Source organism: uncultured Anaerococcus sp., assembly GCF_963512375.1.
Classification (GTDB): Bacteria; Bacillota; Clostridia; order Tissierellales; family Peptoniphilaceae; genus Anaerococcus.
Map to the genome: position 1 here is coordinate 114,456 of NZ_CAUPMI010000001.1, position 57,671 is coordinate 172,126.

At 33.6% G+C, this 57,671-nt stretch carries 57 protein-coding genes (2 of these 57 cut by a window edge); 15 read left to right on the forward strand and 42 right to left on the reverse strand.

All coding sequences use genetic code 11. The features are described 5' to 3' along the window. From dnaK to RRB46_RS00675, 5 genes are all read right to left on the reverse strand, one after another. Positions 1-1,280, reverse strand: partial view of a molecular chaperone DnaK gene (gene dnaK, locus RRB46_RS00655; RefSeq protein WP_311537119.1) — the 5' portion only. It extends 535 nt beyond the left edge of the window; the window shows 1,280 of its 1,815 coding nt (coding positions 1-1,280); its start codon is at positions 1,278-1,280; the stop codon falls past the left edge of the window. Between the two features lie 12 nt (positions 1,281-1,292). Further along, positions 1,293-1,826: a nucleotide exchange factor GrpE gene (grpE, locus tag RRB46_RS00660; protein WP_311537120.1), complete on the reverse strand. Its 534-nt coding sequence runs from the start codon at positions 1,824-1,826 to the stop codon at positions 1,293-1,295. An 18-nt stretch (positions 1,827-1,844) separates the two neighbouring features. Beyond that, positions 1,845-2,861 (reverse strand): heat-inducible transcriptional repressor HrcA, encoded by a 1,017-nt coding sequence (gene hrcA / locus RRB46_RS00665; protein ID WP_311537121.1) that lies wholly within the window; start codon positions 2,859-2,861, stop codon positions 1,845-1,847. 70 nt (positions 2,862-2,931) lie between these two features. After that, complete coding sequence (gene hemW / locus RRB46_RS00670) at positions 2,932-4,053, reverse strand: radical SAM family heme chaperone HemW (protein WP_311537122.1); 1,122 nt, start codon at positions 4,051-4,053, stop codon at positions 2,932-2,934. After that, positions 4,046-4,906, reverse strand: coding sequence for a GNAT family N-acetyltransferase (locus RRB46_RS00675; RefSeq protein ID WP_311537123.1), 861 nt, complete (start codon positions 4,904-4,906; stop codon positions 4,046-4,048). The genes hemW and RRB46_RS00675 overlap by 8 nt, the downstream gene beginning before the upstream one ends. Positions 4,907-5,010: 104 nt before the next feature. On the opposite strand from RRB46_RS00675, the gene RRB46_RS00680 reads away from it, so the two are divergent. Both RRB46_RS00680 and RRB46_RS00685 read left to right on the forward strand, forming a co-directional pair. After that, the gene (locus RRB46_RS00680; protein WP_311537124.1) at positions 5,011-5,493 is read left to right on the forward strand and encodes an RNA polymerase sigma factor; all 483 of its coding nucleotides are present in this window, start codon (positions 5,011-5,013) and stop codon (positions 5,491-5,493) included. Next, positions 5,486-6,331: a zf-HC2 domain-containing protein gene (locus tag RRB46_RS00685; RefSeq protein ID WP_311537125.1), complete on the forward strand. Its 846-nt coding sequence runs from the start codon at positions 5,486-5,488 to the stop codon at positions 6,329-6,331. The genes RRB46_RS00680 and RRB46_RS00685 overlap by 8 nt, the downstream gene beginning before the upstream one ends. Before the next feature lie 21 nt (positions 6,332-6,352). Here the strand turns inward: RRB46_RS00685 and lepA are convergent, their stop codons facing one another. Together lepA and lepB are read right to left on the reverse strand one after the other, a co-directional pair. Continuing rightward, positions 6,353-8,164: a translation elongation factor 4 gene (gene lepA / locus RRB46_RS00690; protein ID WP_297688640.1), complete on the reverse strand. Its 1,812-nt coding sequence runs from the start codon at positions 8,162-8,164 to the stop codon at positions 6,353-6,355. A gap of 16 nt (positions 8,165-8,180) precedes the next feature. Further along, positions 8,181-8,741, reverse strand: a complete 561-nt coding sequence (lepB, locus tag RRB46_RS00695; protein ID WP_311537126.1) for a signal peptidase I — start codon at positions 8,739-8,741, stop codon at positions 8,181-8,183. 145 nt (positions 8,742-8,886) lie between these two features. Here lepB and rpsT point away from each other — a divergent pair, with 145 nt between their 5' ends. Continuing rightward, entirely contained in the window at positions 8,887-9,153 is a 267-nt protein-coding gene (gene rpsT, locus RRB46_RS00700) for a 30S ribosomal protein S20 (protein ID WP_106460615.1), read from the forward strand. 1,237 nt (positions 9,154-10,390) lie between these two features. Here the strand turns inward: rpsT and RRB46_RS00705 are convergent. The 5 genes from RRB46_RS00705 to RRB46_RS00725 all read right to left on the reverse strand — a co-directional run bounded on the left by RRB46_RS00705 (position 10,391) and on the right by RRB46_RS00725 (position 16,006). Next, on the reverse strand, positions 10,391-11,248 hold the full coding sequence (locus RRB46_RS00705; RefSeq protein WP_297688644.1) for a hypothetical protein: 858 nt from the start codon (positions 11,246-11,248) through the stop codon (positions 10,391-10,393). Positions 11,249-11,466: 218 nt separating this feature from the next. Beyond that, entirely contained in the window at positions 11,467-11,649 is a 183-nt protein-coding gene (locus tag RRB46_RS00710; protein ID WP_296127065.1) for a hypothetical protein, read from the reverse strand. Between the two features lie 567 nt (positions 11,650-12,216). Beyond that, a complete protein-coding gene (locus RRB46_RS00715) occupies positions 12,217-12,639 on the reverse strand; it encodes a BlaI/MecI/CopY family transcriptional regulator (RefSeq protein ID WP_297688646.1) in 423 nt (140 codons plus the stop codon). 164 nt (positions 12,640-12,803) lie between these two features. Beyond that, positions 12,804-13,817, reverse strand: coding sequence for a DNA polymerase III subunit delta (gene holA, locus RRB46_RS00720; RefSeq protein ID WP_311537127.1), 1,014 nt, complete (start codon positions 13,815-13,817; stop codon positions 12,804-12,806). After that, entirely contained in the window at positions 13,814-16,006 is a 2,193-nt protein-coding gene (locus tag RRB46_RS00725) for a DNA internalization-related competence protein ComEC/Rec2 (protein ID WP_311537128.1), read from the reverse strand. The genes holA and RRB46_RS00725 overlap by 4 nt, the downstream gene beginning before the upstream one ends. 52 nt (positions 16,007-16,058) lie before the next feature. Between RRB46_RS00725 and RRB46_RS00730 the strand changes: the two genes are divergently transcribed. The 3 genes from RRB46_RS00730 to RRB46_RS00740 all read left to right on the forward strand — a co-directional run bounded on the left by RRB46_RS00730 (position 16,059) and on the right by RRB46_RS00740 (position 20,334). Continuing rightward, a complete protein-coding gene (locus RRB46_RS00730; protein WP_311537129.1) occupies positions 16,059-16,670 on the forward strand; it encodes a hypothetical protein in 612 nt (203 codons plus the stop codon). A gap of 167 nt (positions 16,671-16,837) precedes the next feature. Continuing rightward, positions 16,838-18,577 carry an ABC transporter ATP-binding protein gene (locus tag RRB46_RS00735; RefSeq protein ID WP_311537130.1) on the forward strand — a complete coding sequence of 580 codons (1,740 nt, stop codon included), beginning with the start codon at positions 16,838-16,840 and terminating at the stop codon, positions 18,575-18,577. Then, the gene (locus tag RRB46_RS00740; RefSeq protein ID WP_311537131.1) at positions 18,574-20,334 is read left to right on the forward strand and encodes an ABC transporter ATP-binding protein; all 1,761 of its coding nucleotides are present in this window, start codon (positions 18,574-18,576) and stop codon (positions 20,332-20,334) included. Before RRB46_RS00735 ends, RRB46_RS00740 begins: the two co-directional genes overlap by 4 nt. Positions 20,335-20,377: 43 nt before the next feature. Here the strand turns inward: RRB46_RS00740 and RRB46_RS00745 are convergent, their stop codons facing one another. Together RRB46_RS00745 and RRB46_RS00750 are read right to left on the reverse strand one after the other, a co-directional pair. After that, positions 20,378-20,725, reverse strand: coding sequence for a hypothetical protein (locus RRB46_RS00745; protein WP_296127048.1), 348 nt, complete (start codon positions 20,723-20,725; stop codon positions 20,378-20,380). A gap of 9 nt (positions 20,726-20,734) precedes the next feature. After that, positions 20,735-21,139: a helix-turn-helix transcriptional regulator gene (locus RRB46_RS00750; RefSeq protein WP_311537132.1), complete on the reverse strand. Its 405-nt coding sequence runs from the start codon at positions 21,137-21,139 to the stop codon at positions 20,735-20,737. A 159-nt stretch (positions 21,140-21,298) separates the two neighbouring features. Here RRB46_RS00750 and RRB46_RS00755 point away from each other — a divergent pair, with 159 nt between their 5' ends. The 5 genes from RRB46_RS00755 to RRB46_RS00775 all read left to right on the forward strand — a co-directional run bounded on the left by RRB46_RS00755 (position 21,299) and on the right by RRB46_RS00775 (position 25,139). Further along, positions 21,299-21,619: a DUF4491 family protein gene (locus RRB46_RS00755; protein WP_297688655.1), complete on the forward strand. Its 321-nt coding sequence runs from the start codon at positions 21,299-21,301 to the stop codon at positions 21,617-21,619. 40 nt (positions 21,620-21,659) lie between these two features. Beyond that, on the forward strand, positions 21,660-22,208 hold the full coding sequence (locus tag RRB46_RS00760) for a TetR/AcrR family transcriptional regulator (protein WP_311537133.1): 549 nt from the start codon (positions 21,660-21,662) through the stop codon (positions 22,206-22,208). A gap of 66 nt (positions 22,209-22,274) precedes the next feature. After that, positions 22,275-22,940: a hypothetical protein gene (locus RRB46_RS00765; protein WP_296127040.1), complete on the forward strand. Its 666-nt coding sequence runs from the start codon at positions 22,275-22,277 to the stop codon at positions 22,938-22,940. Next, the gene (locus RRB46_RS00770) at positions 22,933-23,346 is read left to right on the forward strand and encodes a DUF2871 domain-containing protein (protein ID WP_311537134.1); all 414 of its coding nucleotides are present in this window, start codon (positions 22,933-22,935) and stop codon (positions 23,344-23,346) included. The genes RRB46_RS00765 and RRB46_RS00770 overlap by 8 nt, the downstream gene beginning before the upstream one ends. Before the next feature lie 170 nt (positions 23,347-23,516). Continuing rightward, complete coding sequence (locus tag RRB46_RS00775; protein WP_311537135.1) at positions 23,517-25,139, forward strand: DEAD/DEAH box helicase; 1,623 nt, start codon at positions 23,517-23,519, stop codon at positions 25,137-25,139. A gap of 76 nt (positions 25,140-25,215) precedes the next feature. Here the strand turns inward: RRB46_RS00775 and RRB46_RS00780 are convergent, their stop codons facing one another. The 19 genes from RRB46_RS00780 to hflX form a co-directional block, all read right to left on the reverse strand. Further along, positions 25,216-25,527, reverse strand: a complete 312-nt coding sequence (locus RRB46_RS00780) for a glutaredoxin (protein WP_106461130.1) — start codon at positions 25,525-25,527, stop codon at positions 25,216-25,218. Positions 25,528-25,604: 77 nt separating this feature from the next. Beyond that, positions 25,605-25,943, reverse strand: a complete 339-nt coding sequence (locus tag RRB46_RS00785) for an SdpI family protein (protein WP_311537136.1) — start codon at positions 25,941-25,943, stop codon at positions 25,605-25,607. An 8-nt stretch (positions 25,944-25,951) separates the two neighbouring features. Beyond that, a complete protein-coding gene (locus tag RRB46_RS00790) occupies positions 25,952-26,545 on the reverse strand; it encodes a TVP38/TMEM64 family protein (RefSeq protein ID WP_296127029.1) in 594 nt (197 codons plus the stop codon). A 192-nt stretch (positions 26,546-26,737) separates the two neighbouring features. Further along, positions 26,738-29,140: a leucine--tRNA ligase gene (gene leuS, locus RRB46_RS00795; protein ID WP_311537137.1), complete on the reverse strand. Its 2,403-nt coding sequence runs from the start codon at positions 29,138-29,140 to the stop codon at positions 26,738-26,740. Between the two features lie 8 nt (positions 29,141-29,148). After that, a complete protein-coding gene (asnS, locus tag RRB46_RS00800) occupies positions 29,149-30,537 on the reverse strand; it encodes an asparagine--tRNA ligase (protein WP_296127025.1) in 1,389 nt (462 codons plus the stop codon). Further along, positions 30,527-31,846: a replication-associated recombination protein A gene (locus tag RRB46_RS00805; RefSeq protein ID WP_297688669.1), complete on the reverse strand. Its 1,320-nt coding sequence runs from the start codon at positions 31,844-31,846 to the stop codon at positions 30,527-30,529. Before RRB46_RS00805 ends, asnS begins: the two co-directional genes overlap by 11 nt. Positions 31,847-31,996: 150 nt before the next feature. Next, complete coding sequence (gene nrdR / locus RRB46_RS00810) at positions 31,997-32,470, reverse strand: transcriptional regulator NrdR (RefSeq protein ID WP_311537138.1); 474 nt, start codon at positions 32,468-32,470, stop codon at positions 31,997-31,999. Position 32,471: 1 nt separating this feature from the next. After that, on the reverse strand, positions 32,472-33,575 hold the full coding sequence (gene ftsZ, locus RRB46_RS00815; protein ID WP_297688672.1) for a cell division protein FtsZ: 1,104 nt from the start codon (positions 33,573-33,575) through the stop codon (positions 32,472-32,474). Positions 33,576-33,616: 41 nt separating this feature from the next. Continuing rightward, a complete protein-coding gene (locus tag RRB46_RS00820) occupies positions 33,617-34,408 on the reverse strand; it encodes an FtsQ-type POTRA domain-containing protein (RefSeq protein ID WP_311537139.1) in 792 nt (263 codons plus the stop codon). After that, on the reverse strand, positions 34,408-35,493 hold the full coding sequence (gene murG, locus RRB46_RS00825) for an undecaprenyldiphospho-muramoylpentapeptide beta-N-acetylglucosaminyltransferase (RefSeq protein ID WP_311537140.1): 1,086 nt from the start codon (positions 35,491-35,493) through the stop codon (positions 34,408-34,410). Before murG ends, RRB46_RS00820 begins: the two co-directional genes overlap by 1 nt. Positions 35,494-35,495: 2 nt before the next feature. Next, positions 35,496-36,812: a UDP-N-acetylmuramoyl-L-alanine--D-glutamate ligase gene (gene murD / locus RRB46_RS00830; protein ID WP_311537141.1), complete on the reverse strand. Its 1,317-nt coding sequence runs from the start codon at positions 36,810-36,812 to the stop codon at positions 35,496-35,498. After that, on the reverse strand, positions 36,809-37,756 hold the full coding sequence (gene mraY, locus RRB46_RS00835) for a phospho-N-acetylmuramoyl-pentapeptide-transferase (RefSeq protein ID WP_311537142.1): 948 nt from the start codon (positions 37,754-37,756) through the stop codon (positions 36,809-36,811). The genes murD and mraY overlap by 4 nt, the downstream gene beginning before the upstream one ends. 19 nt (positions 37,757-37,775) lie before the next feature. After that, the gene (locus tag RRB46_RS00840; protein ID WP_296127009.1) at positions 37,776-38,147 is read right to left on the reverse strand and encodes a hypothetical protein; all 372 of its coding nucleotides are present in this window, start codon (positions 38,145-38,147) and stop codon (positions 37,776-37,778) included. A 1-nt stretch (position 38,148) separates the two neighbouring features. Next, complete coding sequence (gene rsmH, locus RRB46_RS00845; protein ID WP_296127007.1) at positions 38,149-39,072, reverse strand: 16S rRNA (cytosine(1402)-N(4))-methyltransferase RsmH; 924 nt, start codon at positions 39,070-39,072, stop codon at positions 38,149-38,151. A gap of 1 nt (position 39,073) precedes the next feature. Then, positions 39,074-39,487 carry a division/cell wall cluster transcriptional repressor MraZ gene (gene mraZ / locus RRB46_RS00850; protein WP_296127006.1) on the reverse strand — a complete coding sequence of 138 codons (414 nt, stop codon included), beginning with the start codon at positions 39,485-39,487 and terminating at the stop codon, positions 39,074-39,076. Positions 39,488-39,595: 108 nt separating this feature from the next. Beyond that, on the reverse strand, positions 39,596-40,396 hold the full coding sequence (gene lgt, locus RRB46_RS00855; RefSeq protein WP_311537143.1) for a prolipoprotein diacylglyceryl transferase: 801 nt from the start codon (positions 40,394-40,396) through the stop codon (positions 39,596-39,598). A gap of 1 nt (position 40,397) precedes the next feature. Continuing rightward, positions 40,398-41,126, reverse strand: a complete 729-nt coding sequence (locus RRB46_RS00860) for a YebC/PmpR family DNA-binding transcriptional regulator (protein ID WP_311537144.1) — start codon at positions 41,124-41,126, stop codon at positions 40,398-40,400. After that, a complete protein-coding gene (locus tag RRB46_RS00865; protein ID WP_311537145.1) occupies positions 41,126-41,782 on the reverse strand; it encodes a YigZ family protein in 657 nt (218 codons plus the stop codon). The genes RRB46_RS00860 and RRB46_RS00865 overlap by 1 nt, the downstream gene beginning before the upstream one ends. Beyond that, the gene (gene hflX, locus RRB46_RS00870; protein WP_311537146.1) at positions 41,751-42,986 is read right to left on the reverse strand and encodes a GTPase HflX; all 1,236 of its coding nucleotides are present in this window, start codon (positions 42,984-42,986) and stop codon (positions 41,751-41,753) included. Before hflX ends, RRB46_RS00865 begins: the two co-directional genes overlap by 32 nt. Before the next feature lie 128 nt (positions 42,987-43,114). On the opposite strand from hflX, the gene RRB46_RS00875 reads away from it, so the two are divergent. Beyond that, positions 43,115-46,018 (forward strand): transglycosylase domain-containing protein, encoded by a 2,904-nt coding sequence (locus RRB46_RS00875; RefSeq protein ID WP_311537147.1) that lies wholly within the window; start codon positions 43,115-43,117, stop codon positions 46,016-46,018. Between the two features lie 48 nt (positions 46,019-46,066). On the opposite strand, the gene RRB46_RS00880 is transcribed toward RRB46_RS00875, so the two are convergent. Continuing rightward, complete coding sequence (locus RRB46_RS00880) at positions 46,067-46,318, reverse strand: GlsB/YeaQ/YmgE family stress response membrane protein (protein WP_106460646.1); 252 nt, start codon at positions 46,316-46,318, stop codon at positions 46,067-46,069. 154 nt (positions 46,319-46,472) lie between these two features. Between RRB46_RS00880 and RRB46_RS00885 the strand changes: the two genes are divergently transcribed. The 3 genes from RRB46_RS00885 to RRB46_RS00895 are packed head-to-tail and all read left to right on the forward strand — an operon-like array spanning position 46,473 to position 49,894. Then, positions 46,473-47,186: a response regulator transcription factor gene (locus RRB46_RS00885; RefSeq protein WP_311537148.1), complete on the forward strand. Its 714-nt coding sequence runs from the start codon at positions 46,473-46,475 to the stop codon at positions 47,184-47,186. Continuing rightward, complete coding sequence (locus tag RRB46_RS00890) at positions 47,167-48,531, forward strand: HAMP domain-containing sensor histidine kinase (protein WP_311537149.1); 1,365 nt, start codon at positions 47,167-47,169, stop codon at positions 48,529-48,531. The genes RRB46_RS00885 and RRB46_RS00890 overlap by 20 nt, the downstream gene beginning before the upstream one ends. Then, positions 48,503-49,894 carry a peptidase S41 gene (locus RRB46_RS00895; protein WP_311537150.1) on the forward strand — a complete coding sequence of 464 codons (1,392 nt, stop codon included), beginning with the start codon at positions 48,503-48,505 and terminating at the stop codon, positions 49,892-49,894. Before RRB46_RS00890 ends, RRB46_RS00895 begins: the two co-directional genes overlap by 29 nt. A 60-nt stretch (positions 49,895-49,954) precedes the next feature. On the opposite strand, the gene RRB46_RS00900 is transcribed toward RRB46_RS00895, so the two are convergent. From RRB46_RS00900 to RRB46_RS00935, 8 genes are all read right to left on the reverse strand, one after another. Further along, complete coding sequence (locus tag RRB46_RS00900; RefSeq protein ID WP_311537151.1) at positions 49,955-51,067, reverse strand: hypothetical protein; 1,113 nt, start codon at positions 51,065-51,067, stop codon at positions 49,955-49,957. 84 nt (positions 51,068-51,151) lie between these two features. Then, a complete protein-coding gene (locus tag RRB46_RS00905) occupies positions 51,152-52,075 on the reverse strand; it encodes a hypothetical protein (protein ID WP_311537152.1) in 924 nt (307 codons plus the stop codon). A 39-nt stretch (positions 52,076-52,114) separates the two neighbouring features. Continuing rightward, positions 52,115-53,083 carry a HAMP domain-containing sensor histidine kinase gene (locus tag RRB46_RS00910; RefSeq protein ID WP_311537153.1) on the reverse strand — a complete coding sequence of 323 codons (969 nt, stop codon included), beginning with the start codon at positions 53,081-53,083 and terminating at the stop codon, positions 52,115-52,117. Then, the gene (locus RRB46_RS00915; RefSeq protein WP_296126978.1) at positions 53,076-53,744 is read right to left on the reverse strand and encodes a response regulator transcription factor; all 669 of its coding nucleotides are present in this window, start codon (positions 53,742-53,744) and stop codon (positions 53,076-53,078) included. Before RRB46_RS00915 ends, RRB46_RS00910 begins: the two co-directional genes overlap by 8 nt. After that, a complete protein-coding gene (locus RRB46_RS00920; RefSeq protein ID WP_311537154.1) occupies positions 53,722-55,620 on the reverse strand; it encodes an FtsX-like permease family protein in 1,899 nt (632 codons plus the stop codon). Before RRB46_RS00920 ends, RRB46_RS00915 begins: the two co-directional genes overlap by 23 nt. Beyond that, positions 55,617-56,363 carry an ABC transporter ATP-binding protein gene (locus RRB46_RS00925; protein ID WP_311537155.1) on the reverse strand — a complete coding sequence of 249 codons (747 nt, stop codon included), beginning with the start codon at positions 56,361-56,363 and terminating at the stop codon, positions 55,617-55,619. Before RRB46_RS00925 ends, RRB46_RS00920 begins: the two co-directional genes overlap by 4 nt. A gap of 9 nt (positions 56,364-56,372) precedes the next feature. Beyond that, complete coding sequence (locus RRB46_RS00930) at positions 56,373-57,086, reverse strand: hypothetical protein (protein ID WP_311537156.1); 714 nt, start codon at positions 57,084-57,086, stop codon at positions 56,373-56,375. A 56-nt stretch (positions 57,087-57,142) separates the two neighbouring features. Beyond that, on the reverse strand, positions 57,143-57,671 hold the 3' portion of the coding sequence (locus RRB46_RS00935; protein ID WP_311537157.1) for a DEAD/DEAH box helicase. The gene runs 1,562 nt beyond the window's last position; the window shows 529 of its 2,091 coding nt (coding positions 1,563-2,091); the start codon falls outside the window, past its right edge; its stop codon occupies positions 57,143-57,145.

Consider the following 57,671-nt stretch of genomic DNA (forward strand, 5'->3'; position numbering starts at 1 on the left):
AGAGTTATATTGTCTGCTGCCATTTCACGTTCACCTTGTACTACGTGGATGTCTACTTCTGTTTGTCCATCTGCTGCAGTTGTGAATATTTGGCTCTTCTTTGTAGGTATTGTTGTATTTCTTTCGATTAATTTTGTAGCTACACCACCAAGTGTTTCGATACCTAATGATAATGGTGTTACATCTAGTAGTAATAGGTCTTTTACTTCACCTGTTAGGACACCACCTTGGATAGCTGCACCTATTGCAACTGATTCATCTGGGTTGATGTCTTTTTGTGGTTCTTTACCAATTATATTTTTAACTAGCTCTTGAACTGCTGGTACTCTTGTAGAACCACCTACTAGTAAAACTTTGTCTATATCAGAAGCTGATAGGCCTGCATCCTTTAAGGCATCTTCTACTGGTTTTCTTGTTTTTTCTACAAGATCATGGGTTAGCTCATTAAATTTAGCCCTTGTTAGGTTGATGTCTAAGTGGACAGGTTGGCCATCTACTGCTGTTATAAATGGTAGGTTAACATTTGTTGTTAATGTTGATGATAATTCTTTTTTAGCCTTTTCTGCTGCATCTTTTAGTCTTTGCATAGCTGTTAGGTCTTTTGTTAAATCAACACCTGATTCTTTCTTAAATTCAGCTGCTAGATATTCAACAACTGCATGGTCAAAGTCATCTCCACCAAGCTTGTTGTTTCCTCTTGTTGAAAGAACTTCAAATACTCCATCACCTACTTCAAGTATTGAAACATCGAATGTACCACCACCAAGGTCGTATACCATTATCTTAGATTGGTCAGTTTCCTTATCCATACCATAAGATAGGGCTGCTGCTGTTGGTTCGTTGATAATCCTATCTACTTTTAGACCTGCGATTTGTCCAGCATCCTTTGTAGCTTGTCTTTGAGCATCTGTAAAGTAGGCTGGTACTGTAATTACTGCATTTGTAACTGTATCATTTAGATAAGCCTCTGCGTCTGCCTTTAACTTTTGAAGAATCATTGCAGAGATTTCTTCTGGTGTATATCTCTTGCCATCTATTTCTGGAGACTTCCAATCATGTCCCATTTCTCTTTTTACTGATGCTATTGTTCTATCTGGGTTAGTAATTGCTTGTCTTTTTGCTGTTTCACCAACTAATCTTTCGCCATCTTTTGAGAAAGCTACTACTGATGGAGTTGTTCTGTTACCTTCGCTGTTTGGTATAATTGTTGCTTGTCCACCTTCCATTACTGCTACTGCAGAGTTGGTTGTACCTAAGTCAATTCCTATAATTTTTGCCATATCTTTTTCCTCCTATTTGCTTACCTTAACCATTGCTGGTCTAAGGACTTTGCCGTGTAATGTATATCCTTTTTGGAATGTTTCTATTATATGATCTTCTTCGACTGTATCGCTTGCTTCTGTCATTACTGCGTGGTGCAAATTGTGATCAAAAACGCATCCGTCAGATTCGATTTCTTCTAAGCCCTCGTTTTTGAGGGTCTTTAGAAATTCATCTCTTATCATTATGACTCCCTTTACGAAAGGATCTTCTTCATCCTTATCTTTAAGGGCCCTGTCAAAGTTATCTAAAACAGGTAGAAGCTTTTCTACTAGAGAGCTTGATGCAAATTTCTTAAAGTCTGCCTTAGACTTTTCTTCTCTTTGCTTATAATTTGCAAAATCTGCCATAAGTCTCTGGTATTTTTCTAAATATTCATTATCCTCTGATGAAGTTTCCTCCTCATCGTCAACTATTTCAGCATCGATTACTTCTTCATCTTCTGGATTTTCTTTTATATTTTCTTCTTCTAATTTTTCTTCATCTTTTATTTTATCATCTGCCAAATCATTCACCTTACCTTTTTATTCATTTAGTAAATCTGAAACTAGCTTAATACTTTCTATAACTTCCTTATATCTAATCCTAGTAAGACCGACTATGCCAATCTTACCGATGGTATTTTCATCTACCTTAAAATAGGAAGTTATGATTGTATTTTCCTTTAACTGGTCGATTTTATTTTCTTCTCCGATAGTGATGACTAGGCTTTGGTCATTTTTATCAGTTAGAAAATCTGTAATAATATCTGGATTTTCAAAGAGATTGATAAATTCTTTAGCTTTGACTATATCATCAAATTCTTTAAAATTGAATATATTACCCAAACCCTCTATCTTGATTTCCTTATCAGAATCCTTGCTAGATTCATTTTCCATCTTAGTTTGGATTATATCGAGCAAATACTTATAATTTAGATTTAACTTCTCTTCTATACTTATGATTTTCTTTCCTATATCATAAATACTTGAACCAATTAGCTCGCTCCTTAATATATTATTAATTTGCGCTAGACTTTCGTCATCTATCTCGTATTTTAAATAAATCAAATCATTAACAACTAGGCCATTGTCATAGACTACTATAAGTATGAGTGCATAATCGTTTACCCTTAATAGCTCTATGTTGGCTATTGATTTTATTTGATTTTTATATGTGATAGATACTGCTGTCAGATTTGTAATTGTCGCTAAAATCTTTGTAGCTGAATCTACAATATCTGTAGCATTATGATATCTCTTATCCAAAATTTTCCTCAAGTTTTTAGGATCATTTTTCTTATCTAAAAGACCATTTTCAAGTAAGTGGTCTACAAAAAATCTGTAGCCCTTATCTGAAGGTAGCCTACCACTTGAGGTATGGGCCTTTTTTAGGAGGCCTTTCTTTTCTAGAGATGACATATCATTTCTAATAGTAGCCGGTGATACATCAAAGGAATAATCATCAGCCAAACTCTTAGAGCCTACTGGTTCTCCCTCTAGGATATAGGAGTTTATGATAGAGAAAAGTATCTGCATTCTTCTATCTTTCAAGTCTTTCACTCCTTTTAGCACTCTTTAGTATCGACTGCTAATTATAGTATACTAGCTAGGATTTCTTTGTCAAGAAATATTATATTATTTCTAGGAAAAACTCATTAGAAAGAGAAAATCCCTTCTTAGTAAAGCTTATCCTATCAGATATTTTAAAAAATCCATCCCTATAAAATTTATCAACTGACTCTTTATATTTTTCTAAGAAGTCAGCCTTAAATTTTTCTTTAAAGGTCTTAAGATTTATACCCTCTACCTCTCTTAGCTTAAAAATTATATATTCTTTTTCCTTCTCATCCTTATCAATAAATTCTTTATTTATAATAGGAAGCTTATTTTCTCTTATAAACTTATCATAAATTGCTAGATTTCTTGTATTGCTATATCTGGTATTTGAAAGATAGCCGCTAGCTCCAAGGCCAAAACCAAAGTAACCCTCGCCATTCCAATATTTTTTGTTATGAAGTGATTCAAAACCTTGCTTGGCAAAATTTGATATCTCATACCTATTAAGTTTTAGCTTAGCAAGTTCATCTATTATCATATCAAAGATATCTACCTCTAAATCGCTATCCATTAAATCAAGCTTACCTTGCCTATCAAGGGCATAGAACCTTGATCCTTTGTCAAGAATCAAGGAATACCAAGAAATATGGTCTGGATTAATTTTCTTTACAAAATCCAAGTCCTTTTTTACAGAATCCAAATCTTGACCAGGGAGGTTTAGCATCAAATCAAAGGATAAATTTTTAAATCCTGCTTCCCTAATCAAATCTATATCCCTGAGGGCTCTCTCTCTTGTGTGGTTTCTGCCAATATTTTTAAGGACCCTATCATCAAAGGATTGGACTCCTAGCGAGATCCTATTTATGCCAAGCTTCTTATAAATTTCAAGCTTTTCCTTATCAAGAGAATTTGGATTTGCCTCAATTGTAAATTCTTTTATGTCCGTCTTAAATTTATAGATTTCATCTACTATTTCTTCAATGAGTCGAGCGTCTATATAAGAAGGTGTCCCTCCGCCAATATAGATGGTATCTATGATTACATCCATCCTTTGCCTATAAAAATTTATTTCTTTTACAAGATTTGAAACATAGGGCCTAATCCAATTTTCTAGATTAGGAAAGGCTGCAAAGTCGCAATAATAACACTTTTTCTCACAAAAGGGAATATGAATATAGGCTCCTATCTTATTCATTTTTACCTATCAATTCTATAAGCACTAGCTTAGCAGCAGATCTGCTTATTATCTTAAAATCAGACCCCTTCTTTATCCTAAGGACATCAGCAGGAAAATATGTGTATTCCTTACCATCTGCTATAATCCTGACCCTGCCTTCTATCACGACAATATAGTAAGCATGACCTGAGTTTTTTGGACTAAATTCATTTTCCTTTTCGAAATATAATCTTTTAATTATCTCGCATTCTGACTTTAAAACTAGCTCTTCGCTTGCCTTTGCTGTTTTTTTCTCTTCTACATGGCCTATTTTATGGTTTTTATAGTCTTCTTTAGTCAAAATTGTTTGGTGAACTGGTGCTAAAATTCCCATAGGAACTTTTACAACATGGCTGCCATAATAAGTAAAGCCAAGCTTCTTTTGAAAATCTCTAGACTTAAAATTATTTCTAAAATAGCCAGCAGAAATATAATCAAGACCAAGCTCTTCAAAGGCATATTTCATAAGGGCCCTAACAGCTTCTGTCATAATTTTTTGCCTATGGTAAGCAGGACTTAATACAAAACCTATCTCCTTGGCCTTTTTACCTTCAAATTCTTTATAAAAATCCTCATCCACTGGGCGAAGTACTATAGATCCGATTACCTTGCCATCCATATCTATAGCAAGGACGTTTTTATTTTTTTTAAATCTTTCTAAAACTTCCCTAGTGTAATCTAGATTTTCATGATGAGGCCAACCAGCCATTTCACCAAGTCCAGGTATTTTTGCGTATTCAAAAAAATCTTCTAAATCAGAATCTCTAAAGGCTCTAAGTACAAGCCTATCAGTTTTTATAACTAAATCAGTAAAATCAACTTTAATATCCATAAATACTCCTTATCCATGATAAATATACTATACAATAATGGATTTTATTTTAAAATTTTGTAAGATATGACTAAGTAAACTGTCTACTATATGAAGGAGGCACTATGGATATAGAAAAAATTTATAGGATATATTTTGATGACTTGTATAGATTTTTGCTATATCTATGCAAGAATAAAGAAGTGGCCCAGGATATTTGCTCAGAAAGCTTTATTAGGGCCATGAAAAATATTGAAAATATCGAAGACTCCAAGGTCAAATCTTATCTTTTTCAAATTGGTAAAAACACCTATTACAACTATTATAAAAAAAACAAAAGGCTTTTGCTCACTGATAAAATCGAAGACTTTGACCAGGAATTGGAATCTTTTGAAAAAGATTTATTGTACAAAGAAAATCTATCTAATTTGGATATGGCAATAGAAAGCCTTGAAAATCCTTACAAAGATGTTGTAAAACTAAGACTTAACGACCTATCTTTTAAGGAAATTGAAGAGGTTTATAAGAAAAACCAAAACTGGGCCTGTGTCATCTACCACAGGGCCAAGGAAAAATTAAAAATATTAATGGAGGAAAATGATGAATAATTGTGATATTATAAAAGATTTACTTCCCTTATATAAGGAAAATCTTTTAAGCGAAGAATCAGTTAAATTTGTAGAAGACCATTTAAAGTCTTGCCCTAAGTGCAAAAACCTATTGACAGATGAAATCGAAATTAAAAATGAAAATACAAAGCCCCTAGATTTTGTAGAAAAAAGGATAAAAAAAGAGACTAGGTTTTTCACCCTAGCAGTGGTCTCGCTGATAGGATCAATACTCATTTTTATCATATCTTATCTAAACATGCCAAGGCATATTGAGTATGAAAAGGACTTGTACAAAGTTTACAAGGGCGATGCCATCTACACAGTAGAATTTTCTGACAAGGTCAGTGGGATTGATTATACTGACACAGAAGATGCCATCTACCTTGATGCCTATACTACAAAATATGACGAGCTTTTTAATAAAGATAGGCCAAAAAAATCCCTAACTTTTCATAAGGATAAGATAAAAACTGTCCAATATCAAAACCACGAATCCATGCCAATTATGGTAATTGGACATGGAGAAGTTCGCCAAACTCTACTTCCAAGATTGGTCTTTGGTTTATATGCCTGGATGTCAATCATTGGATTTTTTGTAATAGCTTTTGCCATATTTTTACAAGAAAAACTCAGAAAAAAATCCCTAAGTCTACCAATAAAAACTCTACTAATTGGTGCTCCCATATCACTTTTCCTAGCAATTATTGCAGTTAAAGGATTAAATACAGCAACCTATTATCCAACGACAGATTTTAAATACATTGCATTTTTATCCTTAGGAATCTATTTGTTTTTGATCTTCCTAAGCATAGCAAGAGACCAAAAAAGGATGTGAGAAATCACACCCTTTTTTATTTTATTCATCATCAAGCTTAAGTACTGATAGGAAGGCCTCTTGTGGGACTTCAACATTACCAAGTTGACGCATTTTTTTCTTACCTTCTTTTTGTTTTTCAAGAAGCTTTTTCTTTCTAGAAATATCACCACCATAGCATTTGGCGATAACATCTTTTCTCAAGGCCCTTACTGTCTCCCTAGCTATAATTTTTGCACCAATGGCCGCTTGGATTGGCACGGCAAATTGTTGTCTTGGAATCTCATCCTTTAGCTTTTCAACAATTCCCCTACCCCTTGCATAGGCATTGTCTCTATGAACGATTAGAGATAAGGCATCGACATTTTGTTCGTTAATTAGGATATTAAGCTTAACTAGGTCTGAAACCTTATAGCCAGTTACTTCATAATCAAGGGAAGCATAACCCTTTGTCCTTGACTTAAGATTGTCAAAGAAATTGTAAATTACCTCATTTAATGGAATCTTATACTTAATAGAAACCCTATTTTCATCTATATAGGTCATATTTATAAGCTCCCCACGTCTAGATTGGGCCAAATCCATTACCTGACCAATATATTCCTTTGGAGTGATGATTTCAGAAATAGTTTCTGGTTCCTTTATATATTGGATTTCTGTAGGATCTGGGAAATCATTAGGATTTTGTAATTCTTTTTCTTCATCCTCTCCCTTAAGCTTAATCTTATAAATAACTGATGGAGCAGTAGCGATTATATCTAGGTCATATTCTCTTTCAAGCCTTTGGGTAATGATATCCATGTGTAAAAGTCCAAGGAAACCCGCCCTAAGACCTACACCAAGAGCTTGAGAATTTTCCTGCTCAAATACAAGGGCAGCGTCATTTACCTGAAGCTTTTCTAAAGAATCTCTTAGCTTATCAAAAGATTCACCCTCAGCAGGATAGATACCAGAATAAACCATTGGTAGGACTTCCTTATAGCCAGAAAGTGGCTTATCTGTAGGATTTGACACACTTGTGATAGTATCACCGACCCTAGCATCCTTTACTTCCTTGATAGATGCCTCTATAAAGCCAACGTCTCCACTTCTTAGCTCCTTTGTCGCAATCCTACCCCTTGTTGTATAACCAACTTGGTTGACTTCGTATTTCTTGCCAGTGTTCATCATGACAATCTCATCTCCAGGTCTAACAACTCCTTCAAAGATTCTTACATAACAAACAACTCCCACATAAGAGTCATAATAAGAATCAAAAATAAGGGCCTTAAGTGGTTTATCATCATGATCTTCTGGTGCAGGTACGTTTTTAACAATATCTTCTAAAACATCTTCAATATTTAGGCCAGTCTTGGCAGAAATCATTGGAATTCCATCAGTATCAAGGCCAATCTGATTTTCTATCTCAAGTTTAATCTCATCAGGCCTAGCGCTTGGAAGGTCAATCTTATTTAAAACTGGAAGAATTTCCAAATCTTGCTCAAGAGCTAAGTAAGTATTGGCCAAGGTCTGAGCCTCAACCCCCTGACTAGCATCAACAACAAGAATAGCTCCTTCACAAGCCTTAAGAGACCTAGATACCTCATAGTTAAAGTCCACATGGCCTGGAGTATCAATTAGGTTGAGGTCATAAGTCTTGCCATCATTAGCCTTGTAATGAATCTTAATAGACTTAAGCTTAATTGTAATACCACGTTCCTTTTCAAGCTCCATATCATCAAGCATCTGCTCTTTGATATCCCTTTGGCTTATATTTTCACTTTTTTCAATGAGCCTATCTGCAAGGGTAGACTTGCCGTGGTCAATATGGGCAATTATTGAAAAATTTCTAATATTTTCTTTTCTCTTTGTCATATATCTCCTACTAATCTTATTTATATGGATTATTATCAATAAGTCCTGCATCAGCAAAAGGATAGAACCTTAAAAATGCATGACCTACAATATCTTCTTTATATATCTTACCAAAATTTCTAGAGTCATTAGAATTATCCCTATTGTCCCCAAAAACTAAGTATTCATTGCTACCTAAGATAAATTCATCACCAGCAAGACCTTCTAGGGTATGGTCACTTGCTATATATTTTTCTTCAAGTACTTCTCCATTAATAAGGACCTTACCATCCTTAAGCTTAACAGTATCGCCAGGAGTTCCTATAACTCTTTTAACATACAATCTACTTGGGTAATCTGGGGCATTAATAATAACAATCTGTCCCCTTTTATAGTCGCCAAAATATTTTCCAATCTTATTAACCATAAGCATATCATCACTATGTAGGGTATTTAACATCGAATCCCCAGAAACTCTAGTGGCATCAACAATAAAAAACTTAACAAAAAAAGTTATGATCAAGGCAACAGCAATGGTTTTAACCCAATCCCAAATCACACTTAAGATGGTATCCTTCTTTTTATTTTTCTCTTCCATAATAACCTCTCATTCCTTGAATTATTATATACTATATGGGGTCAATTCTCAAAAAATTCTTAAAAATATAATAAAAACTTGAGCTTTTTGAAAGTTTATGGTAGAATACATAAGTCAAGTAAAAAAAGAGAAGAGGTGAAAATAGATGGCAAACATTAAATCAAGTCAAAAAAGAATTGAAGTCGCTAAAAGAAATACTCTTAGAAATAAGTCAAGAAAATCAGCAATCAAAACTTACATCAAAAAGTTTGAAGCAGCTATAGAAGCAAATGAACTAGACCAAGCTAGAGAATTACTAAAATTAGTTGACAAAAAGCTAAAACAAGCAGAAAGCAAAAATGTAATCCACAAAAACAGAGTTGCATCTGTAACATCAAGATTAGCTAAAAAATTAAACGCAGCAAACGCATAAGAAAATGAGTGATAATCAGTAATGGATCCCGACATATGACTACTGATAATCACTCATTTAAAAGTAGAGCAGATATTGCAAGCAATATCTGCTCGTTTTTCATTATTTTACAAAGTGCGAAGCACGCAGGAAAATAATAGAAAAACTTTATGCAGGGAGAGAAATTCAACGCGACGAGTAGGAGCGTTTAATTTCTCGAGTCGCATAGGCTAAAGACACACCTTTGCCAGCAATATTTGTGCGTTTTTCATTATTTTACAAGTGCAAAGCACGTAGGAAAATAATAGAAAAACATTATGCAGCGAAAAAAAAAGGACGCGACGAAAAGGAGCGTTCTTTTTTTGTAGTCGCATAGAATAAATACACACCTGTGAGCAAAATTTTTACGATTTTCACAATTTATCGAACAACGAAGTTGTGAAGAGAAATTGATGAAAAACATTATGCAGAAAGGAAAGAACGACGCGACGAATAGGAGCGTTCTTTTTTTGTAGTCGCAAAGAATAAAGACAGACACTGTGAGCAAAATTTTTACGATTTTCACAATTTATCGAACAACGAAGTTGTGAAGAGAAATTGATGAAAAACATTATGCAGCAAAGAAAAAAAGATGCGACGAATAGGAGCGTTCTTTTTTTGTAGTCACATATGATAATGACATGGATTGTAACCGCAACGGCGAAAGAAATTAAGGAAGTCGAAAAAAATCGAGTAAGAGGCAAATGATTATTTCATTCACCGTCCTCTCTCACCACCGTACGTACGGTTCCGTATACGATAGTACAATGACTTCTGCTGACTTCTCACTATTCGTTGTTACTGCTGTTTCGCTAATGAGACCTCACGGGATAAGCTCTAATACTTTCATCGTTTACTTGCAGAATTTACGCCTTGAGTTTACGGTTGTCTTTTGGGTCTTTGTTATCTGAGGCTAACTTGCCCACCTTTTACGCCTTATATTCTGTTCATGTTCGTCAAGCCACGATTTCGCTATTGCTTCTTCTCTCCTAAATGTCGCCATCTAAAACTTGCAAGTCGCTATCAGATTCGTTGACAAACACACTCTTTAGGGATTTTCACCCCAGCATTAGAACATGCCCGTCATACCTCAGAAAAAGACGAGGATATATAGTTTCCTCGTCTTTTTTCTATGTTAGGACTTTTGCAACAGCCCCCTTTTTTATAACTACCGCCTTCCAGATAAAAGAGAAATTCACTCTTTTATCTTACAGTTGATTTAATATAATTCACAACCTCTTTTGATTATAGCTTGATTATTTGAGTAAATATTATCACTATATCTTGTTTTTTTATAGTAAAATGGTGAAACTCCCCAGTCTGTCATCTGTACCTCACCAGTTATGTCTTTTAAAGAACGATAAGGGTAATAAGATCCTACTTTTACTTCCTTTAAGTCATGCACCATAGTCTTGTATGTATGGACAGTCTCAGGTTTTAATGATATAAGTAAACCTGCAGCTGATACTCCAAGACTTATTATTGCTTTTACTCCTGAAGCAGGAATGCCTAATAAAAGACTAATAGCAGACACAGTTCGTCCAGCTGCTACCCATATATCCGTTATTTTAGTTGCTCCAAATGTTCTAGTAAAATATAAATATCCTGTTTTATTATAATATTTCCCACTACCTAAGTATCTATTAAAAATATAGTCCCCATAAACATTTTGTGCTGCTCTGATTGCCTTATTTCCATTTGTAGAACTGTTTTTCTCTATACCTACATTCAAGCTTTCATTGTCTAAATCATTTAACACTTCATTTGAAATTATATCTGTTGTATCAATGGTTACACTTTCCATTTTTTGAATTTCATTAAAAATATTATTAAACAAACCTAAAATTTTTATGTCTTCTGTAGTCTTATTTATAGGTTGTAGATCTATAGACTTATTTTGATTTAGAGCATTTACATAGTAATTGGAAGGTATTTTATACTCAATAATATTATCTAAATCATCAATCTTTTTGTAATAAGCTTCTATAATTTTATTATTTTTACTATCTAATGTAAATGTCTTCACATACTTACTAGTTTCCATATAAAAATAATAAAACTTATTTTCTTTAAACACCTCTAAAAAATAATCCTTCTGATTTTTTGATTGATATAAAACTCCATTTTCCTCAACAATTAACTTTTCAGAAAAATTTTCCTCTGCATATCCTATATTTGTAAATGGAAATGATAAAATGGTTATTTGTATTGCTAAAATATAGCAATTCTTTTTATTAATTTATTATTATTCATATTTTCCTCCTTTTTGTTAAATAACTCTATCTTTAACACATATTAATCAGATGTATTTTCCTTAAGTAGCATGATATTTATAATAATTAAAGCTATACCAATAAGTACTATAAGAATATTTACATAATTTTCTAAAAAGTGTTGTGATAAACCTAAAAAAAACCATATAATACCCGCTATTATACCAAAAACATTTCCTATTTTTTTACAATTTTTATTTTTCATTTTCATTCACCTACCTATGTTATATATAGTGTTATGCTTGTCGTAATTAATGTAGGCTTCAACAGTCTCTACTAATTTTCTTTAATAAACTAAACCAACAATAATTAGTTTATCATAACAATTAATCTCCTTATCTTAGACGTGCTATTTGGCTTTCTGCTAGTGTTGTAGCTTTTAAGGATCCTGCTTTGTCTATATATTATTATAAACTTAGACAAAGGGGTAAGGCTCATGGAACAGCTATTGGTGCTGTTGCTAGAAAACTTACTAACATAATTTTTGATGTTTTGAGGGATAACAAAGCTTATATACCTAATATTTAGTTGTTATTTAATTGTTATTTAATTTTTTTAAGCATAATTTTTAGGCTTGTTTGACGTGCCTTAAATTTCAAGATAATTATTTTTTATTTTCTCTTGACATTTTTCTCTAATCCTTGATAAATATAAGACATACTCTATATCAGATTTATCACTTGTCAGATCAACTTTTTCTTAATTACTTCTATAATAGGAAGTCACTAGTGATAATAAAAGACTTTTGATAGATTTTTCGAGTATAAGAACACTAGTTAGACTTAGTGTCATTCTTTTCTTCCTCTTGGTCTTCTTTCTCCTCTTCGTCAAAGCTTGCTATTAATTTCTTCATCTCTTCTATTTCTTCTTTTGTGACTTCTTCATTTTGTAAAAACGTTTTACAAATATTTAAAAGTGATCCCTTAAAAAGTTTGTGAAAGGCTTCTTTTTGCTTATTTAGTAGGGCATCTTCCCTTGATACAAGGACCCTAATTGTATATTTAGGATACCTCCTAGCTATGGCTCCTTTTTCTACTAATCTTCCAAAAAATGTGTAGCAAGATGTTTTGCTTATATTGTGCCTTTCCATTAATATTTTTGATAAGGCTAAGGCTTGAATTTCTCCATTTTCATCTAAGACATCGCCTTTCCACAATTCTTCCATTACCATTAGTTCTCCATCTGAAAATTCCACTATATTACCTCCTTTATAAATTGCAGTTTCGTTTATTTTTTTATTTTCGTGAATTTAATTATATTCATCTTGAATATATCACAGTTTTTAAAAATGGTCAAGTATTTTGACCATTTAAATAATATTTTTTATATTTAATACATCTCCATTTAGTTATAAATTCTCTAAATCCCCACAAAGGCAATCAACTTCAAGAGCTCATCTTTCATATCAAAATTTTCTGACTTGCTTCTTTTTTCCATATCAAATATTCTTTCATTTATATCGATTAATTCATCAAGGCCGAAATTTCTTATAAAGTCCTTGGCTTTTTTTAGTTCGAAGCTTCCTATCTTCGCTGTTTTCATCATAAAAGAATCATTGTAGGAAGCTTGACTCAGACTTTTTATAGTTGTTAAAATCCTAATTTGCCTTATTATCATATGGTAGACCATAAAGAGGTCTTCTCCTGATTTTGCCATTGATAAGAAGGTCTTCATGGCTGTTTTTGTATCTTTTTTGGAAAGGGCATCTGTTAAGTTAAATATAGATAAATTAAGGACCTGGTCTAATTGATCTTCTATATCCTCTCTTGTTATGACTTCATCATTTGAATTTGATATGATTTTATCTACTGAGTTTACTATTTCATATAAGTCTACCCCGCTGTTGTAGGATAGGTAGGAAAATCTATCTACTATTTCTCCTATAAATTGATTTGAGATTTTTTTATTTTTGCTTAAAAATCTCTTACCGATGAAGGACCTCAGTTCCCTATTATTTAGCCTTTCAATTTCTACAATATTTCCCTGCTTTTTAACTTCCTTGTAAAATTTGCCCTTAAATGGCTTATTATCAGAAAAAATCATAAGTGTCGCATAGGCTGGGAAATCTGCCAAATCTTTGCTAAGTCCATCTAAGACTTCCTTGTAAGAAGCAACCTTATCCTTACTTAGGTCTATATTCTGCCAGATTATTATCTTTTTATCTTCCATGACAGGATAGGTTTCGTAGGAATTTTTGAGAGTTTCGTAGTCTGTCTCGCCCTTTATCCTTATTAGGTTAAAGTCTTTTATATTTATTTTTCTATCTGCCTCTTCTATCAGGGTGGTATTGAGGTATTCTTCCTCAGAATCAAATAAATAAACTCCGCTTGTTTGATTACCACTTAGACTTTTAAAAAAATCTACATATTTCATCTAAAAAACCCTCCTTTCAAATATTTTTCTACTTTAATTTCCTTATTTTTAACCCTAATTTTAACTAGGCCATCACTTTGGGTGTTGTAGGTCTTTATCCCCCTAATATTGTGTAAAACTTCCCTATTTGGGTGGCCGTAAGTGTTATTTCTTCCTGCTGATATTAAGGCAATATCTGGATCTACCTTATCTATAAATTCCTTACTTGAAGATGACCTTGACCCATGGTGGGATAGCTTTAATATATCAGCCCTTTGGTCTAATCTATTTTCAAATTCAGCTGATAAGTCTCCTAGGCTTAGGATTGTCTTACCCTTTATATTTATCAATAGTCCCATTGACTTATCATTTTCATTTTCATTATTCTCCCCATCATAAATACATCTGATAAAACCATCAGAAAGCTTGACTTCATCACCTATATTTATTATCTTTGCTTGGTATTTATCCTTAAATTCTTTTGATAGAGACTTATCAACTATTATATTTTTAACCCTAATATTTTCTAGCAAATAATCAAGGTTACCAGCATGGTCCTTATCTTCATGACTTATAAAGACTCCATCAATTTCCTTAACCCCAATGCTTTTAAGGTAGGGAACAAGGATTCTCTTGCCAGAATCATAGTCCTTATACTTAGGTCCCCCTACATCAATCATATAATATTTGCCCCTATCATCTATCAAAAAGGCATCTCCCTGGCCAATGTCAATCATCTGATAGCTTATGTCTCTATTTACAAAATCCATGACTATCGACATGGAAGTTATGGCAAGGGAAAGCCCCAGGAATTTACCAAAGTTCTTCTTTACCTTTACATTGGCAAAAATATAAATTAGTATAAATAAAAATATGGATACCAAAATATTTTCTGCCACAAAGTCTAAGCTTAAAAATGAAATAGATCCTAAGAAACTTGTCATATTAAGTATAGACCTTACTAATAAATCTAGGCCGATAAAGGCTAATTTTAGAAGTCTTCCTAAAATCGGATAGGTAAAAATAATAAAAAACATCAAATATATGGCTATTTCAAATATTGGCACAATTAAAAAGTTTGCTGGTATTGATAAAAGATTATAATACCTAAAATAATAGGCAACAAAGGGTACGGCAGAAAGCTGGATTGCACTTGTAAAGGCGAAAGAATCTCTTATAAAGCCTTCTTTAAAAAGCTTTTTAAAGCGTGGGTAAATCCTATAAATTGCAAGACATGCCACAAAGGATAGAATAAAACCCGATGATAAAAGAGCAAAAGGATTTATCAGCAAAATTATTAAGGCCGCAATTATCAATGATTTGACCCTATCTATCGGTTTCCTATACAAAAATCCCACAAAGCCTATCAAATTTATTATAAGGACCCTCTGAACAGAATATGGAAAACCGATTATATAGGCATAAAGACCAACTAGGATAAGACCTGCTATCCTGGTGTACTTATAAGGAATTTTTAGCTTAAGGCCTATAAAAGATAAAAATGTCATAAGCATATCCATGTGAAGGCCAGAAACTGCTAAAATATGGGCAAGGCCCATCTTGCCAAGGCTTTCCCTGTCAATCAGATTATCTGTTAACAAAAGTGAAATTACAAAATCTGATGACTTTTTGGATAAGTTATTAGAAAAAATCCTATTTATGTAAGAAAAAAATCCCTTTCTTATCTTTAAAAATATATTTTTAGACTGACTTCTAAGTATCTCTTGATTGAGATCCTTTGGCTTAAATTCAAGACTTACATTTTTTGAAATAGTATAGGACCTAAAATTAAATAAATTTGGATTGGTATTCCTATTTATAAGCTTAAGCTCTCCCTCAAGATCCATAATATCCCCTATATCAAAATCTCCCTCATCAAAGATAAAGGCCTTTTGGTCATAGGTCTTATTTTTTATGTGGACTGTATACCTATAGGAGTCATTTGACTTTCTTTTTTCCAAAATCTTGACCTGGACATTTTCCATATCACTTTCATTTAAATTAAAGGAAGAAAGTCTAATAAAGCTTAAAGTAAAGCCTAAGAAAATTGCAAGAACTACTAGAGAAAAATCCCTATTTTTCTTAAATGCAATAAAGGCAAGACTTAGGCTTACAAGTCCTAGCTTAAATATATTTAGATTTTCAAAATTTATAAAGGCTCCTATGCCCAAAATTAGGCCTAGGAGGATTAGAGCTAAATTTTTTTTCATAAAAACCTCTATTTAATTATATCATATGTTATAATAGATTTAGAGGTGACCTATGAAAATATATGAAAATTATCCTGAAATATTAAATATCAAGGCAAAAGTCCTTGATAAGAGATTTAAAAATAACATAAGCCAAATTATAGTCGATAAAAATATCTTTATGGCTGATGATAACGAACTCATAAATGATTATAAATTCCTAGATGATAAGGAAGTTATAGAGGTAAAGGAAAATAGAGGCAAGCTATTAATTTCTGTAGATGGAAAGATAAGTAAAGACCAAGTGGTCCTTGAAGTAGATAAAAAATTAAGATATAGAAACCTATCCTACAACACCGCCTACATTCTCTTTCAAATTTTCCTTGAAGGGTTTTATGGCAAGATTAAGACCAATTTATTTCTAAATGAAGATGAAGCCTACATAAGCCTTATCAATTACAGAGATGATATTGACCCTGAGCTTTTTGATGAAATGATAAACTATGCCATTGATTCAAGCCTACCTATCACATCTAACGCAGGAATTACAGAAGTAGCTGGCCTTGGAACTGTAATTAATTCTAATATTTGCTTTAACAACACCTATAAGATTATAAAATTTAAGGTCTTGGATGTACACAAGGATGGGAAAAATACTATCATAAGCTTTTCGGCTGGTAGATAAGATATTGACAAAAATACTACAGCATGGTAAACTATTATAAATTTACAGAAAGGAGAGAAGAAAAATGACAAAATTAAGAAAAGGAATGAAAGCAAGTAACTAGTAAGTAAGGATAGCTCCTTGACTTACATAAGAAAAAACAAGGAGGATGCCGAAATTTCGGCACTATGAAAGAATTTAAATTTTTAATTAAAAAGATGGCTCGTTTGGAGCCAATCATGTTTTTACTAATCACACTTTATGGTCTATTTGTAGGGATCAAACCCTTCTTATGGATTATTTCACCTGCCTATATCCTAGAAAACTATCAAGGAAATCCTAAAGTTTTTCCAATATTCTTTATAGGCTTATTTTTTATTTCTTCATTAATCAGCTTTTTTGACGCCTTTGTTATGGGCAATTACAGGATGAGGATGAACCACGTCCGTTACAAGCTGATGAATATAATCACAGAGTATTCGCTCTACCTACCCTATGCTAAGAAAAAGGAAAAGTCAGAATCTGAAAAAATAAGTGATGCCATGAAGGCTGTAGAATCGCCTTGGCTTGGAGCTGGTGGCATAATGATGGATTTGCCAAATATCTTTGCACTTGTAATTTCGATTGGTGGATTTTTGTGGATTTTTATGTCTATGGACCTTTGGGTTCTTGCTACTACAATTATCCTCACCATAATTTCCTGGTTACTATTAAACCAAGTCCCAAAATCATATAATGACTATTGGGATGCTATGAGTCCAAATTGGGATAAGTTTGCCAAGCTTAACAACGAAATGAAATCTCCCCTATCTAAGCAAGATATTTTAATTTTTGATACCATAAGGATTTTTAAATCTTATTATGGCAAAACCAACAAGGATAGGATAAAGCGTCTAGGAGAAGTCAACACAAAGACCCTTAGGATTTTTACTCTGGCAAATGTATTTAACCTAATCAGGGACGGACTTATAATCTATTGGCTAATGACAGGCCTTATAGCTGGAAGGATATCAGTAGCAAATTTCTATGTCTACTTTACAGCAATCTTTGCTTTTATTGCCTTTAACCACCAAACTATGTGGTTTTTTACTGATATTAGAAGGAACTTTACAATGTTTAAGCCATTTTTTAAGGTGACAGATGTCTGTAAGGATGAAAAAGAAGAAATTTATCCAGACCAAGTAGAAATTGTCCTTGATGAAGTTTGCTTTAAATATCCAGGTACAGATACCTTTGTATTAGAAAATATTAATCTAAGGATAAAAGATTCTGAAACCATCGCCCTTGTAGGAGAAAATGGTGCAGGTAAGTCAACCCTTGCCCTACTTCTTGCAGGTTTATACCAACCGACAGAGGGTAAGATTTTAATAAACGGAGAAGATATAAAGGATTCTCATATAGACTATAAAAAGCTAATTTCAGCTGTCTTTCAAGATTCAAATCTCTTGCCATTTTCCTTTAAGGAAAATATCCTAATGTCGACTGAGGATAAAAACATAGATGAGATTTACAAGATGACCCACCTAGATGAAATCATTAATAAGTATGATAAAAAGGATGACCAAATTCTTTTAAGGATTTTAGACAATGATGGGGTTGATTTATCTGGTGGCCAAAAGCAAAGGCTATTTTTAGCCCGTGCTATAGCAAAATCTAAGGCTAAACTATTAATCCTAGATGAGCCGACAGCCCAGCTTGATGCCCTTAACGAAAGAGAACTTTACATGCTTTATGACGATTTAACCTGCGATAAGTCTTCGATTTTTATCTCCCACAGGCTTGCATCAACTAAGTTTTGTGACAGGATAATTTATCTTAAGGACGGGAAGATTTTAGCAAATGGTACTCATGATGAGCTGATGAATACTTGTGAGGATTATAAAGACCTCTATAATCTCCAAGCAAACAATTACAAGGAGGTCCTATGAAAAATATAAGAAAACTCTTTAAATTAATCGACACCTACCAGCCTGGATTTACCCTTAGGGTAATTATTACAAACCTTGTTCTGGGGTTTTTGCCGCTTATAAATATTTTCGCTCCAAAGTTTATAATTGATGAGCTTATGGGAGCTAAACGCATTTCCTACTGCCTAGGTCTTGGATTTTTAGTTATAGTCCTAGGTTTTATAAAAGAAATAACCTATAGGGGCTTAAATAATTACCTGACCCTTGTCTTTGAAGATATGTCAGATAAGCTTACCTTTAAAATTGCTCAAAAATCTCTAAGACTTCCCATAGAAAAGTCAGACTCCAAAGATGTTCAAGATATGATGGAACAAGCCCATTATGCGGTTTGGGAAATGTACACCCTCTACGACATCATAGTTTTGGTGGTATCTGCTGTGATCACAGGAATCTTATCTTTGGGAATACTTGTGAAACTAAACCCTGCCATCATTATTTTATTAGTTTTACTAGTTTTGATAAACAAAAAAATTGTGAAATTAATTAAGGAAAATGAGCTAAAATACCAAGAAAATAATATTTCAGACCTAAGGTCTTATAGGTTTTTTGCAAATTTTGCTTCAGACTTAAGATATTTTAAGGATATAGAAATCTACGACGGCCAAGACTTAGTCCTTGAAAAGGCTGATTTTTATCAACAAGAAATGATAAAATCTTCAACCAACTACTTCAATAAAAATGGAATCTACACTGGGATTATGAATGTAAGTGCTAATGGTTCAATTATCTTAACCTTAATTTATCTAACCTATAAATTAATCGATAAGACCATAAGCCTTGCAAACTTCACCATGTATTTCAACTCCCTAATACAGGTGATAAACGCAACTAACCTCATCCAACAAAACTACGCCAAGGTTATTTCTGTAAATGCTCAATTAGAGGTATTTTTTAACTTCCTTGAAATGGAAGAAGGCCTACTTGATAAGGGAGAAATCACTGATATTGACACAAATGAGATTAGGATTAGATTTGACAATGTCTCCTTTAAATATCCAGCAAGTGAGGATTATGTCCTAAAAGACTGTTCTTTTGAAATAAAAAATGGCGAGACCCTCGCCCTTGTGGGCAAAAATGGAGCTGGTAAATCTACTATAGTAAAACTATTGTGTAAATTTTACGAACCTACTGAAGGGGCTATCTATCTAAATGATATAGATATTTCTAAGATTTCAACAAAAAGATACTATGAGATCCTATCCCCTACCTTCCAAGATTTTAGGCTCTTTCCTTTTAGGATTAGCGAAAATATCACAAGTAAATTGAAGGAAGATATCACAGATCTTGAGTATAAAAATATGGATAAGGCCTTTGACCTTCTAAATTTATCTGATTGGATATCTAAACAAGTAGAAAAAGAAGATACCTTCCTCACCTACCTATTCTCAGACAAGTCAGTAGAGCCATCTGGAGGAATAGGTCAGAAGCTAGCCCTTGCCCGTTCAATCTTCCACCAAGGGAAATTCTTCATCATGGATGAGCCAACCAGCGCCCTTGATCCAAGGAGCGAACAGGAAATTTTTGAAAATATGCTAAAAATTTCCAAAGGCCAAACATCGCTTTTCATCTCCCACAGGCTATCATCTACAAAGTATGCTGATAGGATTATAGTTTGTGATAAAGGGAAAATTACAGAAAATGGTACTCATGATCAACTCATGAAAGAAGATGGTCTCTACAAAGAGATGTTTACAACGCAAGCAGAGTTATATCTATAAGGAAAAAAGCTTAGGCGTAAAATCGCTTAAGCTTTTTATAAATTTAAAATGTCATACCCGTATAGTATATAAAGGCTATTACAAAAACCAAAGATGCTATAAGATTCATTGATAAGGCGAGGAGAGATTTTTTCTTATACAATTCAAGGTCTGCCAAATCTTTGCTAGAAATATTTTGTATTGGGTATTTCTTCCTACCAATCAAATAAGCTAGCAAAAAGGCATTGCCATTATTACCTGAGATATTTAAAACACCCAATAATTTAGGATGTTTAAGTCCTCTCGCTTTTGCATCAATTTGAGTCATCTGATATATATTATATTGGAGAAAAAAAGCTCCAACCACAAAGACTGCCCCACTTATAACCATTATTATTAATTTTATATCCATTTCCTTCTCCTAAAATCTTTTAATAATCTCACTATAAACTAAGCCTGTTACTATTACTGCCAGAGTAAATATAGCAATTAAAACTACTTTTTCCGGTAAAAGTTCTGTAAACATTGCCATAACAACCATTATGACTAGGCCCATAATTATATAGAAAATGAGTTTTTTGTTTGATCTTACTATATCTGTTGATTCTTCCAAATGTTTCATAAAATTATCGCTACCTTTCAAAAGTTCATCCAAGCTAATCTCATATAAGTCGGATAAGGCAAGAACATTTCCTATATCAGGATATGTTTTGTTATTCTCCCAATTAGATATGGATTGCCTAGAAACGTAAAGTTTATCCGCTACCTCCTCTTGTGTCATTTTTTTATTTAATCTTGCTTGTTTTAGTTTATCTCCAATATTCATTCCTACCTCCTAATCATATCTTAGTGTATTTTTTTATTTTCGTCTATCAATTATACTTTACATTGGCTTATTTTTATGTAAAAACTCTTTTACATAGGTCAATTTCAATATTATTTGACTGATAAGTCTATATATTAGATAATTATATAAGGAGGATTTATGGAAGGAATTTTAGTTGGTTTAGTGACATTTTTTCTTATAGGGATTTTTCATCCCCTAGTGATAAAGGGAGAATATTATTTTGGTAAAAAGGTTAATAAATATTTTTTTCTAGCAGGACTTATCTTTACTCTTGTTTCTATTTTTATTAAAAGCCTAATACCTAGTATCTTTGCTGGAGTGATTGCTTGCTGCTGTTTTTGGTCGATAAAGGAAGTGAGCGAGCAAGAGGAAAGGGTGCTTAAGGGCTGGTTTCCAGAAAATCCTAATAGAAAAAAATATTATGATGATTTAAGAAATAATTTGACAAAAGATAAATAGACCTTATAATGAAAATGAACGATGTTCATAAGGAGTTTTAATGAGTATTTCTAAAGAAAAAATCCTTATATTTTCAAGAGAAATTGTAGCAGAAGAAGGGCTAAATTCCCTTAGTATAAGAAAACTTGCAAGCAGATGCGATCTTGCTGTAGGTTCAATCTACAATTATTTCCCGTCGAAGGATGATTTGTTGATAGAGACCATAGAAAGTGTTTGGGAAGATATATTTAGAATCGATGATAAAAGCCTTGCTTTTGATGATTTTATAAAATATATAGACCATGTTTTAGATCATCTTATCTCAGGTATTAAAAAGTATCCCAATTTTTTTAATATCCACTCCCTATCTTTCAAGTCAAAAAACAAGGATAAGGCTAAAAGTTCGATGGATTTCTATATTGAAAAGCTCAAAAGAGAAATGATTTGCGTTCTTAATAAGGATAAAAAAATTAAGCAAGCTACTTTTAACGATGCTTTTTCAAAGGATGACCTTATAAAATATATCCTTACCACAAGCATATGCTTTATTGTTGACAAAAATTACGATAAGGACCTATTTTTAAAGATTATTGAAAAAATTATTTATTAAAAGACCCGCAAAAGGTGCGGGTTTTCTAAAACTCAAAAATGAACAATGTTCAGAAAGAAGGATAATATGCAAGCTATATTTGAAAGTCTCTTTGATATTTTTTACCTAACGACTGTGACATTCCTTGGTATAAGGATGGTTAGAGAAGGAAAAGATAAACAATATTTCTTATTTGGCCTAATGGCCCTTGTTTTAGGTCTGGGAGATGCCTTCCACCTAGTTCCCAGAGCCTTAGCTCTAAATACTACAGGCCTAGAAAACTGGACCTTTGCTCTTGGCCTTGGTAAGCTAATTACTTCTATTACAATGACCATATTTTACCTAATTTTATACTATATTTGGCGTTTGCGCTACAAGATTAGGGATAAGAAAGGATTGAGCTTTTTAATCTGGGTCCTATCCATATTGAGGATTAGCCTGGTCCTATGCCCTGAAAATATGTTTTTGAGCATAAATTCACCATTTGCATGGGCTATTTATAGGAATATTCCCTTTACCATCTTAGGACTTCTTATAATAATAATTTTCTATAAGAAATCTAGAGAAGAAGGAGACCTAGCTTTTAAAAATCTCTGGCTAACAATCGTCCTAAGCTTTGGATTTTACTTGCCAGTAGTTTTATTTGAAAAAACTATGCCCCTTATCGGCATCTTGATGATACCAAAAACCTGCGCCTATATCTGGACAATTCTTATAGGCTACTGGGCAATGAGAGGAGAAAATAATGACTAAAAAATATATTAAAACAGCCTTTGCTTATGGAGTTTTTGGCTTATTTATAGGAGCCTTTTATAGGGAGTTTACAAAATTTATAGGCTTTACAGGCAGGACAAACCTATCCCTTGCTCACGGCCACAGCCTTGTGCTTGGCTTTATAATTTTTCTTATCTTGGCCCTATTTGCTAAAAACTTTGATTCTTCAGATATTAAAAAAGAAAAAAGATTTTATATCACCTATAATATAGGCCTTAGCTTAAGTCTTTTAAGCCTAGTTGCCAGGGGCTTTTATCAAATTTATGACCTAAATCAAAAAGCTCTTGATGCAAGTATTTCAGGTTTTGCAGGCCTTGGCCATATAATTCTTGCTCTTGCTTTTTATTTTCTTTATTCTTTTCTAAAAAGTTTAGTAAAAGAATAAGTTAATTTTCTTATAATAAAGTTAATTGATATTTTGTATGGCAATCTAAATGTTTCTCAAAAGGAGTGATTAATAATTAAGTCAGGGTATAATAAACATAGTATTTGGCAGTTGTCTTATGGCGACTGCCTTTTTTAATTAGCAAAGAGAAAAGGAAAAATAAACAATTAATGGAATTTAAAGAATTAAAAATATCAGAAGAAACACTAAAAGCCCTAGATGACATGGGATTTGAAAGTCCATCACCAATACAAGAACAAACCATCCCTGCCCTCCTTGAAGGTAGAGATTTGATTGGCCAAGCTCAAACAGGTACAGGCAAGACTGCAGCATTTGCTATTCCTATTGTAGAAAAAGTAGAAACAAATGGCATAACACAAGCCCTAATCCTATGCCCAACTAGAGAATTATGTATGCAAGTAACAAAAGAAATTGAAAAATTAGCTAAATATAAAAAGGATATCAAAATCTTATCTGTCTATGGTGGGACCCAAATTGTAAGACAAATAAAAGCTCTTAAAAAGGGTGTAGAAATCGTGGTCGGTACACCTGGTAGGCTAATGGACCTGATGAAAAGAAGGGTTCTTAAACTAGATAAGCTGGATATAGTAGTCCTAGATGAAGCTGATGAGATGTTTGATATGGGCTTTAGGGATGATATGAAATTTATCCTTGATGCGACAAGTGAAGAAAGACAAACATGCTTTTTTTCAGCAACCATGGGTAAGGAAATAACAGAATTTTCTAAAATCTATCAAAATAATCCTGTTTCAATCAAGATAAAAGCTGAAGAACTAACTGTTGATAGGATTGACCAATTTTATATCCCTATGAAGGAAGCTGATAAGGAAGAGACCCTAACTAGGCTGCTCGAAATAAATAAGCCTCAGCTTGCCATAGTATTTTGTAATACAAAAAGAAAAGTCGATAGGCTTGTAGAAAATCTAAGCAAAAAATCTTACCTTGTAGATGGCCTCCATGGGGATCTCAAACAAGGCCAAAGAGACCAGGTGATGAAAAAGTTTAGGAACAATACTATCCATATCCTAGTTGCCACTGATGTAGCTGCCCGTGGCCTGGATGTAGATAATGTGGATGTAGTATTTAACTATGACCTTCCCCAACTAGATGAATATTATGTACACAGGATAGGAAGAACTGCCAGGGCCGGTAAAAGTGGTGTTAGCTACTCCTTTATAGCAGGTAGAGACAGGCAAAGACTAAAGGCTATAGAAAGATATACCAAGGCCCATATAGAGGAAATGAAAATACCAAGCCTAGCTCAGATGGGTAAAAGTCAAGAAGAAAAAGTCATTGAAGAAATCAGCTCAAAACTAGAAAATTTTACAAAATCAGAAAAGGAACAAACTATCTTAATAAGACTTATGGAAAAAGGTTACGATCCCTTCACTATTGCCCAAGTCCTACTTAGCGATAAGCTTGGAAAATCTACTAAAACTCGTCATGAAAAAATTGATGGTATTGACAATAACAAGGCAAAAAAATCTAATAAACAAGCTAAGAGTAAGAATACATCTCCTAAGTATAATGACGAAAATATGGCGACCTTATTTATAAACAGGGGAAAACTTGATAATTTCAGCGCCAACAAATTAGTTAAGGCCCTAGACCGACTCAGTCATATTCCAAGTGATCAAATTGGCCAAATTAGAATTCAAAAATCTTACAGCTTTGTAGATATAGATAAAAGCCTCATAGATAAGGCTATTAAGGGATTAAATAATAAAAAGATATTAGGTAAAAAAATAAAAGTTGAAGAAGCTAAAAAATAATAAAAAAGCCCGAGCTTTTTTGACCTTAATCCAAAATCTGGATGACTCAGGCCAAAAATCTGGGCTTTTAAAATACTTATTTATTTTCTTCTCTTTTAGCCTTATTTTCTTTAGCTTTTTCTAGGAAATTTTCCTTGGCATAGGCTATGATATCATCAGATTCATACATGGCTTTGCCATCTATGACCATGCAAGGAACTTGAACTTTTCCACCTACTTCGATTAGCTTATCTTGGTTTTCATAACCACAGTTTACATCTTCTGTATTATATGATGGAAACTTGATTATATCATTGTCCCTAAAATAATTTAAAACTTTTAAACAATATGGGCAATCAGGTTTAAAATAAAGTTCAAAATCCCATTCTCTTACTATTTCTTTTCTCATAAAAATCCTTTCTATATATATTAACGTCTTACTTAATATATATTTACCCAAAGCTTATAAGAAAAAACTTAATAAAATTACTTCTTGTGAACCCTTTTAAGCCTGGACTCTAAAATAATTCCAAGAATTATATAGGCCATAAATTCTATAATTACTAGGATGATCTTTCTATAGGTATACATTATGACAAATTTATTTAAGATTAGGCCGAAGATGATAAAAACTATAGCTAGGCTAAAGGCGCCTTTGGCCATAAAATCATTGGCAAAATACCAATTCTGCTTATTTTTCATTGACAAATTTGTCCTATAACCATATTTTTTATCTATTTCTTTGTTCTTTATCATATTTGAAATGAAACCTACAAATACCAAATAAGCTGGTACTATAAATATAGGCAAGGATTCAAAATTCATATTATCTCCTATCTTATGCTTTTCATAACAAAGTCTAAACCAAGAGCCCATCCCATGGAATAGGCCAAGATGCTAGCTGGCTTGCACAATAAGATTATGGCTATATATTTTTTTACACTTATATTTGTTAGTCCTGTTAAGTAACACAAAAAATCATCAGGAGCTACAGGTAAAAATATAGCAAGGGCGAAAAATCTGTCATAGGTCTTCTCTTTTAGCTTATCCTTGTGTTTATTATATGTTTCTTCTCCAAAAATCCTTATTACTATGGATCTACCAAAGGTTCTGGAAATAAAAAACACAAGTATTGAACCAGCACAAATTGAGATATAATTATAAATAAAGCCCCAAAATGCTCCAAATATCACTACTCCTGCTACACAGGTAAGGCCTCCTGGTATTATCGGAATTACTATCTGTATTATCTGAATTATCATAAATACAGCTGGCCCCCAGGCTCCCTTAGATAAAATCAGGTCTCTGAAGCTTTCTAGTGAGTTAAAGTAGCCCTTTTTATAAACTATAAAAGCAAGTATTAAGGCTATTATTAATAGGATTATTGATATTATATTGAATAAATTTTTTTTGATAAAAGATTTCATTTTCGCCTCTACTGTATGATGTATGTAGTGATATCATACATTAATGCTTTTTAACTGTCAAGCTCTTCTTATATAATAACACAATTATGACTTTAAAAAAAGTTATAATTTTTTATGATTTCCTTAATAATAAAATTTAAGCTTATCATCAAAAAAGAGAAAACCCGAAGATTTTCTCTTTTTAAATATTTTTTAAACTACTAGATTTAGAATTTTGCCTGGAACATAGATTACTTTTCTAAATTCCTTGCCTTCTATATAAGAATTTACATTATTTTCTTTAGCTGCTAAGTCTAGAGCTTCTTCCTTACTTGCTGTTTTACTTATTGTTATCTTTCCTCTTACCTTGCCATTTACTTGGACTGGTAGGTCGATTGTATCAAAGCTTAGCTTAGATTCATCATATTTTGGCCAGCTTGTTTGGTTAAGTTCTCCATCAAAGCCTGCCATTTGCCATAATTCCTCTGTTAGGTGAGGAGCTACTGGATTTAGTAGGGTTATATAGGTCTTAAAGTCAGCCTTGGTGATTTTTCCTAGAGCTCTCATTTCATTTAATAGACTCATTAGGGCGGCTATGGCTGTATTGAACTTAAGATTTTCAAAATCATCACTTACTTTTTTGATAGTTTGGTTAATTGATACTTCAAGCTCTTTGCTGTAGTCATCCCCATCTTCTACAAGGTCGATTAAGTTAAAGACTCTTTCTAAGTATTTTCTACATCCCTTAACTCCCTCATCTGACCACTTGGCTACTGATGAGAAATCTCCCATGAACATTTCATAGGTTCTTAGGGTATCTGCCCCAAAGTCTCTTATTATATCATCAGGATTTACTACATTTCCTCTTGATTTACTCATTTTTTGACCATCATAGCCTAAGATCATGCCGTGGCTTGTTCTCTTTTTGTATGGTTCTTTTGTTGGCACTACTCCTATATCGTAGAGGAATTTGTGCCAAAATCTTGAGTAAAGAAGGTGAAGGGTGGTATGTTCCATTCCTCCGTTATACCAATCAACTGGTGTGTAATAATCAAGGGCTTCTTTGCTTGCTATTTCTTCGTGGTTGTGAGGGTCAGCATATCTTAGATAATACCAGCTTGATCCTGCCCATTGAGGCATGGTATCTGTCTCACGTCTTGCTGGCTTTCCACAATGCGGACAGGTTGTATTTACAAAGTCATCGATTTTGGCTAGTGGTGATTCACCTGTGGCTGTTGGTGTGTAAGACTCTATCTCAGGAAGTCTTACTGGCAGGTCTTTTTCATCTACTGGCACCCAACCGCACTCATCACAATATACCATTGGGATTGGTTCACCCCAGTATCTTTGTCTTGAAAATACCCAGTCACGAAGCTTGAAGTTTGTCTTAGCTTCTCCCAATTTATTTTCTTCTACATATTCAATAGCTTTTTTCTTAGCTTCTGTTGCAGATAGGCCATTTAAGAAATCAGAATTTATAGCTGTTCCCTTTTCAATATCTGTTACAGGAAGCTCATCCTTTGAATCATAAACAGGAATTATTGGCATATCAAATTTCTTTGCAAATTCAAAGTCACGCTCATCGTGAGCTGGTACTGCCATTATAGCTCCTGTACCATAGGACATTAGGACGTAATCTGATACCCAAATTGGAATTTCCTTGTTATTTAGTGGGTTAATTGCTGATAGGCCATCAATCATTACCCCAGTCTTATCCTTATTTAGCTCACTTCTTTCAAAATCAGATTTTAAGCTTGCCTTGTGTTTGTAATCAAGGATATCATCGTAATTTTTGATATCATCCTTGTATTTTTCTAGGATTGGATGTTCTGGTGAAACTACCATATAGGTTACACCAAAGATTGTGTCTGGTCTTGTGGTATAAACTGTAAGCTTTTCATCCCTATCTTTTAGGCTAAAATTAACATCTGCCCCGTGGCTTCTTCCTATCCAATTTATTTGACTAGCTTTTATTCTTGATTCATAGTCAACTTCAGCTAAGTCATCTATAAGTCTGTCTGCGTAGGCTGTTATCTTTAGCATCCATTGGTTTTTTAGCTTATGCTCTACTTCAGCCCCACATCTTTCACACTTACCATCTACTACCTCTTCATTGGCAAGACCAACTAGGCATGATGGGCACCAGTTTACAGATGTTTCTGACTTGTAAGCTAGGCCTTTTTTAAACATTTGGATGAAAATCCATTGACTCCATTTATAATAATCAGGATCTGTTGTATTTATTTCCCTGTCCCAATCAAAGGAGAAGCCAATTGATCTCATTTGATCCCTAAAGTGGTTTATATTTTTTTCTGTAATTATAGCTGGGTGAATTTTGTTTTCTATAGCGTAGTTTTCAGCTGGTAGGCCAAAAGCATCCCAACCCATTGGATACATTACATTTTCTCCATCTAATCTTCTCTTACGAGCCACTACATCAAGGGCTGTGTAAGGACGTGGATGGCCTACGTGGAGGCCTTGGCCAGATGGATAAGGAAATTCTACTAAAGGATAAAATTTCTTCTTAGTTGAATCTATTTCTGATTTAAATGTTTTTTCTTCTTCCCATTTTTTTTGCCACTTTTTTTCTATGGCATTTGGATTATATTCTACCATTTTTCCCCCTAGTTGTTGTTAGCAAAGGCATTTACATATCTTGGGTAAGCTATTACGTCTCTGATATTTTTCATGCCTGTTACATACATCATTGCTCTTTCAAAACCTAGTCCAAAACCTGAGTGAACTACTGTACCAAATCTTCTTAGGTCTAGGTAGTTTTGATATTCTTCTGGATTTAAGCCATTATCTTCCATAGATTTTACAAGCTCATCGTATCTTTCTTCTCTTTGAGATCCACCGATTAGCTCCCCTACTCCAGGAACAAGCATATCAAAGGCTGCTACTGTCTTTCCATCATCATTTCTCTTCATATAGAAGGCCTTGATGTCTTTTGGATAATCTGTTACAAATACTGGACCATTTACGATTTTTTCTGATAGGTATCTTTCGTGTTCTGTTTGAAGATCCATGCCCCATTCAACTGGGAATTCAAATTTTTCGCCAGATTCTTTTAATAATTCTATAGCTTTTGTATAGGTGATTCTTGCAAATTCTGAATTTCTAAGCTTTTCTAGTCTTTCAATTAAGCCCTTGTCAATCCATTTGTTGAAAAATTCCATTTCATCCTTGGCATTTTCAAGTAAATAGTCGATTGCATATTTTATCATATCTTCAGCAGTATCCATGCATACATTATAATCAGCAAAGGCCATTTCAGGCTCAAGCATCCAGAATTCTGCAGCATGTCTAGGTGTATTTGAAACTTCCGCCCTAAAGGTAGGTCCAAAGGTATAAACATTTCCGAAAGCTAGGGCATAGTCTTCTGCCTCAAGCTGGCCTGATACTGTCATGTAAGATTTTTTGCTGAAGAAGTCTTTGTTGTAATCGACTTTTCCATCTTCTCTTCTTGGTGGATCATTAGGGTCGATTGTTGTTACATTAAACATCTCACCAGCTCCTTCAGCATCGCTTGCTGTGATGATTGGTGGATTTACATAAACAAAGTTTCTTTCTTGGAAAAATTTATGAAGTCCGAAGGCTAGAATTGATCTTGTTCTAAATACAGCTCTGTATGTATTTGTTCTAGGTCTTAGGTGAGGGATTGTTCTCATAAATTCAAAGGTTTGTCTTTGTTTTTGGATTGGGAATTTTTCTGAAGATTCACCAAGAACTATAACCTTAGCTGCTTGAATTTCATATGGATTATTATCTTTTCCTGTTGAAACAAGTTTACCTTCTACTCTTAAACTTGCAGATAGGTGTTGCTTATCAAGTTCATCATAATTTTCGATTTCTTTTCCCACTACTACTTGGAGATTTTTAAAGGTTGACCCATCATTTAAATCGATGAAACCCACGTTTTTACTAAATCTTGAGTTTCTAATCCAGCCTTCTATTACTACTTCACTATCAACTAAGCTTTCCGCTTTTTCTAATAATTCTCTAATCTTCATTATTGCCTTCCTTAACTTTATTTAATCTTTCGATCATTTCTTTCTCATAGCCTTTTAAAATAGGCTCATAAAATTTTTCTTCTACAAAATCATCCGGCAGATAATCTTGTTTTACATAGCCACCAAAAGAATGTGGGTATAAATACTCATCCTTTATAAGATTCTTACTTCCAGCATAGTGGCTATCTTTTAACTTATTTGGTACTGTACTATCTTTATTATTTCTTACAAAATCTATTGCCTTATCTATAGCAAGGTATGTCGAATTACTCTTTAGACTTGCTGCTAGGTAAACCACAGTCTGGGCCAGGATAATCCTTGCTTCTGGCATGCCAATCTTATCTATGGCTTCAAAGCAGGCATTAGCCAAAATCAAGGCATTAGGATTTGCATTTGAAATATCTTCTGCTGCAAAAATTATCATCCTTCTAGCGATAAACTTGATATCTTCGCCAGATTCTAGCATCTTTGCCAGATAGTAGAGAGCTGCATCTATATCAGACCCTCTCATAGACTTGATAAAAGCAGAAATCGTATCATAATGCCTATCACCATTTTTATCATAAACCGCAATTTTTCTATTAATAGAATTTTCGATAGTATCAGAGTCTATATCTATTCTACCATCTTTTTCATCTTCTGAAAATATGGCAATTTCTAAAGCATTTAATAGGGCTCTGCTGTCTCCATTAGAATACCTTACAAGGGTGGAAATAGCCTTATCGCTTAACCTAATATCCTTATTTTTTAATATCTCATCTTCCTTTAGGGCAAGGTCTATGAGTTTTTTAAGGTCTTCATCGCTTAATTCCTTAAGCTCAAAGACATACATTCTTGAAATCAAGGCCTTATTTACCTCAAAATATGGATTTTCTGTAGTTGCCCCAATTAGGGTTATGGTCGAATCTTCTACAAAGGGCAAGAGGTAATCTTGCTGACTTTTGTTAAATCTATGGATTTCATCTACAAATAGTATGGTCCTCTTATTTTCATAAGATAAATTATCCTTTGCAATTTGAACCTTTTCCTTTAAATCACCTATGCCACTAGCTACAGCAGATACTTCTTCAAAGGCCATGTTCGTTGTATTGGAGATGATTTTAGCAAGAGTAGTCTTGCCCACTCCTGGTGGTCCATAAAAGATACAAGAATAAATCCTATCAGCCTTGATCATTCTTCTGATAATCTTTCCTTGACCTACCAAATGTTCTTGACCTATATATTTATCAAGCGAATTTGGCCTTAACCTATCTGCAAGAGGAGCGTTTTTCGAAAGTTCTCTTTGTCTGTTTAATTCAAATAAATCCATTTGCACTCCTTAATAGAAAAGGAGCTGTTGCAAAATTATGAATAACTATCATCCCTTCATTAGAGGGTCCTCATAGAAAATTTTTGGCCTAGCCTGCCGGCTCGTGGAGGCAAAATTTTCGTGGAGGTTCCTCTAATGAATTGGGATGATTTATTCATTCTGCAACAGCCCCTTATCATCTTTTAAATTTATAATCTCCTCATAAAATGAATCGACGTCCTTAAATTCTCTATATACAGATGCAAATCTTACATAGGCTACAGGATCTAAGTCTTTTAATTCATCCATGACAAGCTGTCCTATATATGTTGAAGTTACTTCTTTTTTGCCAGTATGATTAACTTTGGTTTCAATATTTTTAGCTACTTCTTCTATTTGATCCATGCTGACAGGTCTTTTTTGACAAGATTTGACAATGCCTGAGATTAACTTTCTTGGGTCAAAAGCCCCCCTTGTGTTGTCTTTTTTGATTATCATGATTGTAGAGTCTTCATACCTTTCATAGGTTGAAAACCTCTTATCACAATCTTCACAGAGTCTTCTTCGTCTAATAGCCCTGTCATCATCAGTTGATCTTGAGTCTAATACCCTTGTATTTTTAGAATCACAATAGGGACATCTCATATTATTTTAAGAAATCAGGAAGCTCTAGGTCATCAAAGAAATTTGATGATTTTCTTTGGCTGTTTTTATTTACGTTATTTGTATTATTTCTTTGAGGAGCTCTTAACTCGTCAGAAGAATTTGATCTATCTGCTCTTCTAGGTCTACCAGCATTGTCAAAACCTGTAGCTATTACTGTGATCTTGATTTCTTCTCCCATTGTTTCATCAGAACCAACACCGAAGATTATATTTGCATCAGAATCTATGTGGTCTCTAATTAATTCAGCTGCTTCATTTGCTTCCATTAGGCCTACTTCTGCGGCTGTTACGTTTAGAAGTACTGCATTAGCTCCTTCTATACTTGTCTCAAGAAGTGGTGAGTTAACAGCGGCTTTTGCAGCATCAACTGCTCTATTTTCTCCGCTTGCTCTACCTATACCCATATGTGCCATACCTTGGTCTGCCATGATTGATTTAACATCTGCAAAGTCAAGGTTGATAACATTTGGTACTGCAATTAGTTCTGATATACCACTTACAGCATCCATAAGTACTTGGTCTGCCATTTGGAAAGCTTCTACCATTGATGTTCTTTTTTCTACAATTTGAAGTAGCTTATCATTTGGTATTGTAATTAGGGTATCTACATTTTCTTTTAATTTTTCAATACCTGATTCAGCTTGGTTTGCTCTTTTTCTACCTTCAAATGAGAATGGTTTTGTAACTACACCTACAGTAAGGATTCCCATTTCTTTAGCAACTTGGGCTACAACTGGTGCTGCACCTGTACCTGTACCACCACCCATTCCGGCTGTGATAAATACCATATCAGCGCCTTTGATTGCTTCTTCTATTTCACTTTTTGATTCTTCTGCTGCCTTTTCACCTACAGATGGATTAGCTCCTGCTCCAAGACCTCTTGTAAGTTTTTCACCTATTTGAAGTCTAATATCAGCGTTTGATCCTTGTAAAGCTTGAAGGTCAGTATTAAGCGCCATAAACTCTACTCCAGATAGGCCATTATCTCTCATCCTGCTGATGGCGTTGTTTCCACCACCACCAACACCAATAACTTTTATCTTAGCTAAAGAATTGTTTTCCATATCATAATTAATGTTTGCCATAAAATCCCCCATCGTTTTCTATTTTTAACTTAGCTAAAATATTAATCTACCACAACTTCAGGATTGTCCCCGTTGTTTAAGTTAATACTTTCTACTTTTTTGCCCTTGCTTTTTATATCGGCTAAAACTTTATTTAGCAATTTAATCTTATATTCAACATTATTTAAATCACCAAACTTAACTTCAATATCTTGTATCATTATACCAATATCAAGTTTATTTTCCAAATTTAACTTACTTACCCTTCCTATCAAAGATGATGCACTTAGCTCTTTAATAAAATTCATACTTGTCTCAGAAGAAGTAAAGTTCTGGCCTATTTCCTTGTTGTAAGAATTTGTATCTATTTCTATAAGTCTATCTGTGTTAATCTTATCTACATCCTTTGTAATAAGTCCATTATTTGTAACATAAATATCTTTATCTTTGATCTTGTAGAGAGGAAAATCTTCTGTAATTTCCACTGATATTATTTTAGGAAATACCTTCCTAACCCTAGCAGACTTAATAAAGCTTAATTTTTTTAATTCTTTTTCACTTTTTTTATAATCATACAATAGGATGTTTTTGCCTACTGGCGACCTTAATTTCTTTATTATCTCAGTATCATCAGTTATTACATTGCCTTGTATGTATATATCCTGAATTTTCATAAAGGGATGAGTATAAAGATTTATAGAAAGCCCTAACAAAAATGCCAAGAAAATAAGGAAGAAGAAAATCTTACTTCTAGGCTTTTCAATTTCTTCCTTACCACGTTTTTTGGCTATATATTTTTTGCTAAAGACCTTTGAACCTTTTTTTATAATTCTGTCATCGTTTTTATTAGTCATTAATCAATTAACTTAGAAATCTCGCTATAAATTTTGTCAGTTGCTGAATTATCAGCGAGTTTATAAGCTTCTTCCCCCATTTTTTGCATAATATCTTTGTTTTCTATTATACTCAATATAGATTCATTTAATAGGTCAGCCTTCAAATCTTTTTCCAAAATCATAAGGCTTGCCCCGTGGTCCATGTAAGTTCTTGCGTTATATTCTTGATGATTTTCTGTTGTATAAGCCTTAGGTATAAGGATTGAAGCCTTGGCAACTGAGGATATTTCTGCAAGACTCATGGCTCCTGATGAAGCAATTATCAAATCTGCTAGTCCATAAAAAAGGTCTATATTATCAATATATTTAAAAACCTTTAGGTACTTGCTAGGAGATGCTTTCTTTACAAAATCATCATAATACCTGTTTCCTGTTTGATGAAGAAGGTAATATTTGCCATCAAGTTTTTTGCTTAGTTCTATAACCGCTTGATTTAAGGCATAAGATCCATTTGATCCACCAAAAGAAAATACTATAGGTATGTCTTCCTCTATTCCAAGGCTTTTTAAGTCTTCTTTGGTGTAGCTGAGATCAAAATTATTTCTAACTGGATTTCCGGTTACTACTATGTTTTTTTGATATTTAAAATGCTTTTTTGCTTCCTCATAAGAAATTAGGACCTTATCAACCCTTTGTGAGAGAAATTTACTAGCCATACCTGGATAAGAATTTGATTCATGAACTATGGCTGGAATATGGGCCCTTGCAGCCTGGTAAAGAATTGGCGCACATACATAGCCCCCTGTTCCTACTACTAATTCTGGTTTAAAATCTTTTATTATTTTCTTAGCCTGGCCAAAGCCCTTTATATTTGCTAAGAGGGATTTAAATAGCCTTTTATTGATTTTCCTAGGTATGCCCATGGCTTCTATAGAATGAAATTCGTAACCATTTTTCTTAGCAATTCTTTCTTCTGGCCCACCTTTTATCCCAACGTAGATTATCTCTACTCCGGGGTTTTCTTCTTTTATTTTATCTCCTATGGCTATGGCTGGATAGATGTGACCACCAGTTCCACCGCCTGTAATTATTGCTCTTTTCATATTTATCCTAACTTTTCTACAAGGGCTTTAAAATCATCTCCTCTTTGCTCATAAGATTTGTACATATCCCATGAAGCAGAGGCTGGAGATAGTAAAACTACATCGCCACTTTTGGCTTCTTTGTAGGCCTGATCTAAGGCTTCTTTCATGTTTTCTACCATGATATAAGAAACTTGTAGGTCCTTGCAGATTTTTTCTATCTTTTGCTTGGTCTCGCCCATAATAATCATAAGCTTACCATTATTCTTGAAAGCTTTAACATATTCGGTGTAGTCGATATGCTTGTCGTATCCACCTGCAATTATTATTATTGGTCTTTCAAAAGATTCTATGGCCTTTACAGAACTATCTACATTTGTCCCCTTAGAGTCGTTGTAATAATCTACTCCGTCAAGAGTTTTTACAAACTCAAGCCTGTGGGCAATTGATTTAAAGGTCTTAATTGACTTAATTATTTCTTCAAGTTTTATCCCATATAGGTAAGTTAATAAAATAGCTGCCATGGCATTTTCATAGTTATGCCTACCTATTACAGAAAGGTCTCTCACATCCAAGATAGCTTTATCTTCATGATTTTCATCTACTAGGTAGATTGTTTTTCCCTTTAGGTAAAGGCCTCTTTCTACCCTTTGTCTGCTTGAGAATTCATAAATTTTTGCCTTAAAGCTTGATTTATGGTCTTGTAAAATCTTATCTTCTTTATTTATTACTAAATAATCTGATTGTCCTTGATTTGCGGCAATTTTTAACTTTGAATTAATATAATCATCAAAGCTTCCGTGCCAATCTATGTGATCTTCGTTTATATTTAAGATTGCAGCATATTTTGGATGGTAATATTTACTATCATGAAGTTGGAAAGATGATAATTCTTCAACAAAGACTCCTTCATTATTGTACATTTGCCATAAAATTCCTTCGCCGATATTTCCTACTGCGTAGGCCTTATGACCTGACTGATTTAAAATATGGTTTACCATCGATGTTGTTGAAGTTTTACCATTTGTACCTGTGATGGCTATTTTTTCCTTTTCAGGAAATAATCTTTGGGATGCCTCGATGTCTGAAATTATTTCATTATTCTTTTCTAAAATCTTTACATACTCATCACTAGGCTTGATTCCTGGCGATTTTAAAACAAATTCAAAATCATAAGTTTCTAAATTAGCGCAAGAAATAGGGCTATATTTATAGCCCTCTAGTTCTTCTATTTTTTCTTTATTTTTATCAAAGGTGTAGACATCATATCCTTTTTTATACAAACATTTTACTGATGATATGCCTGTTACACCTAGTCCATATACTAATACCTTACTCATATTAATGCCACCAAACTTATTAATGATAATACGATAGATACAACAGCAAAGGCTGCTACTATCTTTGATTCTTTGTAACCTTTTAGTTCAAAATGATGATGGATAGGAGTCATAAGAAAGACTCTTTTCTTATTCCTATGCCTATAAGATAAAACCTGGATTATTACAGATAGGGTTTCCATCATATAGACTCCACCAAATATTACTAAATAAATTGGAATTTTAAGATTTATTGCAAGGGCTACGATTGCTCCGCCTATTGCCATTGATCCGGTATCTCCCATAAATACACTTGCTGGGTTGAAGTTAAATACCCAAAATCCTAGAAGACTTCCAAGCATTATTAGAGCAAAAGTTTCATTATTTGTAGCCTTTCCTATTATGCTTAGAGCAATAAACACCGGAATTGATACGCTCACTAAGAGGCCGTCAAGACCATCTGTTAGGTTTGTAGCATTTGTAGTACCTACTATTATAAAGACCATTATAGGAATGCCTATTATTGATACTGGTAGGTAGAAATTAGTAAATGGTATGAGTAACCTTGTTATAGATTCTTTGTCATTTATGAAGGCCAAGATACTTACCAAGATTGCCAGCCCAAATTGGAGGACTAGTTTCTCTTTTGGTTTAAGACCTTCAGATTGTTTTAAAACTAATTTTTTGAAATCATCGATAAAGCCTACCGCTCCAAATCCTACCATTGACACAAGAAGGATGAGAGTTTCCATGCTTTTATCTAAGAAAAATAGACTTAAGATGAAGGCAGAAATTATAAAAATTATTCCTCCCATAGTTGGAGTTCCTGCCTTGGCTAAATGGCTTTTTGGACCAACTGCCCTGATATTTTGACCGATTTTTTTGCTTTTAAGGATTGGAATTATAAAAAATGATAAGCCCAAACTTAAAAATATTCCTAATAAAATTATTAAATACTTATTCATATTACTTCCTAATCAGCAGCTAATTATTATCCTGATAAACCATATCTAAATCTTCTATGGCATATCTTTGAATTCTATTTAAGTCAATGGCTTCATCAAGGCTAGTTTTAAGCCTATCTCTTTGAAGCTCATAGCTTACTATATCTGCCTGTAGTCTATTATACTCAAATCTCTCATTTGACAAATTAATTCTTTTATTTATCAAAAAAGTAGTCATGGCTAATAGCATTGAAAATACAAAGAGACTTATCCAAAATTTCATCATCCTGTCTCTTTTCCTAAGTTTAGCTATATCATAGGCCTTGGACCTTTTAGGTTTTTCTTTTACCTTAAGCCTGACCCTTCCCTTATTATTATTTTTCACTATCTTATATTCTATACGCTCAGCCATATCATATCCTTTGACATACTCTAAGTTTAGCAGGTTTACTCCTAGAGTTAGCTTCTAGTTCTTCTTTGCTCGCTGTGATTGGTTTTTTGGTTATAAGCTTAACCTTTGCCCTATGATCACATACGCAAATTGGAATCTCTGGCGGACAAATACAATCTGTCGCCAAGTCCTTAAATTTATTTTTAACTATCCTATCTTCTAAAGAATGGAAAGTAATTATCGCAAGTCTGCCATCTTTATTTATAAAATCTATAATATCATCAATGGTGTTTTCTAATACGTCTAGCTCTCTGTTTACTGCAATCCTCAAGGCTTGAAATACTCTCTTTTCAGGATGAACTTCATTTTTAAAGTTCGCAGATTTCATAACAATATTTCGGAGTTTGAAAGTGGTATTAATTCTTTCATTTTCGCGATACTTTACTATATTTCTGGCTATGGCTTTTGAAAATCTTTCTTCACCATAGTCAAAAAATATCTTTGTAAGTTCATCCTGAGAGTATTCATTGACAATCTTTTCTGCTGTTAACTCATTTAGCCTATCCATTCTCATATCAAGTGGTCCATCTTTCATATAAGAAAAACCACGCTCAGGATTGTCGATTTGATATGAGCTGACGCCAATGTCCATCAGAGCACCATCGATTTTATTAAAACCCGCCTTAGTTAAGACTTCTTTTATATTTTCAAAATTGGTATTGAAAAATACAACATTTTTATAGTCTTTTAAATTTTCTTTGGCAGCTTTAATGGCAGTTTCATCTTGGTCTATGCCTATAAGAAGTCCCTTATCAGATAATCTTTCAAGGATCATCTTAGAATGACCTCCCTTTCCTAGGGTTAGGTCAGCATAAACTCCATCTGGTTTTATATTTAAATTTTCTATAGTTTCTTTTGCAAGAACTGGTATGTGTTCAAATTTCATATTATTCATCCATTATGTCGGATAAATTCACCTCGACTTCGTTTATATATTCATCCCAAACTTGTCTATCCCATATTTCTATGGTGTTGTTATTGCCAATTATTATGGCCTCATCCGAGATTTTAGCATAGTCCTTTAGATTCTTATTAATCAAGATTCTTCCTTGTTTATCAAGATTCATCTTGACAGTGGAAGAGAAAAACAGTCTTTTTATAGCACGATTTTTCTTATTCTCATATACGAGTTGATCAAGATTTTGGGACCTTTTTTGAAATTCTTCTTCTGTATAAATTACTAAGGAGTTCTCTGGTCCCTTGGTAAGATAGAATTCTTCTCCAAGAGAAGGTCTAAATTCACTAGGCATCATTATTCTATTTTTCGAATCTATCTTATGGATATATTCACCTAGGAACATTTCTTACCACCTTTTACCACAATCTTCCACTTCACTATCATTTTATCCTATATAGGGGAAAAAAGCAAGAAAAAAGACCGGATATAAAACCGGTCAATCTTACTAAACTTATTTAAATTTGATTATTCTTTCAGCTTTCTCTTTAGATTTAGCTTTTTGAAAATAAGGTGGGAGATTATTTTTATTTGCATAGACAAATAAAATTATTCCTACTATTACAAAGCCAATTGAAACTAGCTGGGCAGTTCTAAGACCTAATACATATAGAGAATCTGTCCTAAGACCTTCTACAAAAAACCTCAAAACTCCATAGCCTATAAAATATATGGCTGTTTGCTTGCCCTTGCTTGGATTTTTCTTCCTATAAAATATTAAAAATAAAAATATTAAGAAGTCTCCAATAGATTCATAGAGGAAGGTCGGATGGACCTTGACCCCATCTATTATAATTCCCCAAGGCAAATCTGTTGGCCCACCATGGGCTTCGGCATTTGCAAAGTTGCCCCACCTACCTATGGCTTGCCCTAGGATAAGGGATGGAACCATAACATCTGTAAGATCTAAAAGTGGTATATTCTTATATTTAGCATAAATCCATAAGGCTATAAGGCCTGCAAATATTCCACCATGGATAGCAAGGCCTCCAGCTCTGAAATTAAGTATCTGACTTGGATTTGCTCCATAGTAATCCCATTCAAAGGCCACATACCAAAGCCTTGCTCCGATAATTCCTATTGGTAATATAACAAAAAGAACATCGTAAATGAAGTCTTCTTCAAAGCCCCTTCTTACAAATTCTTTCTTGGCAAATTGAGAGGCAATTAAAATTCCTCCAATTATTATTATGGCATACCAATATATATCTAGGCCAAAAATAGAAAAGGCTACCCTATCTATATTAAATTCCATCTTATTCCTCGCTTGGCATATCCCAATTGTGGTATACTTCTTGGATATCGTCGTGATCTTCTAGAGCATCGATTAATTTGTTTAGCTTTTCATGATGGCTAGGATCTACTTCTATGTTGTTTGCTATATATGAAATATTTGCTCTTTCAATTTCATAGCCCATTTTCTTTAGGCCTTCTACTGCATCATTGAAGTCGCTTACTTCTGTAAGAGCTTCATAAAAGCCATCCAAATCATCAACATCACTTGCACCTGCTTCAAGGGCATCCATCATAAATTGGTCAAAGTCTTTACCCTGGCCATCTACGATTATCTCTCCCTTTCTTTCAAATAAGAACATTACAGATCCGTCTGTTCCAAGATTTCCGCCAAATTTATCAAAGATGTGACGAACATCTGGTGCTGTCCTATTTTTATTATCTGTTAGGCAGTCTACTATAAAGGCTACTCCACCTGGGCCATAGCCTTCATAAACTAGTCTTTCATAGTTTTCTCCGCCTGCTTCACCGCTTGCCTTTTTGATAGCTCTTTCTATGTTGTCATTTGGCATGTTATCAGCCTTAGCCATTTCTATAGCTGTCTTAAGGCTTGCGTTATATTCTGGATCTAGTCCACCTTCTCTGGCTGCTACTGTTATATTTCTAGCGTGTTTGGTAAAAATCTTGCCTCTTTTGGCATCTTCACTACCTTTTTTGTTTTTAATCTTACTCCACTTATTATGTCCTGACATTAAATCCTTCCTTTCTCATAGAGCATTAGCTCTTTTATTTTATTAATTTTTATATTAGCGCTTGTCATATTTATCAGATCTTTTTCAAGCTTTTCGTACTTGTCATGCCTTACATAGATATAAAACTTGACTATATCTGTGTAAGCCTTGTCAATTACTTGATATTTTTCTTCGTTTATATAATTTTCTATCTGACCTAATTGATTATATGACAAAATTAATTCTACTACAAAATAATCCCTTTTGTAAATAAGATTTGGACCAATTGTATCAGCTACTCCTTTTGTATAAGCTCTTACAAGTCCTCCCTTGCCTAAAAGTTTGCCCCCAAAATACCTAGTTACAACTACACATACATTTGTGGCTTCTTCTTTTTCAAGGACCGATAGCATGGGAAGGCCTGCTGATCCTTGGGGCTCGCCATCATCGTTATATCTTTTAATTTCTGGAGTGGTATTTATTATATAAGCTGTACAATTGTGGGTGGCATCCTTATTATCTCCCCTCACCTCTTCAATAAAGGCCAGGGCCTCTTCTTCGCTTTCTACATGCTTGGCCCTTGTAATAAACACAGACTTTTCAACTTCAAATTCTGAAGTCTTAACTCCTTCTATTGTTTTGTAATCACCTGATGATATATTTGTTGAATTTGGCATAATCTTCCTTATTTATTTCAAAAGTAATATTAGTTCCATCGCTGTCATATTCAGTTTCTAATATATCGTAATTAGTCATCATATAATCAAGTACTGCACCTTCGCTAAAGGATATGTGCATCTTTACCCTTGTATAGTCTTCCTTTATGACTTTGACAATCTCATCCTTAAGTCTTATCAAATCCTCATTCTTATGGGCTGATATGAAAATCCTTTCATAGTCACGCTTATAAAGGCTTACAGCTGTCATATCATCGATAAGGTCTATTTTATTAAAGACATAGATAATTTCCTTGCCTTCTAGATTTATTTCATCAAGAGAATTTTCTATGGTCTTGATTTGACCATCAATATTAGAAGATGAATTGATAACAATTAATAGCATATCAGCAAATTTAATTTCTTCAAGAGTTGTTAAGAATGAGTCATTTAACTCCTTAGATAGGTTATCAATAAAACCAACTGTATCTGTAAGGGTAACCTTAGTATTTGAAAAATCAAGTCTTCTGGTTGATGTATCTAGGGTTGCAAATAACAAATCGTCAGAATATACAAATTTTTCCGACCCAAACAGGTTCATCATACCATTTAGAATCGTTGATTTACCAGCATTGGTATAGCCTACTAGGGAAATGTTGAAGGAAGACTCCCTAGATTTTCTATTTGTGACCTTTGTCTTTTCGATATCTTTTAATGATTTTTCAAGGGATTTTATATCTCTAACTATGGCTCTTCTATCAGTTTCAAGCATGGTCTCACCTGGGCCTCTAGTACCGATTCCACCTGCCTGTCTGGATAGGTATGAAAACCACTTATTAATCCTTGGTAATTGATACTTAAGCTGGGCAAGCTTTATCTTAAGCCTAGCCTCACGGGTGTGGGCCCTTTGGGCAAAGATATCAAGGATTAGGCTTGTCCAATCTACAACCTTAAGCTTAAGCTCTTCTTCTAGGTTATATAATTGGCTCGGCGATAATTCGACATCAAAAATTACAGTCTTAACTTCTAAATTTTCAGCAAGCTCTCTTATCTCTTCAAGCTTGCCCTTGCCAATATAAAATCTCGGATTAACCTTAGTTACAACTTGGCTAACAAAAGCAACAGGCTTTCCACCTGCTGTATTTATCAAAGATTCTAATTCATATATTTTAATTTCTTCGTCATCATCCCTGCTAAGGACATTGACTTGTATTACTTCCTGCATATAATTCCTTTCCCTAAAGATTATACTTTTATCTAAAATTTAATAAAGTATGGAACTTACCTGCAAAAAATGATAAAATAGATATAGGTATAATTTACGAAATATAAAAAAATACAAATGGAGGCCATATGCATAAAAAAGCAGCCGCTATTATCATAAAAATCTTACTGATAGTAATACTATTTTTAGGATCGATTATGGTAATATTTGCAGGTATAACAGGTGGTGCAATACTTGAAGTCATGAAGAGTGCACCAGAAATCGATGCTGACGCTATAAAAAATGAAATGAGTCAAAACTCTGTCATTGTCGATGAAGATGGCAATGAAGTAGATGCTATTGCTACAAGCCAATATAGGGAGATAGTTGACTATAACAAAATCCCTGATGACCTTAAAAACGCCTTTGTAGCAGTAGAGGATGAAAGATTTTATGAACACAAGGGAATTGACCCTATATCAATCCTAGGTTCAATGGTAGAAAACCTAAGGGCAGGAGGCATTGTAAGGGGTGGTTCTACCATCACCCAACAACTTGCTAGAAATACTTATCTTAGCAACGATCAAACCTATCAAAGAAAGATAAAAGAGATTTATCTAGCCCTAGAAATAGAAGAGCACCTAAGCAAGGAAGAAATCCTAGGCGCCTACTTAAACAGAGTCTTTATGGGCCAAAACACCTATGGAGTCCAGGCCGCAGCCAAGACCTACTTTAATAAGGATGTCTCAGAGTTAACTTTAGCCCAATGTGCCGCCCTTGCAGGAATTGTCCAATCTCCTTCGGAAAACTCTCTCTATAAGTCTTTAAAGACCAGTGAAGTGACAAATGAAAAAGTCCTCGGTGAATTTACCATAGACGGGACAAAATATTCTGCCGTCTATAACGAAGCTCCAATAAAACGTGAAGTCTATATACTTGATAAAATGTTAGAACTTGGATATATAGATAAAAAAGCCTACGATAATGCAATAAAATTTGATGTAGCCAAATCTATAGAACCTGCTGAAAGAACAAATACAGAAATTGCCTCATATTTCAATTCCCTACTTGAAAAACAAGTCGTAGCCAAACTTATGGATAAGCTAAATATGAGTGAAAACCAAGCCTGGGATAGGCTCTACTATGGCGGTTTAAAAATCACAACAACAATAGATACAGAGATGCAAAAAAATCTAGAAGATATCTATAGCAATTTCTCATCCTACCTAATGGGAAATACTTCAGGTTGGGATGTCGCTCCCCTACTTAAGATGAAATACGATAAATGGGGAAACATCATAAATGATGAGGGCAAACTCTTATATTATTCAAAAAGTAATTTCTTAAATGAGAATAACGATATAAGACTATCCCCAGAAGAAGCCCACATGGATGATAAGGGAAATATAGTCCTAACAACAAATAAGGCCTATCTAGACCAAGCAAAGCTAGTATTTAGAAACTACTATTCCTTAGATGATGAAAATAAAAACCTAAGAACCCACAGGACTGGAAATATAGACCTAGGTTCAAATAAAAATATCTATCTAGACGATGAAAATAATATAGTAATAGCAAAATCCTACCTAAAAGATAATCAAAAGCTATTTACATCTTATGATGATGGTAGTTTTTCAATAGATAAGGACTACTATGACATAGACCTTGAAGGAACAATCCAGCCACAGTCATCAACTGTAATAATTGACCAAGCAAATGGCCAAATTAAGGCAATTATGGGTGGACGTGACCAAAAAGGTATGAGAATCCTAGACAGGGCATCATCAGTCCCAAGACAACCTGGCTCATCAATAAAGCCAATCGCAACCTACACCCCAGCCCTAGACAATGGTTTTAACCTAGCAACAGGTGTAGATGATGTGCCACAAATGCTAAATGAAGATAACAAGCCTTGGCCAAACAACGTCTACGAATACTATATGGGTGTAAAACCGATAAGAGAGGCTATTAAAATGTCATCAAACACAATAGCAGTCTCTACCCTAGATCAGATAGGAATAGATACATCCTTAAAATACCTCAAAAACTTTGGCATAATCAAAGATAACGGATTTGACAACTTCGTAAGCTCTGATGAAGACAAAGAAATAAACGATGAGAATCTCGCAGCCCTAGGTCTTGGAGCCATGACCCGTGGCCTAACAGCCCTAGATATGACAGGAGCCTATTCAGCCCTTGCCAACCACGGCAAATACCAAGAACCACTAACATTTTCAAAAATTGTGGATTCAACAGGCAAGGTCCTATTTGAAGAAAAAGAAAAAGTAAGTCACGATGTAACAAGTCCAGAAACAGCCTACCAAATAACATCAGCTCTACAAGATGCTGGTAAGTTCTATGGCAATATCTACCTAAATGGAACAGAATTTGCTACAAAAACAGGTACAACAGATGACAACAACGACTTCTGGTGCCTAGGCTATACCCCATACTACACAGTAGGAATCTGGATGGGATGCGATGATCAAAATATATCATTAACAGGTACATCAGCAGAAAGAGCAGCCCTCATGTGGAATGTAATAAATAACAAAATTCTAGAAGGCTATGAAGCTGCTAAATTTGAAATACCTAAGGGAATTGTATCTATGAAAGTAGACACAATGAGTGGAAAACTACCAACAGATGCATCATATGCAGACCCAAGAGGAATAGTAATCACAGAAATCTTTGGACCAAATAACAAGCCAACTGAAGAAGACGATGTGCACGAGTGGGTAAATGTAGACTCAAGAAACAATCTCTTAGTAAGTGATCTAACACCTAGTGGATATATAGTCTCAAGGTCATTTATAAATCCAAAAAGCAATTATGATCCAAGTAAGTTCAACAATATCTATCCAAAAGATTGGAATCAAAGAGTTCCAAAAACTTATTCTAACTTAGGAGAACCAGAACCTGAGGAGGAAGAAGATGAAAAAGATAAAGATAAAGATAAAGAAAAGGATAAGGACAAAAAATCTGACAAAGATAAGGAAAAACCAAAAGACCAAGAACCAAAGGAAGAAAATCCAGAAAATCCACAACCATAGAAAAACCGCTTGGAATGATAAAACATTCCAAGCGGTTTTATTTATTAATTACTTATTTCGTCCTTGGATAAGGCCAAGTACAAATAATAAAATCACTGCACCGACAATGGCTGTAATGATTTGGCCAAAAGTACCTGCGGCATAGTTTTTAAATATGAAATTACCTAAATAACCTCCAAGTATACCTACAAATATATTAGCAATGCCTCCCATTTCGGCATCTCTTTTCATAATTCTACTAGCAATCCAACCTGCTAGAGCTCCTATAATTAGAGTCATAATAAATCCGTAATTTCCCATAATTACTCCTTTCGTATTCAAAATTTCAAAGAAATTAATGTAATATTTACTACAATATATTTATATCCATTTTTAGACTTTTTAAACATTTAATATTATATATATAAACCAAATTTCCTTATCTTTATGGTATAATAATCCTGGAAGGTGAAGTATGGAAAAGATAAATATTTTAATTATAGAAGATGAAGAAAGCATAAATAATATAGTAAAATCCTACCTAGCAAAGGAAGGCTACGGAGTATTTCAAGCCTACAATGGTGAAGAAGGTCTAAAATTATTTTTAAATGAAGATATTGACCTAGTCATCCTAGACTTGATGTTACCAAAACTTCCTGGTGAGGAGGTCATAAAGGAAATCAGAAATAGGTCGCAAGTACCTGTAATCATGCTATCAGCAAAGGTTGAAGAAGATGATAAGGTCAAGGGCCTAAGACTTGGGGCAGATGATTATATAACCAAGCCATTTTCTGCAAGAGAATTAATAGAAAGAATAAAGGCAATACTCAGAAGAATTGAAAAATACAACATACCAAGGGCTGACATAATTAAAACCCTAGATGGCAGGCTTGAGATGGACCTTAAGTACAATAGATTTTTCAAAGATGGTGAGGAAATCTATCTAACCAAAAACGAATTTTCAATACTTAAGACCCTATTTTCAAACCCTAACAAGATCTATACCAGAGATGAGATAATCCAAATAACCTTTGGCTATGACTACGACGCCTACGATAGGGCCATCGATACCCATATCAAAAATATCAGACAAAAAATAGAAGATAATCCCAAAAAACCACAATATATCAAGACAATTTATGGGATGGGCTACAAGTCCGGTGGCATAGATGACAACTCTCAAGAATAAGATAATTAAAAACTTTATAGCAGGAATCCTCTCTTGTATCTTAGTTTTTTCAATTCTTATCACCCTGATGGTTACAATCAATTATAACGACTTGTTTAAGCAATTAGACGATAAAAGACCAAATGAAATCTCTGATCAATTCATCAGACTTAATAACGATAAGGATGTTTCCAGCAAATTTATGTGGTCTTACCTAGAAAATATGGCCCATGATTCAAAGGTAGATATTGAATATTACGGTGAGGATGGAAAATTAATAAAACATTTGGAAGGTCGCGATAAGGATGATAATTCTAAGATTTTATCCAAAGAATATAATATCATCGATGATACGACCAATCTTAATGCTGGTAAAATTATAATCCGATACAATAGGGATTTAACTGGTATAAATGAATTAAAAAACAACTTTACCCAAGCTGTAATTTATGCTATTACAATTTCCCTTGCCATAGGCACAGTTATAGCTATAATTCTATCTACCAATATATCAAATCCTATCACATCAATTGGCGAATCAACCCTTGCCATCAAGGAAGGCGTCTATGATCAGATTGAAGAAGAAACAGATATAAGAGAGATTGAAAATTTAAAAGACAATATAAATTTCCTTTCAAACAACCTACAAAAGCAAGAATCCATAAGGAAGCAATATGCCCAAGACATCTCCCATGAGCTTAGGACTCCCCTCACCAATCTGAAGCTTACAATCGAAGCCATGAAAGATGGGATAATAGAAGCAGATGACTCTACTTTTGACACCCTAAGCAAGGAAATTGTAAGGCTTGAAGGCCTTATAGTTGGCCTAAAGAATACCTTTGAAGAAAATGTATCCCATTCAGTTTTATCAAAATCAATGGTTGACCTAACAGAGCTTATAATATACATTGGAAAAAGCTTCAATGCCAAGGCAAGACTTAATAACATCAGGATAAATACTATAGCTGATAAAAATGTAAAGCTTTATACCGATAGGGATAAATTAAGCCAAATCATTCAAAACCTAGTATCAAACGCCATCAAGGCGATTGGGAAAAATGGTACAATAGACCTAATCCTAAGGGAAGATGAGAAAGAAATCCAAATAAGCGTTAAGGATAGCGGAATAGGTATAAAAGAAGAAGATATACCAAGGATTTTTGACAGGTTTTATAGGGTCGAAGATGCTAGAAATACCAAGGATAATGGTGTTGGCCTAGGACTTGCTATAACCAAAAACTTTGTCCTTGCCCTAGAAGGTAAGATTAGAGTCAAATCCAAACTAGGTTTTGGAAGCGAATTTACAGTAGTCTTTGAAAAAAACAACAGGATGAACAATGACAAGAAAAAAGACAAGTACCTCTAGGAGGTCTAAAAGAGAAAGAAATAGGAATTCTAGACCTGAAAAACAAATAAGGGTTGTTAAAGATAGAAAAAATAGGGATAGATCCGCCAAGGCCCGCCTTAGAAGAAGGAAGGAAAGACAAAGAGCCTATAGGAGAAGAAGGATAACGCTCCTATCCCTCCTAATCCTTGCTATCCTTATCCCAAGTTTTTTAGTCTATAAAAAATTATCTACCTATAAATACATGGATTATCCAGCCTTTAGGGATGAAGTTTTAGATGACCTAGCAAATGAGGCCTTCGTTACTTCAACAGAAGGCAGGAGCCTAACAAGTGCTGAAAAGTCTAATGATTTCAATCAGCTTATAGAATACATGACCAAAAACTATGCAGTAGATAAGAACAATAGGACCTCTTATGAAGAATTTATCAAACAAAGTGATGCCTATAAGAAAAAAATTGCAAATTCCAAAACCGATCAAGAGTTTTTCACGATTTTGGGTAATTATCTATCACTATTAAATGACCCTGCTTGCAAAATCCTAGATAAGGATACCTACGATGACCTCTTTGATTATTATAAAAACAAGGGCCAATCTAATATCAAAACCAGTCTAGAAAACCCTCAGGTAGTAAATAGGTATAAGCGAATCATAAATGACAAGAATACCAGTCAGGCAAGCGTAGCCATCGAATCGGCGACCACCCTCAGAATTAGTTTGCCAAGCTTTAAGGTCAAAGAACTTGACACTATAATTGATGAAATCATAAAGGCAGTTACTTCCCAGCCATCTATTACCAAGATTATTATAGATTTAGAAGAAAACTCCTCAATAAATTATCTATTTGTAAATGAATTTGCAAAATACCTTATTCATCAGGATTATTCTTACGAAGATATATTTTATTACAGGGGCTCTCTTTTAGGAAGAAACCTAGAAGATATCAAGAATTCAAGCGATTCTAACTACCAAACCCCTTATATCAAAAATCAGGCAAATAAGACTAAGGAAGATATAAGCGCATTTAACGTCGATGATTATTCTTATTACGACAAGGTATCTCTTAAAATAAAAAAAGACTCCACCTTTGCTAATAGGGGTATCTATATCTTAACTAATTCTAATACAGCCAATGAGGCTATAAGACTTGCTGCAATATTAAAAGATTCAGGAGCATATGTTGTTAAAAACGCTCTAGATCCTAATCCAAATATGAATGATAGGATTTACAATATGATGCCAAGCCTCTTAGTCCTTGACCACTCAGGTCTTATAGTGAGTATGACTACAGCAAGAGAAAAAAGTGAAAATAAGTACATTGAATATAACCAAAGAATCAATTCGAAAAATCCAGTAGGAAGTATCCTATCGATAGCTGGTTAAAGATTAATAATATTTAAATATAGGCAATATAAAACTAGGCCCTTGAGCCTAGTTTTTGTTTTATCTGTAATTTTTAATTGCGAATTCCTCACCTTTTCTACCAGCTATTGCTGATACTGCAAGGGCTATGATTAATCCTAAGAAGCTTAGAACTGATCCAAGGGATACAGCATTAGCTGCCTTATCAGCAGTGTCTTTTGCACCTTCCACAGTTTGGTCAAGTTTTATCTTGGATTCTTCTGCAAGCTTTGTTATTTCTTTGCTTGCTTGATCAATTGCCTTACTTGTCTCTTCTGAAGCCTTATTTAGCTCCTCATAGATATTGTTAGCAATTTCATCAGCCTCTGCCTTAGATAGGTTAGAATTTTCTGCTACAGCATTTGTTATAGCATCTTTGTCAGCAGAATCAGCGATTTTTTCAGCCTTAGCACTTAGTGAATCAGTAAGAGCTTTTATTTCTGCTCCTGCATTATCTGGATTTAAAGCAATATTTTTAGCTGTTTGAGCGATTTCATCCTTACTTTCTTCAACTTGACTGCTTAGATATGCTGGTTGAAGTTCTTTAACATCAGTATCTGCTAGATATTTTTCAAGATTAGCTTTAAGATCTTCTGTGTCAACATCATTAAGGTTTTCGCTTACCCCATCAATAGCAGTTCCAATAGCAGAGCTTGCTAGGTCTCCTGCACTACCTGCTACACTACCAGCAACATTAGCAGCTCCTCCTGCTACAGCACCAACTGCTTGACCTGCAAGACCTAAAGTTGAAGCTACTGCATTTAGAACAAGGGTAAATAGTAATAAGATTGTTACTGCCCAAGTTATAGCTCCGTGTAAAAGACCTGTAGATCTAGCTGCATAACCTGATACAAAACCACCTACACAGAAGGAAACAATTATTGTAATTGCTGTCCATAGACCTGTCGCAAGGCCTACGCCTGCAAGTGGATTAGCTGAGTTTGCTGAAAAGATTCCAAATCCTAAAGCTGCTGTTAAAAGGCCTAGTACTGTAAATACTGCAGCTCCTGAAACAGCTCCTGCTATTATAGAACCCCATGAAAGATTTCTACCTGCTTGTAGGCTTTCTTCTCTTTCTAGGTTAATTTCTCTTCTTTTGTCTGGACGATTAGATCTTCTTCTATCGCCAGGATTTTGATTATTAGTTTCTGTCATTAATACCTCCTAATTCTTCTCGTCTTAATAACGTGTTCTTATTATACTGGAAAATATTATAATTTAAAGTTTATATACAAGGAATTAATTATATTTATCTAAGAAAGCATTGTCTCTAAGGATTTCTGAGACCATATCCCTTCCCTTATACATCTTCTTAATATTTTTGATATCAAGGATAATAAAATCAGCCCTAAGTAGATTTTCCTTACTCTTCTCGCTTAGGTAAGATGAATTTATAATTAGGATAGGAATAATTCCCTTTCCAGACCCTTCAAAGGCTTTTATAATTTTACCTACCTCATCGTTAGCTATCTTCTTACCATAGTCATAATTTCTAATCTCTATTGCAAATCTCTTATCATTCTTTTTGGCAAAAAGGTCAAAGCGATGGCTTTTTTGGTATTCTTCCTGGTATTCTTCGACAAAATACCCGCAGTTTTTAAAGGCAAGTCCAATAAATTCCTGGCTAGTAAAATCGAAATTGATCTTTCTTAGGGCTTTTAAAAGTCCATCAGGTCTAATTTTAAAAATAGCCCTGTATTCAATCTTATCCCCACCAAGTCTTTTTATATCAAAGCCAATTACAAGCTTATCAATCACATTGAAATTGCCATGGGCTATGGCATTTCTAATATGCCTTAAAAGGCTCATGGTCTTAGTTTCCCCATCTGCAAGACTCATCACAATTTTTTGATCATCAGTGCAAACTTCTCCCCTAAAATCGTCTACTATATAAGTGGCTATATCATCTGTAAATAAGACATCCCTGTCACTTAGATTCATAAAACTCATTATTTCTTCAAAAATATAGTCATCATACTCCTTGTTTTTAAGGAGGTCATTTTCCTTGGCCTGTTCACTATTTATATTTGGCACATACCAAAGAAGATACTTGATAGCCTCATCAAGGTCTGGGCTGAGTTTAATCGGTATTTCTTTATGGTTTATATCAAATTTTTTCCTCTTATTGCAAGCTGATAACTCAAATCTGTCAGTTATTTCCATTTTTACCTACTTTTTTAAGTTTTTTCTTTACATATATTATTAAAATTTAAGGCCTATCACAAAATCTCCATCTTTATTACTTACCACTTCAATATCTATAGATAAGTCCTTGCCATAAAGCCTAGCTAAATATAGGCCCATGCCTGTTGACTTATGAATTTTATCGACTTCTCCCGTAAAGGCCTTTTCAAAAATAAAGGCTAGGTCTTGATTGGCAACCTTAGGTCCATTGTTTCCTATATATAGATTTTTACCCCTATTTGCAATATTAATAACGCCATCACAGTATTTTATAGCATTTGAAATAATTTGAGAAATTATAAAGACCAGAGTATTTTTGTCAGTAAAAACTCCTACCTCTCCGACATCTTCTTTTATGATAATTCCCTCTTCAGCAATTAGGGGATAATATGCTTTTATTGCTTCATCTACCGCTTCTTTTAGATAGATATCTTCCATCTTATAGTCTTTTTTGCTAGCATCTAGTCTTGCATAGTAGAGAATCTGGTTGATATAATTTTCTATATTGGCATTGGCTAGGCTTAGTTTATCAAGACTTTCCCTATCAAAATCATTTTTATGGTTTTCTAGGAATAAATTTGCAAAGGCAAGAGGCGTTTTGATCTCGTGAGCCCACATCTCTATAAAATTCCTATATGAAATGAGTTTAGACCTGGATTCTTCTAGCCTCTTATCTTTTATTTTTATAGCCCTTTGATAATCACCAAAAATCTTTTTATAGTCACTCCCAAATTCATTTACCAGTCTATCCTTAGCCAAGAAGGAATTATTTATCAAAAATTCTTCAAGTAGGGCTTTTCTTTTTTTATTTTTATTTCTAATGGTCCTTAAAATAAACAAAAGAGCCAAAATAGTAAATAAAAGAATAAAAATTATGAAATTATCAATTAATTCTGGACTTATGAGAATTATTAGGAAGATAAAGACTAGATCTAAGGCTAAAAATGCCAATATCCAAACAAGTCCGTCCTTTAATGTACTATTCATCCGCTTCTCCTAGACCATAGCCATATCCCCTCTTGTTGAAAATATTATAGGGACCTAGATTTTTGAGTTTTTTCCTAAGCCTTGTAATATTTACCTGAAGTATATTTTCATCTATATAAATTGTGGACCAAACAGCTTCTAAGAGGTCGTCTTTTGAAACAATTTCTGGAAAGGCTTCCATTAATTTTTTGATAATATCGGCTTCTGTCTGTGGTAAGATTAGATAAGTATCTTTGTAGGATAATTTTGAAGTGGAAAGCTCTAGACTTAAATCTCCCACGCTTATTATATCTTGGAAATGATTAAATAAGTTTAATAGCTTTTCCATCCTTAAAATGAGCATCCTGGTATCAACTGGCTTGGCCAAATATTCATCTGCCCCTATCTCAAGTCCCTTGATTTCATCTTCTATACCTATCCTAGAAGTGAGCATTAAAACTGGAATGTTTGACTTTTCTTTTATAGCTCTGCAAATATCAAAGCCGGATATCCCTGGTAAATTTATATCCAAAATTACAAGGTCAGGTCTTTTTTTAAGAGCAAAGTCACTTGCTCTTAAGAAATTATCCACACTTGATACTTCATATCCCCTATTTTCCAAAAATTCTCTTAGTTCATTTAAGAGATTTCTATCATCTTCAATTATTAAAATCTTCTTCATAATAAAGTATCCTTTCATAGCTCACTCTAACAATAAATCTTAAAAATAGGCTTATCAATATCAAAATCCCAAGACTAATTAGGGCCAGAGTTCCAATTATTTTGCTGATTTTTATCCTGTAACTCAAGTCCATGCTAAAAGATAGATTAGTAAACAAAAACATCGCCGCAAATAGTGAAGTAAAACCTACAAGATAGAAAAGAATCCTATATTCTTTTCTAATTAAAGCCCTAATTTCACCCATATCCTGGCCCATTAGGCTTAGGATCCTTAGTTTTTCCTTAGATTTTTCAAAATGGATGAATATCCTAATTGTAAAAAAGCTTAGGCCTGCCAGGATAAAGATCAAACTCAAATAAAAATAGGTGTAAAGATTTTCTGTTATTTGAGAGATAGCATTTTTTGCCTGCCAAATGTAGGATTCATACTTATAGCCCCCGTCAATAAAGGCCTGCCTTAACATATCAGAGCCCTTGGAAAAACCAAATGAATTAATGAAATCTTTTGAAAGTTTTATGTTGTAGGCAAAGGGGTCTTTTTTATCTATTAGAGAATCATAGACCTTATCATTTACAACAACCATACTTGATAAACCGATCACATCATTAGAAAAGATCTTATTTGATTTTACAAGCTTAGATAGCTTATAATCTTTGCCTCCTATTCTTATAGACCCGTCTTTTTGGGCAAGACTTGCTTCAAGACCGTATTTTTCATTTTCACTTTCTGCAAGGAGAATAGCTTCATCATCCTTTAGCTTAGTTTCTATATTATAAATATTTTCAAAGGAAGACTCTTTCAGTAGAAAGCTCGGCTGAAAGTAAAACTTATCTCTTGTTGACCTATCAAGGGCCATATTTTGCTTAACCAAATTATTTATCTGAACTGGGTAAATATCTAGATACTCATAACCATAAACCGGGTAAATTTCCCCTATCATTTGGCCCATATCTAAATCTTCCTTTAAAAGCTCGATTTTTTCTTTAGAATCATAAAGGGTAAAATCTGCAGGTCTTTCTAGGGAATTTCTAGATGAAATACTTGTTAGAATAGTATAGGCAAGAATAAGAATTCCAGCAATCAGCATAAAACTTGTAAATATTAACGAAGCCTTGTCTTTCTTGAAAGTTAAACTCAAGCTTTTTCTTACAATCATATCTCCCATACTAATTTTTTGGAAAATTTTAGAAAATAAAAAAAATACTGTAAGTAGAAATATGCTAAGTAAGGCAAGCACCAATAAAAACTCTTCCCTTAAATAAATATCACTTAAAATTATCCCTAGAGCAAATAAAAGCAAGGCCAAAAACATGAATAAATTAGATCTGGACCTTATCTCGCCCCTATAAATTTCATCTGGTTTTTTCTTATAAAAATCCCTAACAAGAGTGTAAATTGAAAGGCTATTTAAAAACAAGCTTATTCCTATTGTTAAAACAATGGCCTTAAAAGAAATACTGAAATTATGGTAGTTTAAACCCAAGCTTAAAATCTTGACCGTAAGGAGGTTTATAAATTCATTTATAAAAACAGCAAGGCCTATGCCCAAAAAATTAGCCCTGACTATGTCTTTTATTAAATCTTTAAAACAAGTTCTAAATAGGTCTTTTTGACCCATGCCTTCTGCCAGCAAAATACCAATAAACTCTTTCTTCTCACTTATAATATAAAAACTTGCATAGTAGATTAGAATAAAGATAAAAATAAGGGAAACTAGGTAAATAAGTCTGACTGTATCTAAAAGAAAGAGTCTATTTTCTTCGTAAATATAGGAAAATACCTCAGACTTATCAAATGATAAAATTATGTAGGATGTAATTGATGAAATTATTAAAATTAAAAAATAAAGTTTTTTACTAGATTTTTCTTTCTTCATCTTAAAAGCTGCCTATCTGCATTGTCTATCCTTACTAAGAAATCTTGCCTACTTTCATCCTCCTTGCGTCTGAGCTCATTGTAAATCTGACCGTCCCTTAAAAATATAACCCTATCTGTAAAAGAAATTGCCCTTAGGTCGTGGCTTGCCATGATGATAGATTTTTTGTGGACCTTGTTATATGTTTTTAAAAGCCTAAGGACCTTTTCACCAAGCTTGGAATCTAGAGAACTTGTAGGCTCATCTGCAAGGATAATTTTTGCATCTTTGATAAGGGCTCTTGCTATGGCTATCCTTTGTTTCTCTCCACCAGACAAGCTTTCTGGATAAGAATTAAGTATGTGGTCAATTTCTAAAAATTTTGCCATATCACTTAGCCTTTCCTTATCAATTGACTTTTTTGAAATATTAAGAGGCAAGATTATATTTTCATAGACAGTCAGTATATCTATAAGTTTAAAATCTTGGTAGATATAAGAGATTACATTTTTCCTGTAGGATGTTATCATTCTCCTATTAAAGAGTGAAATATCTTTATTGTAATAGGAAATAGAGCCCTTGTTAAAGGACCCTATTGTCGCTATAGCATTTAAGATAGTTGTCTTCCCCGAGCCTGATTTGCCCATAATACCTAAAAATTCACCTTCAAGAAGGTCAAAGTTTAGGTTAGATAAGACTCTTTTATCTTCCTTACCATAATATTTTTCAAGATTTTCTACTTTTAGAATTCTTTCAAATTTCATTTTTTCCCTTTATTTCTTAATTTCTCCTAAGTCGTTAACCTTAATATAGGTATCTTTTAGGTCTAGGAATTTCTCATAAGTTTCTTCAACATCTGTAGTTTTTGAAACAATAACTTCTTTCCACCTACCTTGGCTGTTGTCTGTGAAAGATTCAATTAAGTTAATATCCTTATCATAGATATCATATGATCCCTTATTCAAATCATCAAGACAAGTCACTTTATAACCATCATCTAATTTTTCTATAGCTTTCTCATATCCTGCTAAAAATTTTTCGTAAATCATTTCTTCATTACTAGAAATTATCAAATCTTCCTTAGGATTTTTGCTATAATCATAAGTATCAGTGTAATAAGTTTTTTCTTTTGTATTTATCCAATATCTTTGATTTCCTTTTCTAAAAAATATTGTACCGTCAAGTCTGCCATCAATCTCAATATTTTTTTCCGAATCTCTAGCTTGCATGTACTTATATGACTCGCCTGTATCAAGGTTTGTATTTTCGCTAACAACCACACTTGGATCTTCATCCTCGTGATTTAGATATTTTTCTACAAATTCTTTTTCCACTCCATCAACCTGGCCCAAATATTCTTCTACCTTGGCCTTCCTTTCTCTTGATTCGTCTTCATACTCTTTTTGTCCTATAGATCCAGATGCTTGTATAAAAATACCTCCAAAAACTACAAGTCCAATCACTAACAAACTTTTAATATATTTCATAATATCCTCCTTATCTTCCTTGATTAAATAATATCACAAAAGAAAGGAATATTTAATTACAAGTTTTGTAAGTATTGGCTAGCTCCGTCTATGTCGAGGATATTTTCTATAATATATATGATTTTTAAATCATCTGGCACCAAGACCATAAATTTATTTGCTGATAGATACGTTTCTATAAGTGATTGATCATCTTTTAAATGGTTTTCGATTTCTTCAATATCCACTGGATTTTCTCTTATTTTTTTTAAATCTCTTCTTATATTATTCCCTACGATAGTCGATGACCTGTCGTCGACATAATAAGACGATGACTTAGACTTAATATTTAATAGTAAGGCAAGGGTCCTATTTATCTTTGTAGATTTAAAGGTCCTAAGACCAATTTTCCCTTCAAATTCTACAAAGTGATAGTCTTCTTCCTTTATTTCTTCTCTTAAGGCTTCTAAAATCTCTCTAATATTTGGATTTAATTTAATCTTGTCAAGGTTAAACAGAATTTCTTCCATCTTAGCCCTTACTTCTCCACTTATTTCAAATGATCCAGATCCTGCAAAACTTTTAGCATTGGCCTTATCTGAAAGA

Excerpts from the sequence above, each read along its gene's own strand:
- hemW (WP_311537122.1), bottom strand. The coding sequence starts at position 4,053 with ATGAATAAGATAGGAGCCTATATTCATATTCCCTTTTGTGAGAAAAAG.
- RRB46_RS00675 (WP_311537123.1), bottom strand. The coding sequence starts at position 4,906 with ATGGATATTAAAGTTGATTTTACTGATTTAGTTATAAAAACTGATAGG.
- RRB46_RS00680 (WP_311537124.1), top strand. The coding sequence starts at position 5,011 with ATGGATATAGAAAAAATTTATAGGATATATTTTGATGACTTGTATAGA.
- RRB46_RS00685 (WP_311537125.1), top strand. The coding sequence starts at position 5,486 with ATGAATAATTGTGATATTATAAAAGATTTACTTCCCTTATATAAGGAA.
- lepA (WP_297688640.1), bottom strand. The coding sequence starts at position 8,164 with ATGACAAAGAGAAAAGAAAATATTAGAAATTTTTCAATAATTGCCCAT.
- lepB (WP_311537126.1), bottom strand. The coding sequence starts at position 8,741 with ATGGAAGAGAAAAATAAAAAGAAGGATACCATCTTAAGTGTGATTTGG.
- rpsT (WP_106460615.1), top strand. The coding sequence starts at position 8,887 with ATGGCAAACATTAAATCAAGTCAAAAAAGAATTGAAGTCGCTAAAAGA.
- RRB46_RS00710 (WP_296127065.1), bottom strand. The coding sequence starts at position 11,649 with ATGAAAAATAAAAATTGTAAAAAAATAGGAAATGTTTTTGGTATAATA.
- holA (WP_311537127.1), bottom strand. The coding sequence starts at position 13,817 with ATGAAATATGTAGATTTTTTTAAAAGTCTAAGTGGTAATCAAACAAGC.
- RRB46_RS00725 (WP_311537128.1), bottom strand. The coding sequence starts at position 16,006 with ATGAAAAAAAATTTAGCTCTAATCCTCCTAGGCCTAATTTTGGGCATA.
- RRB46_RS00730 (WP_311537129.1), top strand. The coding sequence starts at position 16,059 with ATGAAAATATATGAAAATTATCCTGAAATATTAAATATCAAGGCAAAA.
- RRB46_RS00735 (WP_311537130.1), top strand. The coding sequence starts at position 16,838 with ATGAAAGAATTTAAATTTTTAATTAAAAAGATGGCTCGTTTGGAGCCA.
- RRB46_RS00740 (WP_311537131.1), top strand. The coding sequence starts at position 18,574 with ATGAAAAATATAAGAAAACTCTTTAAATTAATCGACACCTACCAGCCT.
- RRB46_RS00745 (WP_296127048.1), bottom strand. The coding sequence starts at position 20,725 with ATGGATATAAAATTAATAATAATGGTTATAAGTGGGGCAGTCTTTGTG.
- RRB46_RS00750 (WP_311537132.1), bottom strand. The coding sequence starts at position 21,139 with ATGAATATTGGAGATAAACTAAAACAAGCAAGATTAAATAAAAAAATG.
- RRB46_RS00755 (WP_297688655.1), top strand. The coding sequence starts at position 21,299 with ATGGAAGGAATTTTAGTTGGTTTAGTGACATTTTTTCTTATAGGGATT.
- RRB46_RS00760 (WP_311537133.1), top strand. The coding sequence starts at position 21,660 with ATGAGTATTTCTAAAGAAAAAATCCTTATATTTTCAAGAGAAATTGTA.
- RRB46_RS00765 (WP_296127040.1), top strand. The coding sequence starts at position 22,275 with ATGCAAGCTATATTTGAAAGTCTCTTTGATATTTTTTACCTAACGACT.
- RRB46_RS00770 (WP_311537134.1), top strand. The coding sequence starts at position 22,933 with ATGACTAAAAAATATATTAAAACAGCCTTTGCTTATGGAGTTTTTGGC.
- RRB46_RS00775 (WP_311537135.1), top strand. The coding sequence starts at position 23,517 with ATGGAATTTAAAGAATTAAAAATATCAGAAGAAACACTAAAAGCCCTA.
- RRB46_RS00780 (WP_106461130.1), bottom strand. The coding sequence starts at position 25,527 with ATGAGAAAAGAAATAGTAAGAGAATGGGATTTTGAACTTTATTTTAAA.
- RRB46_RS00785 (WP_311537136.1), bottom strand. The coding sequence starts at position 25,943 with ATGAATTTTGAATCCTTGCCTATATTTATAGTACCAGCTTATTTGGTA.
- RRB46_RS00790 (WP_296127029.1), bottom strand. The coding sequence starts at position 26,545 with ATGAAATCTTTTATCAAAAAAAATTTATTCAATATAATATCAATAATC.
- leuS (WP_311537137.1), bottom strand. The coding sequence starts at position 29,140 with ATGGTAGAATATAATCCAAATGCCATAGAAAAAAAGTGGCAAAAAAAA.
- asnS (WP_296127025.1), bottom strand. The coding sequence starts at position 30,537 with ATGAAGATTAGAGAATTATTAGAAAAAGCGGAAAGCTTAGTTGATAGT.
- RRB46_RS00805 (WP_297688669.1), bottom strand. The coding sequence starts at position 31,846 with ATGGATTTATTTGAATTAAACAGACAAAGAGAACTTTCGAAAAACGCT.
- nrdR (WP_311537138.1), bottom strand. The coding sequence starts at position 32,470 with ATGAGATGTCCCTATTGTGATTCTAAAAATACAAGGGTATTAGACTCA.
- ftsZ (WP_297688672.1), bottom strand. The coding sequence starts at position 33,575 with ATGGCAAACATTAATTATGATATGGAAAACAATTCTTTAGCTAAGATA.
- RRB46_RS00820 (WP_311537139.1), bottom strand. The coding sequence starts at position 34,408 with ATGACTAATAAAAACGATGACAGAATTATAAAAAAAGGTTCAAAGGTC.
- murG (WP_311537140.1), bottom strand. The coding sequence starts at position 35,493 with ATGAAAAGAGCAATAATTACAGGCGGTGGAACTGGTGGTCACATCTAT.
- murD (WP_311537141.1), bottom strand. The coding sequence starts at position 36,812 with ATGAGTAAGGTATTAGTATATGGACTAGGTGTAACAGGCATATCATCA.
- mraY (WP_311537142.1), bottom strand. The coding sequence starts at position 37,756 with ATGAATAAGTATTTAATAATTTTATTAGGAATATTTTTAAGTTTGGGC.
- RRB46_RS00840 (WP_296127009.1), bottom strand. The coding sequence starts at position 38,147 with ATGGCTGAGCGTATAGAATATAAGATAGTGAAAAATAATAATAAGGGA.
- rsmH (WP_296127007.1), bottom strand. The coding sequence starts at position 39,072 with ATGAAATTTGAACACATACCAGTTCTTGCAAAAGAAACTATAGAAAAT.
- mraZ (WP_296127006.1), bottom strand. The coding sequence starts at position 39,487 with ATGTTCCTAGGTGAATATATCCATAAGATAGATTCGAAAAATAGAATA.
- lgt (WP_311537143.1), bottom strand. The coding sequence starts at position 40,396 with ATGGAATTTAATATAGATAGGGTAGCCTTTTCTATTTTTGGCCTAGAT.
- RRB46_RS00860 (WP_311537144.1), bottom strand. The coding sequence starts at position 41,126 with ATGTCAGGACATAATAAGTGGAGTAAGATTAAAAACAAAAAAGGTAGT.
- RRB46_RS00865 (WP_311537145.1), bottom strand. The coding sequence starts at position 41,782 with ATGCCAAATTCAACAAATATATCATCAGGTGATTACAAAACAATAGAA.
- hflX (WP_311537146.1), bottom strand. The coding sequence starts at position 42,986 with ATGCAGGAAGTAATACAAGTCAATGTCCTTAGCAGGGATGATGACGAA.
- RRB46_RS00875 (WP_311537147.1), top strand. The coding sequence starts at position 43,115 with ATGCATAAAAAAGCAGCCGCTATTATCATAAAAATCTTACTGATAGTA.
- RRB46_RS00880 (WP_106460646.1), bottom strand. The coding sequence starts at position 46,318 with ATGGGAAATTACGGATTTATTATGACTCTAATTATAGGAGCTCTAGCA.
- RRB46_RS00885 (WP_311537148.1), top strand. The coding sequence starts at position 46,473 with ATGGAAAAGATAAATATTTTAATTATAGAAGATGAAGAAAGCATAAAT.
- RRB46_RS00890 (WP_311537149.1), top strand. The coding sequence starts at position 47,167 with ATGACAACTCTCAAGAATAAGATAATTAAAAACTTTATAGCAGGAATC.
- RRB46_RS00895 (WP_311537150.1), top strand. The coding sequence starts at position 48,503 with ATGACAAGAAAAAAGACAAGTACCTCTAGGAGGTCTAAAAGAGAAAGA.
- RRB46_RS00900 (WP_311537151.1), bottom strand. The coding sequence starts at position 51,067 with ATGACAGAAACTAATAATCAAAATCCTGGCGATAGAAGAAGATCTAAT.
- RRB46_RS00905 (WP_311537152.1), bottom strand. The coding sequence starts at position 52,075 with ATGGAAATAACTGACAGATTTGAGTTATCAGCTTGCAATAAGAGGAAA.
- RRB46_RS00910 (WP_311537153.1), bottom strand. The coding sequence starts at position 53,083 with ATGAATAGTACATTAAAGGACGGACTTGTTTGGATATTGGCATTTTTA.
- RRB46_RS00915 (WP_296126978.1), bottom strand. The coding sequence starts at position 53,744 with ATGAAGAAGATTTTAATAATTGAAGATGATAGAAATCTCTTAAATGAA.
- RRB46_RS00920 (WP_311537154.1), bottom strand. The coding sequence starts at position 55,620 with ATGAAGAAAGAAAAATCTAGTAAAAAACTTTATTTTTTAATTTTAATA.
- RRB46_RS00925 (WP_311537155.1), bottom strand. The coding sequence starts at position 56,363 with ATGAAATTTGAAAGAATTCTAAAAGTAGAAAATCTTGAAAAATATTAT.
- RRB46_RS00930 (WP_311537156.1), bottom strand. The coding sequence starts at position 57,086 with ATGAAATATATTAAAAGTTTGTTAGTGATTGGACTTGTAGTTTTTGGA.